Source organism: Streptomyces sp. NPDC104309, assembly GCF_055584025.1.
The window spans coordinates 208,773-266,166 of sequence record NZ_JBVJMV010000008.1; the positions used below are offsets into that span (position 1 = coordinate 208,773).

A 57,394-nucleotide genomic window follows, 5' to 3' on the forward strand; every position below is an offset into this window, starting at 1 on the left:
GGTACCGCTCAGTACATTCAGGTAAACCCTCGTTCACTCCTCATCCCAAGGGGCTGCCCCTCATGTCAGGAACGACCGGTACCACCTCAGTGATCGTCGCGGGCGCGCGTACGCCCATGGGCCGCCTCCTCGGCTCGCTGAAGAGCTTCTCCGGGGCCGACCTCGGCGGTGTCGCCATCAAGGCGGCGCTGGACCGGGCCGGCATCGGCGGCGACCAGGTCGAGTACGTGATCATGGGCCAGGTGCTGCAGGCCGGTGCGGGCCAGATCCCGGCGCGCCAGGCCGCGGTCAAGGCGGGCATCCCGATGAACGTCCCCGCGCTCACCGTCAACAAGGTGTGTCTGTCCGGGCTCGACGCGATCGCGCTCGCCGACCAGCTGATCCGTGCGGGTGAGTTCGACGTCGTCGTCGCCGGCGGCCAGGAGTCCATGACGAACGCCCCGCACCTGCTCCCGAAGTCCCGCGAGGGCTACAAGTACGGCGCGATCGAGATGCTCGACTCCATGGCGTACGACGGTCTGACCGACGCCTACGAGAACATCCCGATGGGTGAGTCCACCGAGAAGCACAACACCCGCCTGGGCCTGTCCCGCGCCGATCAGGACGAGATCGGCGCCCTCTCCCACCAGCGCGCCGCCGCCGCCCAGAAGAACGGGCTCTTCGAGGCCGAGATCACCCCGGTCGAGATCCCGCAGCGCAAGGGCGACCCGGTCCTCTTCTCCAAGGACGAGGGCATCCGCCCGGAGACGACCGCGGAGTCCCTCGGCAAGCTGCGCCCGGCCTTCACCAAGGACGGCACGATCACCGCGGGCACCTCCTCGCAGATCTCCGACGGAGCCGCCGCGGTCGTCGTCATGAGCAAGGCCAAGGCCGAGGAGCTGGGCCTGGACTGGATCGCCGAGATCGGCGCCCACGGCAATGTGGCGGGCCCGGACAACTCGCTCCAGTCGCAGCCGTCCAACGCCATCAGGCACGCCCTGAAGAAGGACGGCCTGGAGGTGGCGGACCTCGACCTCATCGAGATCAACGAGGCGTTCGCGGCGGTCGCCGTCCAGTCGATGAAGGACCTCGGCGTCACCCCGGACAAGGTGAACGTCAACGGTGGCGCCATCGCACTGGGTCACCCGATCGGCATGTCCGGCGCCCGGGTGGTGCTGCACCTGGCGCTGGAGCTGAAGCGGCGCGGCGGCGGCACCGGTGCGGCGGCGCTGTGCGGCGGCGGCGGGCAGGGCGACGCGCTGATCATCCGCGTCCCCAGGTAGGCAGGAACGGCCGCGGCAGGCCGTACGTAGTACGTAGTGCACGTGGAACACGCAGCGAGCGAACGGAGCGGTGATGGTGGACGTCCCCACCCTGGTCGAGCAGGCCCGTGCGGGCAGGCCGCGGGCCGTGGCCCGGCTCATCTCCCTGGTGGAGGGGGCGTCGCCGCAGCTGCGCGAGGTGATGGCGGCCCTGGCGCCGCTGACGGGCAACGCCTACGTCGTCGGCCTCACCGGCTCACCCGGTGTCGGCAAGTCGACATCGACGTCGGCTCTGGTCTCCGCCTACCGGAAGGCGGGCAAGCGGGTCGGCGTCCTGGCCGTCGACCCGTCCTCCCCGTTCTCCGGCGGAGCGCTCCTCGGCGACCGGGTCAGGATGTCGGAGCACGCCTCCGACCCCGGCGTCTACATCCGCTCGATGGCGACGCGCGGGCATCTGGGTGGCCTGGCCTGGTCGGCACCGCAGGCGATCCGGGTGCTGGACGCGGCGGGCTGCGAGGTCATCCTGGTGGAGACGGTCGGCGTCGGCCAGTCGGAGGTGGAGATCGCCTCGCAGGCCGACACCTCCGTCGTCCTGCTGGCGCCCGGCATGGGCGACGGCATCCAGGCGGCGAAGGCCGGAATCCTGGAGATCGGTGACGTGTACGTCGTCAACAAGGCGGACCGGGACGGCGCGGACGCCACCGCGCGCGAGCTCAACCACATGCTGGGCCTCGGCGAGTCCCGAGGGCCCGGCGACTGGCGGCCGCCGATCGTGAAGACGGTCGCCGCCCGGGGCGAGGGCATCGACGAGGTCGTCGAGGCGCTGGAGAAGCACCGGGCGTGGATGGAGGAGCACGGGGTGCTCGCCGACCGGCGCACGGCGCGTGCGGCCCGCGAGGTAGAGACGATCGCCGTCACGCGCCTGCGCGAGCGGATCGGTGATCTGCACGGCGACCGCCACATCGGCGCGCTCGCCGAACGCATCGTGGCGGGGAGCCTCGACCCGTACGCGGCGGCGGACGAACTGGTGGCGGGACTCACCGAGGCCTGATCCGACGGCCGGCTGGTCGTGGCCGGTGACGGCATCACCGTCCTGAAGGGAGCGGACGGCGCCCGGCTGGGGGCCGTCGCGGCAGGCGACGTGACCTGCCGCACGCCGGTTCTGAAGGGGGCCGAGCTGCTCTGCTCGGGCCCCGACTGACTGACGGTCGTCGAGGTGACGGCCCCGCACAACCGCCGGACGATCGCCGATGGTCTCGACATCGCCTACCGGCCCGCCGTCACCCGGGACGGCACGGTCGTGGTGAGCACCCGGCACCGGGTGTACGCGTTCGGGCTCGCCGACGGACGGCAGATCTGGGCGACGCTCGACACGGTCGACTACTCGGGCGCACCGGTCGTCGTCGGCGACCGCGCCTACCTCGTCACCCCCGACGGCTATCTGGAGTCCTTCGACTTCGTCCATGAGGGGCAGGGCGACCCGGTCAACCGCAAGCGATACGGCGGCTGGCCGGAATGGCCCGCCCCCGAGGCCGACCCCCGGGCCGTCTCCCTCCTGGTGAAGGGAGACGTGGTGTTCCTGGGCCTGGACGAGGGCACCGTGATCTCCGGGTACGCGCCCTGACGGTCCGCCGGGAAGGCGCCCCTCAGTCGTCGTCCCCGTGGTCCTCGTCCCGGTCGTGGTCGTCGTCCACCCGGTCCGCCGTCACCTTGCCCGTCTTCGCGTCGACGTTCAGCTCGTGCTGCTTGCCGTCCTTGCCCCGGACGTCGACCTCCCAGCGCAGCGCCCCGTCGCCGCGGCCGTCGTGGTCGTCCAGGTCGACCGATGTCACCGTCCCGGGCGTCGCCTTCAGCGCGGCGTCGACCGCCGTGTTCAGCGACACGGGGGCGGGCCGGGGCGCCTGCCGGTCGCGGTCGTCGTCATCGTCGGAGACGTGCTTGCCGAGCACCTTGCCGTTGCCCGCGTCCACCGTCACGTCGTGCCGGACCTTGTCGGAGCCGTACACGTCGAGCTCCCAGACGAGCCCGCCGTCCTCGTCGTCCAGCTCGGCCTCGGTGACCGTGCCCGGGACGGCCCCTACGGCGGCCGCGACCGCGTCCTCGACACCGACACGGGCGGTGCTGCCGCTCGCCGCGCTGCTCCTGGCCTCGCGGTCGTGGCCGCCGTCGTCCGCGAAGGCGACGGCCGTGGCGGCTGTGCCGCCGACGAGCACGGCCGCGGTGACGGCGGCGATGACGATCTTGCGCTTCATGAGGGTTCCTCCCCGAATCGGGCCGGTTACGACGTGGTCCACACTGCCGGGGTGATGCTGAACGCAGCCTGAAGCCGCCTGAAGCCGTCTTCAGGTTCGGTTTGCGACCCTGTGCGTATGCGCCTGTTGATCGTGGAGGACGAGAAGCGGCTGGCGATGTCCCTGGCCGGGGGGCTCACCGCCGAGGGCTTCGCCGTGGATGTCGTGCACGACGGTCTCGAAGGGCTGCACCGGGCCGCCGAAGGGGTGTACGACCTCGTCGTCCTCGACATCATGCTGCCCGGGATGAACGGCTACCGGGTCTGCGCCGCCCTGCGCGCCGCCGGCCACGAGATGCCGATCCTGATGCTGACGGCGAAGGACGGGGAGTACGACGAGGCGGAGGGCCTGGACACCGGGGCCGACGACTACCTGACCAAGCCCTTCTCCTACGTCGTCCTGGTGGCCAGGATCCGGGCGCTGCTGCGGCGCCGGGGCGGCGGTTCCGCCGCGCCGGTGGTCACCGTCGGCGCCCTGCGCATGGACACCGCCGCCCGCCGCGTGCACCTCGGCACGGCCGAGATCACCCTCACCACCAAGGAGTTCGCGGTGCTGGAGCAGCTGGCGCTGCGGTCCGGTCAGGTGGTGAGCAAGGCGGACATCCTGGAACACGTGTGGGACTTCGCCTACGACGGCGACCCGAACATCGTCGAGGTGTACGTCAGCGCGCTGCGGCGCAAGCTCGGCGCGGCAGCCATCCGCACGGTGCGGGGCGCCGGATACCGGCTGGAGGCGCTGTGAGGTCGGTACGGGCCAGGGCCGCGCTCGGTGCCACCGTGGTCGTCGCCCTGGCGCTGGCCGGCGCCGGGCTCGCCGTACTCCTCGTGCTGCGGGCCAACCTCACCGACCAGGCCGGTCTGCAGGCCGAGGTGGTGGCCCGCGAGGTGGCCGGGCAACTGGCCCTCGACGTGCCGTACGACCGGCTGGAGATGCGCGAGGAGGAGGACCATCCGGTCCAGGTGACCGACGAGGACGGGCGCGTGGTGGCCGTCTCCAAGGACCTGCAGGCGATCTCCGGCACCGGTACGGGGCAGGTCACCCCGGCCCCGTCGCCGGCCGCGGGGAGCCCCACCGGTTCCGACGACGATGACGAAAGCGATGACGACGGCGGGCAGCACGGTGCCCCCGGCCGGGGCGAAGTCGACTCCGGAAACCCGGACTTCGGCAACGGCACCGCGACCGTCGACGGAGAGACGGCGGACTACCGCTTCGCGACCGTCCGGGCGACCACCTCCGCCGGGGTGACCCTGACCGTCCACGCGGGCGCCCCGCTGGCCGCCGAGCAGGAGGCCGTGGGCAGCGTGCGCGGCGCGATGCTGATCGGGCTGCCGGTGCTGCTGCTCGTCGTCGCCGGGGTGACCTGGCTGGTGACCCGGCGGGCGCTGCGTCCGGTCGAGGGCATCCGGCGCGAGATGGCCGCGATCACGGCGTCCGAGGATCTGAGCCGGCGGGTGCCGGAGCCCGGTTCCGGTGACGAGATCGCCCGGCTGGCCCGTACCACCAACGAGACCCTGACGGCACTGGAGGCGTCGGTGGACCGGCAGCGGCGCTTCGTGGCCGACGCCTCGCACGAACTGCGCAGCCCGATCGCCTCGTTGCGCACCCAGTTGGAGGTGGGCGCCGCGCATCCGGAGCTGCTGGACGTACCGGGCGCGATCGCCGACACCGTGCGACTGCAGGCACTGGCGGCCGATCTGCTGCTGCTGGCCCGGCTGGACGCGGGGGAGCGGCCGGGGCGTACGACGCTGGACCTGGGCGCGCTCGTCCACGAGGAGGTCTCGCAGCGCACCGGCGACCGGATTCCGGTGGCGGTGTCGGTGCCGGAATCCGGTGTGTTCGAAGTAGCCGGATCCCGTGGGCAGTTGGCGCGGGTGATCGGCAATCTGCTGGACAACGCCGAGCGCCACGCGGAGCAGGCGGTGGCGATCTCGGTACGCGCGGAACGGGGTGGCGTCGTCGTCGCGGTCACCGACGACGGGGCGGGGGTGCCGCCGGACGAGCGCGAGCGGATCTTCGAGCGTTTCGTACGACTCGACGACGCCCGCACGCGGGACGAGGGCGGCGCCGGGCTGGGCCTCGCCATCGCCCGCGACGTCGCCTCCCGGCACGGAGGCCGGCTGACGGTGGAGGGCGCGCGGGAGGGCGGCGCACGGTTCGAGCTGTGGCTGCCGAGCGCCGGCTGAACGCCGTCCCGGCGTGGGTCGCGCCCCGGGCGACGCGCGGTCGCCGTCCCGGAGCTAGTCATGCCCCGGGCGACCCGCTGCCGCCGTCCTGTCGCCGGGTCACCTTGCGAGCAGCGTGGGGCCGCCTCGTCGCCGTCTCGTTCCGAGCCGTGCGAGACCGCCGTCCCGCCGTGGGTCACACCTTGCCGCGTCGCCCCCGCAGGTGATCGGCGACCGGGGCCAACGCCGCGTGCAGATTCGCCAGCGCCTCCGGCGTCAACAGGTCCATGAAGTGCTTGCGTACCGACGCCACATGGTGCGGAGCCACCTTCCGCATCGTCTCCGCGCCGTCCTCGGTGAGGACCGCGTACAGACCGCGCCGGTCGGACTCGCAGTTCTCCCTGCGGACCAGGCCCGCGCTCTCCATACGGGTGATCTGGTGCGAGAGCCTGCTCTTGGACTGCAGCGTCACGGCGGCGAGGTCGCTCATCCGCATGCGCTGGTCGTCCGACTCCGAGAGGTTGACCAGGATCTCGTAGTCGTTGTTGGTCAGGCCGAACGGCTGGAGATCCTTCTCCAGCTGGTGCATCAGCAGCCTGCTGACGTCCAGGTGGGTGCGCCAGGCGCACTGCTCCGCGTCGTTCAGCCAGCGGGTGGGCGTCTCGGTCTCCATATGTGGATTCTACCTAAGAAGTTGAAAGCCGGACGAAGTGGGAAGGTGTGACGCCCGGCACTCGCCCGGAGGCGGGCTCAGGTGCGGGGTGCAGACGTTCGACGTCACACTCCGCAGACTACCGTTCACCAACCGAAGCGACGCTGGAGGTCCCCGAGCTGACCGGACGGACGGGGTGAGGAGCCAGGTTGACCCGGACCGCCGGGCACCCCGGCCTGTGCCGGCGTCGCCCCCGTCGGCTGCTCGGGCATCAGCACCTCGGTCGACTGGAGCAGGACCGTCCCCGCCCCGACGAACTCGAACTGGTGCTCCTCGCCGGAGGTGCCGCCGAACCCCGTCAACGACCGCAGTCCGCCCAGCACGCCCGTCATGTAGCCGTGGTCGTAGTGGTGGCACGGCGAGGGGCAGTCCGCCCAGCCCACCAGGGCCTGCGGGTCGACCCGCAGCGGCGGTTCCATGAAGACCACCGGACCGTTGGAGGCGGCCACGAACCTGCCCGTGCCGATCAGCGTCAGAAAGCCCGGCACGATCGACTGCTTGAGAGCCAGCGTCGGCTGGTACGCCAGCAGGTTGCCGGACCGGATCGTCAGGTTCCCGTCGTCCAGGTCGTACGAGTTCACGTCGAAGGCGCGGTCCGCGAGCAGCATCTTGCCGCTGCCCTCGGCCACCACCCAGTCGCTCGCGTGCAGCGGCGAGTGGAAGCTCGTCCGGAGCAGCCGCTCGAAGCGGCCATGGCCGATGCCGTCGAACTCGATGTGCCCGTAGTAGGCGATCATCTTGCCCTTCTGCAGGAACCACTGGCTCCCCTTGAGCTCCACACAGAAGGTGTACGCGTTGACGTTGTCGTCCGACGGCAGCGTCATCGGGTCGAAGACCACGGGCGTGCTCACAGCTTCTCCTCCGAGGCCTGGACGTACACCGTGCCACTGCCGCTCAGCTCCAGCTGGAACGCCTCGCCGGAGCCGCGCCCCACCATGTCGCGCCAACCGAGCGCGGTGGAGAGCTTGTTGCGCACGTCGCCGTGGTGCGCGACATACGCCTGCGGGTCCACGTGCACCTCGCGGCCCGGGGTGATCGGCAGCTCGATCACTCCGCCGTGTGCCATCACGGCGACCGCGCCATGACCCTGGAGGGTGGTGGTGAACAGCCCCTGCCCGGTCACCTGACCGCGCACCATGCCCATCACCCCGCCCTGCGAACCCATGAACATCGTGCCTTGCCGGAGCGTCCCGTCGAAGGCGAGCAGCCGGTCGGCCTCCACGTACAGGGTGTCGCCGGACAGATTGATCACCTGGATGTGGTGGCCGCCGTGGCCGAACATCACCGTGCCGTTTCCCTCCACCGTCATCAGCGGGGTCGCCTCATTGGCCACCCGACGGCCGATCATCGACATCACGCCGCCCTGGCCGCCCTGGATGTTCGGCGTGAACGAGACCTCGCCGCGACAGGCCAGCATCGCTCCGCGCTGGCTGTACATCTTCTGGCCGGGAAGCACCGTCGCCTCGACCATCTTCGAGTTGATCTCACGGAACGGCATCAGACGTCGCCCCCGATGGTGTTCCGCTCGCTCGGCTGGACGTAGACGACTCCCTCGCCCTCGAACCTGATCTGGAAGGACTCGCCCGAACCCTCGCCCATCAGTGTCCGGAAGTTCACCCCGGACTGGAGGTGCTGCCGGAGACCGCCCTGATGGGCGATGTAGGCACCGGGGTCGACGAACAGCGGGTACTGGGCGGAGACCCGCAGCGCCACGGCCGAACCGTCCGACATGATCGCCGCCTGGCCGGTGCCCTCGACGGTCGTGGTGAACAGGCCGTTGCCCGTCGCTCCGCCGCGCAGGCCGGTGAAGGTGGTGCCGGTGCGCAGCCCGGCGTCGGTGCACAGCAGATTGCTCGCCTCGACGTAGAGCTTGTCGCCGCGCAGCGAGACGAGGCTGATCTCGCTCGCGCGGTCGGCGAAGTAGCAGGTGCCTTGCCCCTTCACCTCCATCACGGACATCTGTTCACCGGTCAGCCGACGGGTCACCATGCCGCGCAGGCCGTCGCCGCCACCGGTCATCTTCTTGAACGTCATCCGGCCGTCGTACGCGACCATCGAACCGTTCTTCGCCTTGACGGAGTCGCCGGTCAGGTCGACGGCGAGCGTTCTGCTGCCTTGGAGTCGGAACATTGCCACGGAGCCGACGGTAGCGGCCGGGCACCGCCCGGGACAGGGCCGCGGGGCGGAACCGGCACCCTGAACCGCCCCTGATACGCATCCGGTACGGGACCCGGACGCGATCGCGACGTATCCCGTACGGCGCGACGACGGGGCGGGGCGGGGCGCGGCCCGGCGACACGCGGCGGGGAGCGGCGTCGGCCCCTCCGGACACGACGGCGGCACGTGACCGGAGACATACGGCCCCCGAGGCCGAGCGCAGCCCGTGTCGATGCCACAATGGGGTGCGCTTGTGCCTCTATTCACAAGCTGTCACGACCCTCCCACCGAAGGTGCCCTCGTGGACATCAAGACCGCTACCGCCCTGCACCGGCTGCGCCTCATCTCTATCCCCGAGGCGCTCTCCTTCCCCGCGCTGATCATCTTTGGCTCGATCCTCAGCCGGGTCTCCGACATCGACTTCCTGATGATGCCGCTCGGCATCCTGCACGGCGTGCTCTTCGTGATCTACGCCGTCCTGCTCCTCGACGTCTGGTCCAAGACCAAGTGGCCGCTGAAGCGCGTCGCGTTCTTCTTCCTCCTCGCGCTGCTGCCGTTCGGCGGCCTGTACGGCGACAAGGTGCTCAAGCGCTACGAGGCCGACGGCGTCATCGCCGCCCGTGCCCGCCGGGAAGGCGTGGCCAGCGCATGATCGTCGCGTTCTCGGTCAGCCCGCTGGGCGTCGGTGAGGATGTCGGCGAGTACGTCGCCGACGCCGTCCGGGTCGTCCGCGAGTCCGGGCTGCCCAACCGGACGGACGCGATGTTCACCTCGATCGAGGGCGAGTGGGACGAGGTCATGGACGTCGTCAAGCGGGCCGTCGCCGCCGTCGAGGCCCGTGCCGGACGCGTCTCCCTCGTACTGAAGGCCGACATCCGCCCCGGTGTCACCGACGGTCTGACGTCCAAGGTCGAGACCGTCGAGCGGTACCTGGCGGACTGAGCCCCCCCGCCCGCCCGTTCCGCGACCCGACGAGCCCCCGGCCCCACCTGGCCGGGGGCTCGTCCCCTTCCCGCGCGGTGCTCCGCCGACGCATCGGCCACCCCGTCGTACCGCCCCCCAGAACTCATTCCCGCGCGCGTTGTTCCGCCGACGCCAGCGCGATCCCGAGCGGCGTCCGCTCGTACAGCACCTGATGTCCGTACCTGCGCGAAGTGAGCAGTCCCGCCGCACGCAGCACCGACAGATGCTCCGACACCGAGGAGGGTGCGAGGCCCAGTCGTCGCGCGAGCGCGCTCGTCCCGGCCGGTTCGTCGAGCGCGCACAGGACATCGGCCCGGCCCCGGCCGAGCAGCCGCGCGAGCACCTGCGGGGTGCGGTCGGCGGGCTCCGTCCACAGCCCGCCGATCCCGCGGGCCGGATAGACGATGGCCGGCTGCCACGGCGGCGCGAAGCCGCTGGCCGCGTCCGGCCAGCAGAAGACGCTGGGGATCAGGACGAGCCCCTGCCCGCCGAGCACCCGGGTGTGCCGGCCGTGCAGCCCGACGATGGTGACCGTCGACCCCGACCAGCTCAGCTGGGGGCTCAGCTCCTCCAGCAACCGCTCGAAGCCGACCGCGGCGAGCCGCCGCGAGTGGTACGCGATGTCCGCCTCCAGCAGGGCGCGCAGCCGCGGCCAGTGCGGCTCGATCAGCACCCGCCAGGCCTGCTCCAGCAGATCGGCCAGTTCCTGGACGGTCCGGGCGGGATCGGCGAGCATGGCCCGCCCGATGGGGGAGTGCAGCACCTCCGGCCGGTTCGCCAGCGCCGGCGTGAGGTCCTGGCGGGCGAGTTCGGGATCGACGGACCGCACGCTCGCGATCTCCTCCTCGAACGTGGTGACCGGCCCGGTCGGCGGAGGGCTGAGAAAGTCCGGGCTGTGCCCGTGCCGCGCCATGAGCAGCCACAGCGGCCGGAGATCGAGCCCGGAGGCCGCGTCCCGGATCAGCCGGAGCCACGGCAGGTGATACCCGTGCCGTTCGGGCTGGGCCAGCACCCGCACGGCGGCCTGGGTCTCCCAGAGGGGCGAGAGCGCGAACCGGCAGCGGAGCAGGTCGCTCTCGTCGAGGTGCAGATGGAACGACACGTACGGCCCCCGCTCGCGAAGTTTCGGCGTGGGCCGAAAGTCTAGGGAGAACCGCTGCGGCCCAGCAGGCTGCGCCCATGCCGTCAGACAGCGAAACCCCGGCGGAGCGCACGCGCGACGTGAAGGCCCCGCCCCCGCACCGATCCACTGCCCCGGCCGCTCCGGCCGCTCCGGCCGCCCCGGCCGCTCCGGCCCGCCCCGGCTACGGCGCCGTCTTCGCCGTGCGGGAGTTCCGGGCGGTCTTCGCCGCGCATCTGCTCTCCCTCCTCGGCGTCGTCGTCAGCGAACTCGCCCTCACCGTCCTCGTGTACGGGCTCACCGGCTCGCCCCTGCTCAGCGCGCTCACCTTCGCGCTGGGCTTCCTCCCGTACCTCGTCGGGGGCACGCTCTTCGCCGGGGTCGCCGACCGGTACCCGGCCCGCCGCGTCCTCGTCACCTGCGATCTGATCTGCGCGGGATGCGTCGCGGTGATGGTGCTGCCGGGCACCCCGGTCGGCGGACTGCTCGCGCTGCGGTGTCTGATCGCCGCGGTCTCGCCCGTCTTCACCGGGACGCGGATGGCCGCGCTCACCGAGATCCTGGGCGAGGGCGACCTCTACGTCCTCGGCCGCTCGCTGCTGCGGATCGTCTCGCAGAGCGCGATGCTCGCCGGTTTCGGCGTGGGCGGGGTGCTGCTCGCCGCACTGTCCCCGCGCGGTGCGATCACCGTCACCGCCGTGACGTTCCTCTGCTCGGCGGCCCTGCTCCGCTTCGGCACCCGGAACCGGCCCGCCAGGTCCGACGGGGACGGCGGCGGCGCCCTGCTCAAGGAGTCGCTCGCCGGAGCCCGCGGCCTCCTCGGCAACCGCAGGATCCGCGCGCTGATGCTGCTCTTCTGGGTGCCTCCGCTGTTCGTCGTCGCACCGGAGGCGCTCGCCGCCCCGTACGCGGACGAGATCGGGATCGGGCCGGCCGCGCTGGGGCTGCTGATGTGCGCGATGCCGGTCGGCCAGATCGCCGCCGAACTGTACGTGGGCAGCGCGCTGCCTCCCCGGCTGCGCTCCCTGATCGTGCTGCCGGCCGCCGCCGTGGGACTGCTGCCGTTGCTGGTGTACGGCTTCCGGCCCGGCCTGATCACGGCGGTCCCGGCGCTGGCGCTGGCCGGGGCGGGAGCGGCGTACGTCATCGGCCTCGACCAGTGGTTCGTCGAGGCCGTCCCGCAGGCGCTGCGCGGCCGGGCCATGACCCTGCTCACCGCCGGGCTGATGACGCTCCAGGGCGTCGGCATGGCCCTCGCCGGGCTCGCCGCCGAATTCCTCCCCGTCCATCAGGTGGTGGCCGGAGCCGGCGCGGTCGGGACCCTCTGCCTGCTGCCGCTCGTCCTGGAGGTCAGGAGGACCGCATCCGCCGACCGCATTCGGACCGAAGTTCGAGACGGGGCTGACCAGCATATGACCAGTGGGTAAGGTCGATGCCGTGCCGAAGCCGCTCAGTCTCCCCTTCGATCCCATCGCCCGCGCCGACGAACTCTGGCAGCAGCGCTGGGGCCCGGTGCCCTCGATGGGGGCGATCACCTCGATCATGCGCGCGCAGCAGATCCTGCTCGCCGAGGTCGACGCGGTCGTCAAGCCGTACGGACTGACCTTCGCGCGGTACGAGGCACTGGTGCTGCTCACCTTCTCCAAGGCGGGCGAGCTGCCGATGTCCAAGATCGGTCAGCGGCTCATGGTCCACCCGACCTCCGTCACCAACACCGTGGACCGGCTGGTGCGCTCCGGACTGGTCGCCAAGCGTCCCAACCCGAACGACGGCCGCGGAACCCTCGCCTCCATCACCGACAAGGGCCGTGAGGTCGTCGAGGCGGCGACCAAGGACCTGGTCGCCATGGAGTTCGGGCTCGGGGTGTACGACGCCGAGGAGTGCGCGGAGATCTTCGCCGTGCTGCGGCCGCTGCGGATCGCGGCCCAGGATTTCGAGGAGCCGTAGGACAACATTTCGAGGCCCGGCCCGCTGCAAGATCGCCCAGGGCGTCCGGTTACGCTCGATTCCATGAAACGCAGTGTGCTGACCCGGTACCGGGTGATGGCCTACGTCACCGCAGTCATGTTGCTGGTGCTCTGCACCTGCATGGTCTTCAAGTACGGCTTCGACATGGGCAAGGACCTGACGCTCGTCGTCTCCCAGATCCATGGCGTGCTCTACATCATCTACCTGATCTTCGCCTTCGACCTGGGCTCCAAGGCGAAGATGCCGATGGGCAAGCTGCTCTGGGTGCTGATCTCCGGCACCATCCCCACGGCCGCGTTCTTCGTCGAGCGCAAGGTCGTCCGCGAGGTCGAGCCGCTGGTCGCCGACGGTTCCCCCGTGACCGTCAAGGCCTGAACCGCCCGGACCGGAGCCCCGGCCCCGCACCACCCGAACCGCCCCGTGCGAAGCACCGGGCGGTTTGCCATCGACATTTACTAGGACGTCCTAGTAAATTCGATGGTATGGACGCTGACGCGATCGAGGAGGGCCGCCGCCGCTGGCAGGCCCGTTACGACAAGGCCCGCAAGCGTGACGCGGACTTCACCACACTCTCCGGAGACCCCGTGGAGCCCGCGTACGGCCCCCGCCCGGGGGACACGTACGAGGGATTCGAGCGGATCGGCTGGCCCGGTGAGTACCCCTTCACCAGGGGGCTCTACCCGACCGGCTACCGCGGCCGGACCTGGACCATCCGCCAGTTCGCCGGCTTCGGCAACGCCGAGCAGACCAACGAGCGCTACAAGATGATCCTCGCCGCGGGCGGCGGCGGGCTCAGCGTCGCCTTCGACATGCCGACCCTGATGGGCCGCGACTCCGACGACCCGCGTTCGCTCGGCGAGGTCGGGCACTGCGGCGTGGCCATCGACTCCGCCGCCGACATGGAGATCCTCTTCCAGGACATCCCGCTCGGCGACGTCACGACGTCCATGACGATCAGCGGACCCGCCGTCCCCGTCTTCTGCATGTATCTGGTCGCCGCCGAGCGCCAGGGCGTCGACCCGGGCGTTCTCAACGGCACGCTCCAGACGGACATCTTCAAGGAGTACATCGCGCAGAAGGAGTGGCTCTTCCAGCCCGAGCCCCATCTGCGCCTCATCGGCGACCTGATGGAGCACTGCGCCCGCGACATCCCCGCCTACAAGCCGCTCTCCGTCTCCGGTTACCACATCCGCGAGGCCGGGGCGACGGCCGCGCAAGAGCTCGCGTACACCCTCGCCGACGGCTTCGGTTACGTGGAGCTCGGCCTCTCCCGCGGGCTGGACGTCGACACCTTCGCGCCCGGTCTCTCCTTCTTCTTCGACGCGCACCTCGACTTCTTCGAGGAGATCGCCAAGTTCCGCGCGGCCCGCCGGATCTGGGCCCGCTGGATGAAGGAGACGTACGGCGCGAAGACCGACAAGGCGCAGTGGCTCCGCTTCCACACCCAGACCGCCGGTGTCTCGCTCACCGCCCAGCAGCCGTACAACAACGTCGTACGGACGGCGGTCGAGGCGCTCTCCGCGGTCCTGGGCGGCACCAACTCGCTGCACACCAACGCCCTCGACGAGACCCTGGCGCTCCCCTCCGAACAGGCCGCCGAGATCGCGCTGCGCACCCAGCAGGTGCTGATGGAGGAGACCGGCGTCGCCAACGTGGCCGACCCGCTGGGCGGTTCCTGGTACGTGGAGCAGCTCACCGACCGGATCGAGGCCGACGCCGAGAAGATCTTCGACCAGATCAAGGAGCGGGGCACCCGGGCCCACCCGGACGGGCAGCACCCCATCGGGCCCATCACCTCCGGCATCCTGCGCGGCATCGAGGACGGCTGGTTCACCGGCGAGATCGCCGAGTCCGCCTTCCGGTACCAGCAGTCGCTGGAGAAGGGCGACAAGCGCGTCGTCGGCGTCAACGTCCACCACGGCTCGGTCACCGGCGACCTGGAGATCCTGCGGGTCAGCCACGAGGTCGAGCGCGAGCAGGTCCGGGTGCTCGGCGGTCGCAAGGACGCCCGCGACGACGCCCGGGTCAAGTCGGCGCTGGACGCGATGCTGGCCGCCGCCCGCGACGGCTCCAACATGATCGCGCCGATGCTCGACGCGGTACGGGCCGAGGCGACGCTCGGTGAGATCTGCGGGGTCCTGCGCGAGGAGTGGGGCACCTACACGGAGCCACCCGGCTTCTGACGGGCCGGCGGCGGTCGCTGTCGCCTCCGGGGAGGGCGGGCGCGGCCGCGGTGCCCGTACCGCCTCCGGAGGCGGTACGGGGGCGTCACCGTGCCTGGCCGCCGCGGCCCGCTCCGGTTACGCGGAGGCCGCCGCGCCCAGCCCCGCGAGCAGCAGTACGGTGAAGCGCCGGGCCCAGTCCGCGTCGACGGGCTCGGCGCTCACCAGGGCCCGGTGCACGACCGCGCCGGCGATCACATCGAAGATCAGATCGGCGGTCGTCGCCGCCATGGCCTCATCCTGCTCGACGGGCAACTCGCCGCGTTCCTGGGCGCGTTGGCGCCCCTGGAGCACCAGCCGCTTCTGCCGGTCCACGATCGAGTCGCGGATCCGGGTCCGCAGTGCCTCGTCGCGGGTCGACTCCGCGACCACCGCCATCAGCGCCGTCCGGGTCTCCGGGCGCTCCAGCAGCGCGGCGAACTGCAGCACCACCGCCTGCACATCGGCCGACAGGCTGCCCAGATCGGGCAGTTCCAGCTCGTCGAAGAGGACCGCGACGGCGTCGACGACCAGCTCGTTCTTACCCGCCCACCGCCGGTACAGGGTCGTCTTGGCGACTCCGGCCCGCGTCGCCACGTCGCCCATCGTCAGCTTCGACCAGCCGAGGTCGACCAGGGAGGCTCTGGTCGCCTCCAGGATCGCTTCATCGGCCGCGGCGCTGCGCGGACGCCCCGTTCGAGCGGGTTCGGGATGGCCGTGGCTCAGCATGCCGCGACCATACCGGTCAGTAAGGAGAACCGACCGGCCCCGTTCGCCGTGAGACAGATCACCGAACGTACGTGTGCGCGAAGGGTGCCCGGCAGTTACGCTACGGCTCGTAGCGTAACGACGACGGTCGTGCCGTCGTGACGCCACGAGCGAACGACAGCCACAGGCACCGGGTGGGGACCCGGCGCCGGAACGGGTCTTTCAGGGGCCCTCGGACCGCGTCTGTCCTTGGCCCCCGCACGCCGGCGGGGACCGCGGACGGGTGCGGTTCCCGTATCGCTTTCCGTATCGGCGTGCCAAGGGGGGAGGATGTACGTATGCAGCCTAGGAACATGTCCATGAGCGGCGTCGTCGACCTCGCCGCGGTGAAGGCGGCCGGCGAGGCCAAGGTGAAGGCGGAGCAGGCCCGTGCCGAGGCCGCCCGGCAGGGCGGTGGCGGTGCCGTGTCGCCGTCCGCCCTGGTGATCGATGTCGATGAGGCGGGCTTCGAGAGCGATGTCCTGCAGCGCTCCGCCGAGGTCCCGGTCGTCATCGACTTCTGGGCCGAGTGGTGCGAGCCGTGCAAGCAGCTGGGCCCGCTCCTGGAGCGCCTGGCCCGTGAGTACAACGGCCGCTTCGTGCTGGCCAAGGTCGATGTCGACGCCAACCAGATGCTGATGCAGCAGTTCGGCATCCAGGGCATCCCGGCGGTCTTCGCCGTCGTCGCCGGGCAAGCCCTCCCGCTCTTCCAGGGCGCGGCCCCCGAGGCCCAGATCCGGCAGACGCTCGACCAGTTGATCCAGGTCGGCGAGGAGCGCTTCGGGCTCACCGGGATCGTGGTCGACCAGGACGCCGCCGCCGAGGAAGCCGACCAGGCTCCGGCCGAGGCGCCCGCGGGGCCGTACGACGCCCTGCTCGAATCGGCCGTACAGGCCCTGGACGCCAGTGACTTCGCCGGTGCCATCCAGGCGTACAAGGACGTCCTGTCCGACGACCCGGCCAACACGGAGGCCAAGCTCGGCCTCGCCCAGGCCGAACTGCTCGCCCGGGTCAAGGACATGGACCCGCAGCAGGTCCGCAAGGACGCCGCGGACAACCCTGCCGATGTCGCGGCACAGCTGGCGGCGGCCGACCTGGACCTCGTCGGCGGGCATGTCGAGGACGCCTTCGGCCGGCTCGTCGAGACGGTGCGCCGTCACTTCGGCGACGACCGGGACACGGCGCGGCTGCGGCTGCTGGAACTGTTCGAAGTGATCGGCCCCGATGACCCGCGGGTCGGCGCCGCGCGCACGGCGCTGGCACGGGTCTTGTTCTGATGTGACAACGCGGCCGTGGCACCCCCGGGGTGCCGCGGCCGTTTTCGCGAGCGGGCGATAAGAGACGCCTCTGCTTTACCAAATCTTGATAAAGGCGCGGCCTGTTACTCGCAGTAAATCACCCCTCGGGATCTGTCCGCATAAGGGCCCCGATTCTCCCTTTCGTCCTTTCGTTCGGCGCCACCCTGTGTGGCCGGGCGACGCCAGCCGGTCGCGCAGCGGTTATCGGGCCGTTACTAGCGAGTAACGAACCCCCTTGTGCCACGGGCGCGAATGCACCACGATCGGCCACGCTCGGTCCAATAACGCCAGCCCGGCTGCCAGTCGGCGCGGCGGCCCTGTTGGGTCCCCACCGAGTGGGTCGGCGGCAGTGGCGCCGACTCCGGACAGGGGGGTTCCTGCCGTCCGGCAGGGCCTGTCCGAACAGGTTGCGCGCACGCGCGGCCAGTGGTTGTCGCTCGGGGGTGATCGCCGGTGATTCGGACGCGGTTCCTGCCTCCGTGCGCGGCGCTCTCTTTCCGAGGACGTAGCACTTCTCCCATCCCAGGACGGGCCGAGGCCCGGACCGGAGATGTACGTCCGAGAAGGAGGAAAAAAATTATGAGTTCCCAGGTTCGTGGCGGCACCAGATGGAAGCGTTTCGCTCTGGTCATGGTGCCGAGCGTGGCGGCGACCGCAGCGGTGGGCGTCGGCCTGGCACAGGGTGCGCTCGCGGCTTCGTTCAGCGTGTCCGGTCAGAGCTTCAAGGTAAGTGCGGACAGTCTCGTCGGCCACAACTTCGTGCAGTACGGCAGTGTGGCCACCGGCACGGACCCCGAGGGCAAGAACGGGGCGCACGCCGTGGCCGTGTCCGGCTTCAGCGACGCCAAGATCACCAACATGTGCCAGTCGGTGGTCACTCCGAACCTTCCGTTCGGTCTCGGCACTGTCACGCTGGTGCTGAACGCGGGTACGGACCCGAACAAGCCGGTCAAGGCGACCAACCTGTACCTGGACGTCGCCGAGCTCGACGCGGACGCGACGTTCAAGAACATCGACATCGGTGTTGCCGCGGGTTCCCTCATCAAGGACCCGAACAACCCTAAGTCGATCGGCATCCAGCCTCACACTCAGGCGAACCCGAACGGTTTCGCGCAGCGCGCCGACGAGGCGAGGCTGACCGGCGTGAAGCAGACGGCGTGGGCGACCACCGCCGGCACCTTCAAGCTCAGCAACCTGAGCCTGCGGCTGAAGTCCGGCGACAAGCCTTGCTACTAGGGCAGTTGCCCAGGGTGGCCGGGGTGCCCGCCACGGACCTCCGGCCGCCCGCCCCTTCTCTTCTCACAGCAGTACCGGTTCCAGGGAGCTGTTTTCCATGAGCCCCGAGTCCACAGGGCAGAACGAGCACCACCTCCGCGTCTTCCGGCGGGGATTCCGCACCTGGCGGGGTAACCGGCCGTTCTGGGCGGGCCTGTTCACCATGGTGGGTGGTCTACCCATCGCGTACTTCCCGTACGCCAACATGCACCTCGGCAACATCACGCTGGCGATGTCCACGACCGCGGGTGCCGGATCGTTGATCATCGGGGTCCTGCTGATCACGCTGGGCCTCACGATGTGGTTCCACCACATCGTGAGAGTGTTCGCCGGAGTCGCCGCGATCCTCCTGGCGCTGATCTCCATACCGGTCGCCAACATCGGCGGCTTCCTGATCGGCTTCCTGTTCTCCCTGCTCGGTGGAGCGCTCTCCATCTCCTGGGCCCCGGGCGAACCGAAGCCCGACACCGTGGATGCCGGTGCCCAGGGGCCGACGTCCGAGGACGCCGGTGCCGGGACGCGGTCCGGACCCGAGTTCCACAGCACGGCGGCGGTGCCCCAGCAGCAGCCGGAGCAGTACGACACGACAGTTGAGGTCGACGGCGGGAGGCATCGTGCGGGGTGACGAGACGCAGCTGAACTCGACCGGGGAGAACCTCCGGACGAGAAGCGGGCCGCGCCACGCGGCCCCCCGGAAGTCGTTGCTGACGAAGCTGCACATACCCGCGGGCAAGGCCTTCGCGCTCGCCGCGATGCCGACGGCCGTCTTCGTGGGCATGGGGCTCACCCCCAAGCTCGCGCTGGCCGACGACACCATGGACATTCCCTTCGCGCCCGGCCCCTGCGTGACCCGCTCCGACGAGCCGAGCGAGTCCCCGTCCCCGTCCGCGTCGGAGACGAAGTCGCCGTCCCCGTCCCCGTCCGCCACCGATTCCGGTGGCAAGGGCGACACGGCGACGCCGAAGCCCACGGCGACCCCGTCGGCGAGCGACGCAGCGAAGCCGGAGGCGGAGGCGAAGGCCGCCGACGCGCCCGCCGCCGACGCGCCGAGCGCCTCGCCCACCCCCACGAAGTCGACGAACCCGCTCGACCCGCTGGGCGTCGGCGACGCGCTGAAGGACCTCTTCGACGGACCGGACAAGGCCACGGCGAGCCCGTCCCCGAGCACCGCGTCCCCGAAGCCGTCGCAGAGCGACACCGCCAAGCCGGCGGAGAAGGCCACGGAGAAGGCCACGGAGAAGGCCACGGAGAAGGCCACGGAGAAGGCCACGGAGAAGGCCACGGAGAAGGCCACGGAGAAGGCCGCGGGCGCCGCGAAGGAGACCGCCGACAAGACCGCCGCCGCCATCCGCGATGCCGCGGACAAGGCCGGCAAGCCGGTCAAGGAGCTCGACGACAGCGTCAAGGGACTCGGCGTCAAAAAGGACGCGGACATCCCGGACGGCGCCAAGGAGCGCTTCCCGTGTCCGACGGCCGACCCCGAGGCGCTGGCCGCGGCCGACCTGGAAACAGGTGTGCCGCTGCTCCCGACCGACCCGTGGATCCTGGACAGCTCGCTGCTCACCCTCAACGGGCTCGACTACAAGGGCATCGTCGAGGTGAAGACGCAGGACGGCACCATCAAGAAGGTGCTGAAGTTCACCGCGAGCTCCGTCGACATCAAGGACCTCCACCAGCTGACGGTCGGTCCGAACGGGACCACGGCCCACGTCCAGGCGCGCAAGGGCTCCACGTCCACCATCCGCGACGGGACGGTGACGATGTACACGGAGGAGCTGAAGGGGAACCTCTTCGGCCTCATCCCGGTGACGTTCAGCCCGCAGACCCCGCCGCCGCTCAACGTCCCCTTCGCCTTCTTCACCAAGGTCAAGGTGACCCAGGCGGGCCAGTTCGGCGGCACGCTCAAGGTCCCCGGGCTGCACAACTACTTCACCGGCGCCAACAGCTAGCGCTGGGGCCGGAAGGGTGCACCGGCTCGCGGCGTCCGGCACGGCACCTCGCCGCGTTGTCGCCTCGCCCGAGTGCGTCCGGCACGAGGGCCGTCCTGCGCCGTGCGACGCACCGCACCGGACGCCGCGAGCTTCCCGGCAATCCTTTCCGGCCACAGCACCAGGCGCCAACAGCTGGGCGCCATGGACCCGTTCGGGAGCCGCACAAAGGCCGGTGGGCCGCACTCCTTCCGGAGCGCGGCCCACCGGCCTTTCCGTACGGGTACGGGCCGCGTCAGTCGCGCGCCCCGCCGCCGACATGGTGCACTCGCACCATGTTCGTCGTGCCCGGGATGCCGGGGGGCGAGCCGGCCGTGATGACCATCGTGTCGCCCTCGTTGTAGCGGTCCAGCTTGAGGAGTTCCGCGTCGACCAGGTCGACCATCGCGTCCGTGTTGTCCACGTGCGGGACGACGTGGGCCTCGACGCCCCAGCTCAGGGCGAGCTGGTTGCGGGTGGACTCGTCCGTGGTGAAGGCCAGGATGGGCTGTGCGGCGCGGTAGCGGGAGAGCCGACGGGCCGTGTCGCCGGACTTGGTGAAGGCGACCAGTGCCTTGCCGTTCAGGAAGTCCGCGATCTCGCAGGCGGCACGGGCCACCGAACCGCCCTGGGTGCGGGGCTTCTTGCCCTGCACCAGCGGCTGGAGGCCCTTGGCGAGCAGCTCCTGCTCGGCGGCGACGACGATCTTCGACATCGTCTTGACCGTCTCGATCGGGTACGCGCCCACGCTGGACTCGGCCGACAGCATGACCGCGTCCGCGCCGTCCAGGATCGCGTTGGCGACGTCGGACGCCTCGGCGCGGGTCGGCCGCGAGTTGGTGATCATCGACTCCATCATCTGGGTCGCCACGATCACCGGCTTGGCGTTCCGCCGGCAGAGCTCCACCAGGCGCTTCTGCACCATCGGGACCTTCTCCAGCGGGTACTCGACGGCCAGGTCGCCACGGGCGACCATCACACCGTCGAACGCCATGACGACGCCCTCCATGTGCTCGACGGCCTGCGGCTTCTCGACCTTGGCGATGACGGGGACCCGGCGGCCTTCCTCGTCCATCACCTTGTGGACGTCCTTGACGTCATTGGCGTCCCGTACGAAGGAGAGCGCCACCAGGTCGCAGCCCATCCGCAGGGCGAACCGCAGGTCCTCGACGTCCTTCTCGGACAGGGCCGGGACGTTGACCGCCGCGCCGGGCAGGTTGATGCCCTTGTGGTCGGAGACGACACCGCCCTCGATGACGATGGTCCTGACCCGGGGCCCGTCGACCGCGACGACCTTCAGCTCGACGTTGCCGTCGTTGATCAGGATCGGGTCGCCCTTGGCGACGTCGCCGGGCAGACCCTTGTAGGTCGTGCCGCAGATCGACTTGTCGCCGGGGACGTCCTCCGAGGTGATGGTGAACTCGTCCCCGCGGACCAGCTCGACGGGGCCCTCGGCGAACTTCGCCAGGCGGATCTTCGGACCCTGGAGGTCGGCGAGGACACCGACCGCACGGCCGGTCTCGGCGGCGGCCTTGCGGACCCGGTCGTAACGACCCTGGTGCTCCTCGTGGCTGCCGTGACTGAAGTTGAAGCGGGCCACGCTCATGCCGGCCTCGATCAGAGCGACGAGCTGCTCGTGGGAGTCGACGGCGGGACCGAGTGTGCAGACGATTTTGGAACGGCGCATGAGGCGGATCCTATCGGTTTGTTTCGCTACGGAATATTCCGTCTGGTGGAAGGTACAAAGGGGCGCGGGGGTGCTCAGTTGTGGTCCTGTCCGACGAGCGCGAAGGTCTGGACGGCGATCTCCAGCTCCTCGTCCGTCGGTACCACGGCGACCGCGACCCGTGCGTAGTCCGGCGAGATCAGCCGCGATGCGCCGGACCGTGCGGCGTTCAGATCCGCGTCCACCGCCAGGCCGAGCTCCTCCAGCCCGGCGATCGCAGCCTCCCGTACCGGTGCCGAGTTCTCCCCGACCCCCGCCGTGAACACCACGGCATCCACCCGCCCGAGGACCGCCGAATAGGCGCCGATGTACTTCTTCAGCCGGTGCACGTAGATGTCGAACGCCAGCGCCGCGCGCTCGTCGCCCGCGTCGATCCGGCGCCGGATCTCCCGCATGTCGTTGTCGCCGCAGAGCCCGAGCAGGCCGCTCCTCTTGTTGAGCAGTTCGTCGATCTCGTCCGTCGACATCCCCGCCACCCGCCTGAGGTGGAAGGTGACGGCCGGATCGATGTCGCCGGAGCGCGTCCCCATCACCAGCCCCTCCAGCGGGGTCAGCCCCATCGAGGTGTCCACGCACCGGCCGCCCGCCACCGCCGAAGCCGAGGCGCCGTTGCCCAGGTGCAGCACGATGACATTGACCTCCTCGGGGGCACGTCCCAGCAGCTCGGCGGCCTTCCGGGAGACGTACGCGTGCGAGGTGCCGTGGAATCCGTAGCGCCGGATCCGGTGCGCGTCGGCGGTCTCGGTGTCGATCGCGTACCGCGCCGCGTACTCCGGCATCGTGGTGTGGAAGGCCGTGTCGAAGACCGCCACCTGCGGAAGGTCCGGGCGCAGGGCCCGCGCGGTACGGATACCGACGATGTTCGCCGGGTTGTGCAGCGGGGCCACCGGGACCAGGCGCTCGATCTCCTCCAGTACCTCGTCGTCGATGACCACCGGCTCGGTGAAGCGCAGCCCGCCGTGCACCACGCGGTGCCCGATCGCCGCCAGCGCGGGGGAGTCCAGGCCCAGCCCGTCGGCGGCCAGCTCCTCGGCCGCCGCCTTCAGCGCGGACTCGTGGTCGGCGATCGGGCCGACCCGCTCACGCGACTCGGCGCCCCCGCCGACCAGCGGGGTGTGCACCAGCCGGGAGGTCTCCTCGCCGATCCGTTCGACCAGTCCGGCCGCGAGCCGGGAGTGGTCGCTCATGTCCAGGAGCTGGTACTTCACCGACGACGAACCGGAGTTGAGAACGAGAACGCGATGCGCGGCCACGGCGGAAGGGCCTTCTGCGGTCGGGGTGGTCATGCGGTTCGCTCCTCGCTCTGGGCCTGGATCGCCGTGATGGCCACGGTGGTGACGATGTCCTGGACCAGCGCGCCCCGGGACAGGTCGTTGACCGGCTTCCGCAGGCCCTGGAGCACCGGACCGACGGCCACGGCGCCCGCCGAGCGCTGCACGGCCTTGTAGGTGTTGTTGCCGGTGTTCAGGTCCGGGAAGATCAGCACCGTCGCCTGCCCCGCCACCTCGGAGCCCGGCAGCTTCATCGCGGCCACGCTCGGCTCCACCGCGGCGTCGTACTGGATGGGGCCCTCGATCCTGAGGTCCGGCCGGCTCTCGCGGACCCGGTTCGTCGCCTCGCGCACCTTGTCGACGTCGGCGCCCGACCCCGAGGTGCCCGTCGAGTACGACAGCATCGCGATCCGCGGCTCCACGCCGAAGCGGGCGGCGGTGGCGGCCGACTGGATCGCGATGTCCGCGAGCTGTTCCGCGTCCGGGTCCGGGTTGACCGCGCAGTCGCCGTACACCAGGACCTTGTCGGCGAGGCACATGAAGAAGACGGAGGAGACGATCGAGGCGTCCGCCGGGGCCTTCCCGTCTTCCGCCGCCGTGCCGGACGTGCTCGGCGCGGCCCCCTTGGTCTTGATGATCTCGAAAGCGGGGCGGATCGTCGCCGCGGTGGAGTGCACGGCCCCGGAGACCATGCCGTCCGCGAGCCCCTCCTGGACCATCAGCGTGCCGAAGTAGTTGACGTCCGCGACGACGTCGTACGCCAGCTCCAGAGTGACCCCGCGATGCGCGCGCAGCTGCGCGTACCGCTCGGCGAAGGCCTGGCGCAGTTCGGAGGACTGCGGGTCGATGAGCTGGGTGGCGGCGAGATCGATGCCGAGGTCGGCGGCCTTCTTACGGATGACGTCGGGGTCACCGAGGAGCGTGAGGTCGCAGACGTCGCGGCGCATCAGTACGTCGGCGGCGCGCAGCACCCGTTCCTCGGTGCCTTCCGGCAGGACGACCCGGCGCCGGTCGGCGCGGGCCTGTTCCAGCAGTTCGTGCTCGAACATCATCGGGGTGACACGGCCGCTGCGGGCCACCGAGATCCGGTCCAGCAGGGCGCCGGTGTCCACATGGCGCTCGAAGAGGCCGAGCGCGGTCTCCGCCTTGCGGGGCGTCGCCGCGTTCAACTTGCCTTCCATCGCGAAGAGTTGTGCCGCCGTGGGGAAGGAGCCGCCGGCCACCGAGACGACCGGGGTGCCCGGTGCGAGTCGCGCGGCCAGCTTGAGTATCTCCTCGCCGGGACGTTCGTCCAGGGTCAGCAGCACACCCGCGATCGGCGGGGTCCCGGCGCTGTGCGCGGCCAGTGAGCCGATCACCAGGTCCGCCCGGTCCCCGGGCGTGACCACCAGACAGCCCGGCGTCAGCGCGTTCAGCATGTTCGGCAGCATCGCGCCGCCGAAGACGAAGTCCAGCGCGTCCCTGGCCAGCCCGGAGTCGTCGCCGAGCAGCACCGTGCCGCCGAGCGCCGCGGTGATCTGGGTGACGGTCGGCGCGGAGAGCGCGGCGTCGTCCGGCAGCACCGAGCAGAGGACGGGGAGCCGGTCCGCCAGCCGTTCGGCGATGGCGTCGCGGTCCTCGGCCGCCACCCGGTTCACGACCATGGCGAGGACGTCGCAGCCCAGACCGGTGTACGCGCGGTAGGCGTTGCGGGCCTCGGCCCGTACGGACTCCGCGGTCTGGCCCTTCCCGCCGACCACCGCGATCACGGAGGCGCCGAACTCATTGGCGAGACGGGCGTTGAGCGCCAGTTCGTCGGGCAGCTGGGTGGCCGCGAAGTCCGTACCGAGGACCAGCACCACCTCGTACTTCTGGGCCACCTGATGGAAGCGGTCGACGAGCTGGGAGACCAGCTCGTCCGTACCCTGTTCCGCCTGGAGCGCGGACGCCTCGTGATAGTCCAGGCCGTAGGCCGACGCGGGGTCCTGGGGGAGCCGGTAGCGGGCCCGCAGCAGTTCGAACAGCCGGTCGGGCCCGTCGTGGACGAGCGGCCGGAACACTCCGACCCGGTCCACCTGACGCGTCAGGAGCTCCATGACTCCCAGATCGACGACCTGGCGGCCGTCTCCCCGGTCGATACCGGTCACGTACACGCTGCGCGTCACGCGTGCTCTCCCGTCCATTTTTGCGGTTTGGGATGGTATTGCCATGTCGACGATACCTGTGGGGGCCGAGGCGCCGCCCGCCGGGCGAAAGGCCCTGTGCGCAGGGGGTGCAGGCCCCCGCCCGTCCGGTCGGACCGGCGTCGGATCCACTGCCGCGTCCGGCGGAGCGCCCGTGCGGGCACCCCGTGACGGTCGGGAGCGCGAGGTCCAGACCTGACGTGGGACAATCGTTGTGGCTCACGGTACGGGGGATTCTGTAGTCGCCCCCGAAATGCACGACACTAGCGAGCAGGAGATACAGCACGATGCGCATCGGAGTTCTCACCGCAGGCGGCGATTGCCCAGGCCTGAACGCAGTGATCCGGTCGGTCGTGCACCGAGCCGTGGTGGGTCACGGCGATGAAGTCATCGGTTTCGAGGACGGGTTCAAGGGGCTCCTCGACGGTCACTTCCGCCCCCTCGACCTCAATGCGGTCAGTGGCATCCTGGCCCGTGGCGGGACCATCCTCGGCTCGGCCCGGCTGGAGCGCGACCGGCTGCGCGAGGCCGCCGAGAACTGCGCCGAGCTGAGCCGTCGTTACGGCATGGACGCGCTGATCCCGATCGGCGGCGAAGGCACCCTCACCGCCGCGCGGATGCTGTCGGACGCCGGAATGCCCGTCGTCGGCGTTCCCAAGACCATCGACAACGACATCTCCGCCACCGACCGCACCTTCGGCTTCGACACGGCGGTGGGCGTAGCCACCGACGCCATAGACCGCCTCAAGACCACCGCCGAATCGCACCAGCGGGTCATGGTCGTCGAGGTGATGGGCCGCCACGCCGGCTGGATCGCGCTGGAGTCCGGAATGGCGGGCGGCGCGCACGGCATCTGCCTTCCCGAGCGCCGCTTCCAGGTCGAGGACCTGGTCAAGATGGTCGAGGAACGCTTCGCGCGCGGCAAGAAGTTCGCGGTCATCTGCGTCGCCGAGGGCGCGCACCCGGCCGAGGGCTCCATGCCGTACGCCAAGGGCGAGATCGACCAGTACGGTCACGAGCGCTTCCAGGGCATCGGCAACCGGCTGGCCATCGAGCTGGAGACCCGGCTCGGCAAGGAGGCCCGGCCGGTCATTCTCGGTCATGTGCAGCGCGGCGGCACGCCGACCGCGTACGACCGGGTGCTCGCCACCCGCTTCGGCTGGCACGCGGTGGAGGCCGCGCACCGGGGCGACTTCGGCCGGATGACGGCCCTGCGCGGCAATGACATCGAGATGGTTCCGCTCGCCGATGCCATCACCCGGCTCAAGACGGTGCCCGCGGACCGGATGGACGAGGCCGAATCGGTCTTCTGATCCCGGGCCACGCGGCTGCGGCGTGGTGCGCCGCGGCGCCGTAAGGAGTGGCCGACGGCCCCGGCTGTCCCTCGTGGACGGTCGGGGCCGTTTGTCGTTCCCGCTGGTGGCCAGGGGGCGATCTGCTCACCGGAGAGGACGTCGGTGCCGTCCACGCGGTCGTGGCGAAGACGGCGGTGGCGGCGAAGACGGCGAAGACGGCGGTGGCGGCGATGGTGGCGGCCCGGCCCGTGCTCCAAGTGCTCGGCGGATTGGTGGAGTTCGCGCTCGACTTCCGGGCGCCTTCCGGCCCGAGCGACGGCGGCGGGGCGGTCGCCGGGCGGTTGTCGAGCGGTCGCCGGGCCGCCGCCAGGCTGTTGTCGAGCGGTCGCGCCCGGTGCGGCGCGTCGCCGAGTAGGCGGGGTGAAAATGCCAAAGGCGTACCCGACGCACCCGGAATGGAGAATTCCGCCCCTGTGTGATCATCCCAAACCGCTGTCAAAAAGTTGATGATCTTCTGGTTGATATCCCGGAAATAAACTCGCGAGTAAAGTGCTACTTTTTCGTCGTGACAGTTCGCCAAGGCAACCGGATGGGGGAGCCTGTGTCGTCGATGAATGAGCGGGAAGAATTACTTTCCGACGTGCGCATATTTCTTCGGCAGGACTCCGTTCTGATCGAGGCCGAGGACGGGGTATTCCTGAGGGGCGGTCGGGGCGACCTCTTCATCAAGAGCCCGTCCGCGTATGCCTGGCTGAGCCGGCTCGCCCCGGTGCTTTCCGCCGGAACCACCCTGCGCGAACTGTGCGCCGGACTGGACGAGGCGCGCACCGGAACGCTCACCGGCCTGGTGCGCCACCTCGCCGACCACGGGTTCGTGCGGACACTCGCCACAGAGGGCGACGCTCTGCTCGACGCCGCCGAGCGGACCCGCTTCGCCCCGCAGCTCGCCTTCCTCTCCCATCACACCGACACGCCCCGTGCGGCGCTGCGCCGGGTGCGGGACGCGCGGGTCGTCATCGCCGGTGCGGGGGCCGGGGCGCTCACGGCGGCCCGCACCCTGCTGCGCAACGGCGTCACGCGGATCGCGCTGCTCGGCCCCTGTGCCACCGACCCGGACGGCACACGGGCCCTCGGGGAAGAGGTGCGCGCCCTGGCCGCAGCCGGGGTGTCCGCGCAGGTGGAAGGGCTGTCGCCGGACTGGGCCGGCGACTGGACGGACCAGGTGGCCGCCTGGCGGCCGACCGCCGTCCTGGCCACCGCGCACGGGGTGCCCGGGGCACTGACCGGTCCGCTGGCCGGTCTCGCCCGCGCCGCGGGCGCCGCCTTCCTCGCCGCCCGCGGCCATGGGCGGATCGTCGTCAAGGGGCCGCTGGCCGCGCCCGACGGCGGATCGGCCTGCTGGGACTGCCTGCGGCTGCAGCTCGCCGCGAACGCCTCGGACGAGCTGGTCGCCCGGATACTGCGGGACGAGTCGCCGACCGCCGTCCACCACCGGCTCTTCGCCGCACCGGCACCCCCGGCCGGGAATTCCGCGCTCACGGCGATCGTGGATTCCGCCATCGGCAGTGAATTGGCCACGGAACTCTTCAAATTCCTCTCGGGCGCATTGGACTCCGATCTCGTCGGTGCCGTGGTCGTCCAGGACTCGGAAAATCTCGAAACGTGGCGCGAGTTGATTCCGCTTCGCGCGGACTGCCCTTGCTGCGGGCCGCAGGAATACGAAGAATCAGTCGGACTCAAGGCATTTCATAATGGCGATGCCGACCTCGCCGAAAGCGCGGAGGAGCGGACGGCCCGCTACAGCGCGGTCCTCGCCCCGACCACCGGTCTGCTGCGCGCGTTCGACGACGACGATCTGCCTCAGGCGCCCCTGCGCGCGGCCCGGCTGCTCACCGCGGCGTCCGCCGCGACCGACGTGTACGGGTTCAGCGTCGGCACCTCCCTCGACGCCCGTGCCGACGCCGTCGAACGCGCCCTGCGCCATGCCGCCGCCCACGCCCCCTCTCCCGTGCCCGTGAGCCGCACCACGGCTGCCCTGCTGCGCTCCGAGGGCGCGGTGGTGGCGCGGACGGTGCCGCCGGGCCGTCCGGACGACGCCGCCCTCGCCGCCGCGACCGCCGACGACCCGCCGAGGCCCTGGACACCCGCGCTGCGCCTGCGCGACGACGCCACCGTATGGGTGCCGCTGGACCGGCCGGTCGCGGACGGCCCCACCGCGATCGCGGGATTCGGCGCCGGAGCGACCGCCCGGGAGGTCATCGGCGCCGCGCTGACCTCGATGCTCCTGGCCGAGCGGCTCGACGACTGGCTCGACGGGGCGGTCCTCGCCGAACCGGTCGACGCCGCCCGCGACATCGACGCCCTGCACGCACCGCTCGCGCTCGCCCTGGGGCGCACCGGTGTGCTGCGCGTCCAGTCCCTCAGGGACCCCGACGACGACGGAGACGTCACGGACGTGGTCGCCGCCCGCTACGAGACCGAGGGGCGCGTCCTCCAGGTCGCGGCGGCGGGCCCGACGCGCCGGGCGGCCGTCGGCGCGGCTCTGCTCGAACTGGCCGGCCGGGCCGAGCAGTCCGACCCGTACGCCCACCCGGACGGCCCCGGAACCGTCCTGTGCCCCGCGCACTGGCCCGCCGTGGACTGCGTACCGCTCGGAGCACCGGCGCAGCCCGCGGACCGGCCGGACGCGGAGCCGGGCGGCACGGACCCCGACCGGGTCGTCGCCCTGCTCGCGGCCCGCGGTCGTGACGTCCTGCTGCTCCCGCTGGCCCCGGCGGCCCTGCCTTCCGCCCCGGACGGCTCCGCCGTCGTCCTCGCCGGGCGCGTGTTCGTCACGCCACCGGTGCCTCGGCCGCAGGACTGAGCCGGCGCACCCCTCCCGACTTCCCCGTGCCGAGCACGGGGAGGGCTCGGGCACCCCGCCCGAGTCAGCACATCCAGCACATGCGGAACATCCCGTACGTCGACATGTCTACGTCGCACGTCTGTATATCCGCATATCCCTAAAAAGGAGAAACATCATGGGTACGAACAACGACTTCGCCGACCTGTCCGCCGAGACCTTCCAGGTCGAGGTCGTCGGCGCGGAGAACGACCCGACCCTGCTCGCCTGGTCCTGCACGGGCAGCACCAACAGCTGCTGCTCCACCTCGGGCACCCCGATCGGCGAAGGTGCCTGAGCGAGGACAGCAGGCTTCCGCCTGACGGCCGAAGCCCTCTGCTAGCAACGGTGTGAGCCGTGGCGGTCCGGGCCTCACGGGCCGGGCCGCCACGGCGCCCTCACGAAGAGACTGGTCGCCCGTGACACACAGCACGTCCCTCACGTCCCTCACGACCCTTCCCACCGGAACCGCGCTGGACCACCGTCTCGAAGAGTTCCGGCTCGCCCTGCACGCGCAACTGGCGCGGCTCGACGGCCTCCCGGGCCGATGCGATCCCCTGCGGGGGGCCGATGTGCCGGTCCGCGCGCTGGGCCTGACGGTGGACCGGCGCGATTCCGGCCGACCCGTTTCCGACCGGTCCGATTCAGGCCGGTCCGTCTCCGACCGGTCCGCCGGACCCGTATCGCACCCGGCCCCGCTCGTCCTGCCGGTCCACCTCTACGGCGACACCGTCCTGGTCGGTCCCGCCCACGACGCGAGCCGCGCGCCCCGCCCCTGCGCCGCCTGTCTGCGGCGCCGCTGGGCCACCGTACGGCCGGAGCGTGAGCGCGAGGCGCTGGAGCGGGGTGGCGCGTACGTGGTGGCCGGCCCCGGCAGCCCGGTGCCGGCCGAATGGGGCGTGCCGTCCGTGGTCGCCGCCCTCTCCGACCTCGCCGAGGCCTGGCACCGCCGTACCGCGACACCCGACACCGACACCGGCAGCGACACCGGCCGGAGTGCCGATGTACTGGAGATCGATCTCGGCTCCGGCGCGATCACCCGATTTCCGCTCCTCGCCCACCAGGGCTGTCCCGAGTGCGCCGAGGCACGCGTCGACGAGCCGCCCACCGCGCACGGCTTCCCGCGTTCCCGGCCCGTGCCGCACCCGGGCGCGACCCGGCTCGCCCACTGGAGCGCGTACCGGCTGCCGACCGACGCGCTGGCCAACCGTCTGTGCGGCGCGCTCGCCGCCGGGGCGGGCTTCAACCGCCTCTCCGTCGGCATCAACGCCCCGGTCAGCGGTCTTCTGCGGCTCGGCGGGCGGACGACGGAGCGGGCCACGCTGTACGAGATCACCTGGGGCGGGCACGCCGACACCTACCGGGAGAGTCTCGCGCTCGGCCTGCTCGAAGGGCTCGAACGGTACGCGGGACAGCGCCCCCTCAGCCGCGGCCCCGCCCTGCGCGCCGCGTTCGCCGACCTCGACGGGCCCGGTCGGTCCGACGACGAGGATCCCGCCCATGCCTCCGCCCCCGAGGGCGCCCGCCGTCCGGACGGGCAGGCCGGGGCCGCCGTCCGGGGACCCGCCCTCGACCCGCGCGACACCGTTCTGTACCCGCCCGACTTCTACACCCGGGACCACGGCAGGTCCCTCGCCCCCTTCCGGCCCGACCGCGAGATCGACTGGGTCTGGGGCCATTCCTTCGCCCGCGGCGGCCCCCTCCTGGTCCCCGCCCAGCTCGCCTACTACGGCCCGCAGCGCCTGGGGGAACAGTTCCTCGTCGGCTCCTCCAGCGGCTGCGCGACCGGCGGCTGCCTGGAGGAGGCGGCCCTGCACGGACTGCTCGAACTCGTCGAGCGGGACGCCTTCACCGTGGCCTGGTACTCGGCCGCCGCCCTGCCCGAGATCGACCCGGCGAGCTGCGCCGACCCCCGTACGGCCGCCGCGATCGACCGGATGCACGCGCTGGGCTACGACGTCCGCCTGTTCGATCTGCGGCTGGACCTGCCGATCCCGATCGTGCTGTGCGCGGCGGTCCGGCGCACCCCGGGGCCGGGCAACCTCTGTCTGTCGGCGGGCATCGACCACGACCCGCGCGGTGCCGCGCTGACCGCCGTCCGCGAGGTCGCCAGCTACCTGCCGGGCTTCGACGAACGGGTACGCGGCGTCGAGGACGAACTGCGTTCGCTGGCCGCGGACTACGGCACCCTGACCGACCTGCGACAGCACGGGATGCTGTACGGGCTGCCGGAGATGGCCGCGCACGTCCCCTTCCTGCACCGCCCGCGCACCGTGCTGCGCACCCTCGACGAGACGTTCGCCGACTGGCGACGGCCCCGGCACACCGACCTCGCCGACCAGTTGCGCCACTGCGTCGACCTGGTGCGCGAGGTCGCCGACGACGTGATCGTGGTCGAGCAGACCTGTCCCGAGCAGGAGGCCGCCGGGGTACGGACCGCCGCCGTCATCGCACCCGGGCTCGTCCCCATCGACTTCGGCTGGCACTACCAGCGCGTCCTGAACACCGACCGGCTGCGCACCGCGGCATGGCGCGCGGGCAAGCGCGCCGAACCGCTCGGCGAGCAGGACATCCATCGTCACCCGCACCCGTTCCTGTGACCGAGAGGACCACCGTGGCAACGGACACCGACACCGTGCTGGCCTATGTCGACGCGGTACGCGACCGGTCGCGCGGGGCGATGGACCCCGACGGCTTCGCCCCCGACTGGCACGACCGGCCGTCCCCGCACACCCGTCACCCGGGCGCCCCGCGCATCGCCCTGCCTCCCGCGAGCCTCGCCCGCCGCGAGCCGGCCGCCCTCGACGGCTTCACCCTCGACCTGCTCGCCGAGACCCTGCACCTGGCCGCGGGCCCGCTGTCCCGGCGCTGGCAGATCGACTGGAACCTCGACGGCCTCCAGCGCACCCGCCTGCGCACCGCCGCCTGGGGCCGCGGCACCCCGTCCGGCGGGGCCAACTACCCCTGGGAGCTGTACTGGCTGCCCGCGCCCGGTCTGCCCGTCGCGCCCGGCCTCCTGCACTATGACAGCGGCCATCACGCCCTGGCCCGGCTCGCCACGGGCGACCTGACGGCGGCGGTCCGCGCCGCGCTGCCGCCGGACCAGCACCCGGACACGGGCGCCGTCGACGACGCCTCGGGCGGCTACCTGGTGTGCACGGTCCGCCCCTGGAAGACGGCGTTCAAGTACGGCGGCTTCTCCTACCACGTCGCCACCCACGACATCGGTGTGCTCCTGGGCACCTGGACGGCTCTGTCCCGTGCCGTCGGCGTCGAGGCCGCCCCCCGCCTCTGGTTCGACGAGCACGCGCTGAACGCCGCGCTGGGCCTGGACCCGGCCGAGGAATCGGTGCACGCCGTGCTTCCCCTGGCCTGGCAGCGACCGCACCCCGCCACCGGGTCCGCCGCCCGCCGTGCCGCGCCCGTCGCCGCGACCGGCGCGGCCTCCTGGCGCGCACGGCCGGGCGAGACCTCGCGCCGTACCCGCGTCTTCCCGGCCGCCGAAGCGGTACGGCGGGCGACGGCGCGCACCGCCCCGGACCCGGCACCGCCGCCGGAACCCCCGGCCCCCGGGACGTCCGCCCCCGCCGTGCCGCTCCCCGCGCCCCGCCCGCCCGGCGCCGACCTGGGTAGCGTGCTGTCCGCCCGCAGGTCCGCCAACGGCCGTCTCGATCCCCGCGCCCCGCTGACCGCCGCCGAACTGGCCGACGTACTGCACGGCGCGGCCGGCGCCGCCCCCGGCGTTCCCGGCACCCCGCTCACCGAGATCCTCGTCGCCGTCCGGCGCGTCGAGGGCGTCCCGCCCGGCAACTACCGCTACGACCCCCACCGGCACGCCCTCGCCCCCACCGGTCCGCTCACCTCGACGGCGACGCCCACGCGGCCCGGACAAGGCGACTACGCGATGCGGAACTACGCCGTCACGCACGCCGCCGTGTTCCTGGCCCTCGCCTGGCGCCCGGCCCGTGCCCTTGCCGCGTTCGGGCCGCGCGCCTACCGGGCCGCGCACGCCGAGGCCGGGGCGAGCGCCCAGCTGCTCCACCTTGCCGCGCAGGCGGACGGACTCGGCTGCGGAATGGCCCTCGGAATGGACGCCCGCGCCGTCGACGAGGCCCTCACGGGCGAGGACCCCGGACTGCGCACCACCCTCTGCCTGTTCCTCGGGCACCTGCTGCCGGGGGAGGCCCGGCTCGACGACCGCCTCTGCTGATCCCGTATCCCTCGCACCATCCCCCCGCGACCGCCCGTTCCACGCCAGGAGCCCTGTGTCTTCCGACCGTTCCGACCGCCCCTACGCCGCCCACCCCCACCTCCACGGCGATCTGCTGGTCTTCACCGCCGACGGCGACGTGTGGGGTGTCCCGGTGACGGGCGGCCGGGCCCGGCGCCTGACCGCCGACCACACCCGCGTCGGCCACCCCCGCATTTCCCCCGACGGGACCCTGCTCGCCTGGACGTCGACCCGGGACGGCGCGGCGGAGGCGTACGCCGCCCCGCTCGACGGCGCCGGGTCCCCGCGCAGACTCACCCATTTCGGCCACGCCCGCACCCGGGTCGCGGGCTGGACCCCCGGCGGCGAGGTCCTCGTGCTGAGCGCCCAGCACACCCACTCGCCCCTGGCCACCTGGGCCTGGGCCGTGCCCCCGGACGGCGGCGCGCCCCGGCGGCTGCCGTACGGGCCGGTGGGCGACCTCGCGTACGGACCGCACGGCGAGGTGGTGCTGGGCAGCGCCAAGCTGCTGCCCGAGGCCGCCTACTGGAAGGGCTACCGGGGCGGCGCCGTGGGCCGGCTGTGGATCGGCGACGACACGGACGCCCGGTTCGAGCCCCTCGTACCGAAGGGGCACGGCGACCGTCAGGCCGAGCTGGAGTGCCCGCTCTGGCTCACCGGGTCCGGCGGGGCAGACGGTCCGGCCGCCCGTGTCGGCTTCCTGAGCGACGCGGACGGCCGGGCCCGCCTCTGGTCGAGCCTGCCCGACGGCCGCGACCCGCGCCCGCACACGCCCGATTCCGCCCACCGCGGGTTCGGCGCGCGCGACGCCGCCACCGACGGGAGCCGTGTGGTCTACCGGAGCGGCGGCGATCTGTGGCTGCTCGCGGACACCTCGCCCGGCACCGAGCCGGTGCGGGTGGACGTACGGCTGACCGGCGCGCGGACCGGGCGCGTGCCGTACAGCGTCAGCGCGGCCGACTGGGCCGGCGACTTCGCGGGCGGGCCGGCCGGAACAGCCGGTTTGCTGGAGGTACGGGGCACCGTGCATCTGCTGCCCGAAGCAGGGACCGCGACCGGCACGGTGTCCGTCGCACTGGCGCAGCGGCCGGGCGTACGGTGCCGGCTGCCGCAGCCGCTGGGGGCGGGCGGCGGCGTGGCCTGGGTGTCGGACGTCGAGGGCGCCGACGCGCTGGAGATCCTGTCCGCACCCCTACCGGCACCGGCGCCCGAACCCGCGCCCACACCCGCCCCCGCGCCCGAGCCCCGGGTGCTCGCGGCCGGTCGGCTGGGCCGGGTCCTGGAGTTGCGCGCCTCCCCGGACGGCCGCTCCCTGGCCGTCGCCGCGCACGACGGCCGGCTCCTCGTGGTCGACGTGGCCTCCGGCGAGGTCACCGAGCTGGACCGCAGCGCGCACGAGGAGGTCACCGGGCCGACGTTCTCTCCCGACTCGGCGTGGCTGGCCTGGTCGCACCCGGGGCCCGGGGGCCTGCGTCAGATCCGGCTCGCCAGGGTCGCGGGCGACGGTGGCCCGGTCGTCGAGGCGACCGGACACCGGTTCCGCGACGAGGCACCCGCCTTCACCTCCGACGGTGCGCACCTGGCCTTCCTGTCCGACCGGGTGTTCGACCCCGAGTACGAGACGCACGTGCTCGACCTCGGATTCATCGCCGCGAAGCGCCCCTACCTGCTGACCCTGACCGCCGACGCCCCGTCTCCTCTGCTCGACCCGCCCACCGCCGGACTCCCGGCATCCGTCACCACGGCCGCCACGGCGGTCGACGCCGAGGGCCTGGCCGACCGGGTCGTCGCCTTCCCTGTGCGGGCCGCCGACTACAGGGCGCTGACGGCCGTCGACGGGGCGCTGCTGTGGATCCGTACTCCCGCCGTGGGCACCCTCGGCGACTGCTGGGCGGGCGTCGACACCCCGCCGCCGCGCGCCCGACTCGAACGATGGGACCTGCGCACCCGTACGCTCGCCACCGTGCGCGAGGGCGTCGACGCGTACGAGCCGGCCGGTGACGGCGGCCACCTGCTGGTCCACGACGGCCAGGACCTGCTCGTTCGTCCATCCGGCACCGACCGGCCGGACCGGCCCGTCGACCTGTCCCTGGTCCGTACCACCGTGGACCCGGCGGCCGAGTGGGCCCAGGCCTTCGCCGAGGACGAGCGGCTGATGCGGGACAACGTGTGGCGCCCCGACCTCCCCGAGCTCGACAGCGGCGAGGGCGGCCCCTGGGCCCGGCGTCGGCCGCTGCTCGAACGGATCGGCACCGCCGACGAGTTCACCGACCTGCTCTGGGACACGCACGGCGACCTGCGCTGCTCGCACGCCTACGTCTGGCCCCGGGCCGCCACCGGCCCGGTCACCGAGCGGCCGGGCCTGCTCGGCGCCGACCTGGCACGGGACGCGGACGGAACCTGGCGCATCGCGCGGATCGTGCCGGGGGAGAGCTCGGCGCCGGGCGCCCGGTCGCCGCTGGCCGTCCCCGGCACGGGGCTGCGCGCGAGGGACGCGCTCCTGGCCGTGGACGGTCACCCGGTGGACTCCGCGGCCGGGCCCGCGCCGCTGCTGCGGGGCGCGGCGGAGCGGCCGGTCGTACTGACGGTGCGTCCGGCGGCGGGCGGCCCGGTCCGGCGGGTGACGGTCGTGCCGCTGGCCTCCGAGGCGGCCCTGCGCTACCACGACCTGGTCCGCGGCCGGCGTGCCCGGGTGCGTGAGCGGAGCGGCGGACGCCTCGGCTACCTCCACGTACCGGACATGGTGGCGAACGGCTGGGCGCAGCTCCACCGGGACCTGCGCGCCGAGGCGGGCGCCGACGGTCTCCTGGTCGACTTCCGGGAGAACAGCGGCGGCCACCTCTCGTCCCTGGTCCTCGAACGCCTCGCCCGCCGTCCCGTGGGCTGGCAGCTGCGCCGCGGCAGCCGGCCGCAGTCCTGTCCCGAGCCGGCGGCGCGCGGTCCGCTGGTCTTCCTCGCCGACGAGCTGTCCGGCTCGGACGGCGACAACGTCGTGGCCGCGGTGCGCGCGACGGGCCTGGGCCCGGTGGTGGGCGTACGGACCTGGGGCGGGGTACGGGGGATGGAGGTCCGCCACCGGCTGGTCGACGGCACCCGCCTCGTCCACCCGCGCGGCACCTTCTGGTTCCAGCACGGCGGATGGGGGCTGGAGAACCACGGCGTCGAACCGGACGTGGAGGTGCGGGTCGCCCCCCACGACCGGGCGGCGGGCCGGGATCCCCAGCTGGAGCGGGCCGTCGAGATCGCCCTGCGCTCCCTGGCCACCACCCCCGCCCTCCGGGCTCCGGCGCTGCCCGCGCAGCCCGGCTGACGGTGCCTGCCGCACCCCGGCCGCGGCTCGGCGGGCGTTCCGGGCCCTCGGGCCGACCCGCCGAGGGCTGCCGGAACCGCCGCGCTCACACCCACCCGGGCGGACCGGGGGTGTCGGTTCTCCTTCCCCCCGGCGGCCCCGGACACGCGGACACGGCCGGCCGCCGACGAGCGGCGCGGCCACCGGACGCGGGACGGCTCACCCGGCCGTTCCCTGCGCCCCCGCCGTCTGCCAGAACCGTTCCACGATCCTCACCAGGAATGCCCGTCCGGCGTCGCCCGTCGCCCCGGCGCTTTCCGTGCCCGTGCTGCTCCAGCTGAGCGTGGACACCATGAGCGCCTGGTAGTCGGTGTGCAGCTGTTCCAGTACGTCCTGCAGGAACCCGCGCTCCAGCGGCACCAGCTTCGCCACCGGCCGGACATGGGCCTGCCAGCGTGTCGTCACCGCGCCGCGCAACAGCTCCGCCAGCTCCTCCTCCCGGCCGGACACCGCCACGAACCCGGCGGCCGTCAGCCCCAGCACCTCGCTGAGAGCCGCGGACTGGCGTTCATTGCCGCGCCAGCGCCCCGACTCCTCCATCCGCAGATACGCGGAGGCGGTCAGCCCCAGCAGACGCGCCAGCTCCTCCACGGCCAGCTCCCGGGCCACCCGGTGCTCCCGCAGGGTGCGCGCGGCCGTCAGCAGCTCGCCCGGCGAGCACCACAACACTCCGGCCAGCGCCGTGAGTTCGTACTCGCTCGGAACGGCGAGCCCACGCTCCCAGGCGATCACCGTCTCGGTGCTGACGCGGAGTCCGTACTGGGCTCCGAGACCGTACGCGACATGGCCGGGAAGCATCCCCAGGGCCTCGCGGAGTCGGCGCGCGGCGGGGGCGTTGAAGGGCGGGGAGGGGTGCACGGCCCCACCGTAGGAGTCGACACGCCCTCTGACTACGGTGTGTTCCACCGATATCACGGCTCGTATGAACGTCCTAGTACTGCAACCGCATGCTGCCCATCGTCGACCGGGGCTGGATCGAGGTGTGCCCTGTCATTTCCTGGGCCGCTCCCGACGGGAGGCGCGGCTTCCGGTACGGCACACCCCTTGCAGGGGAGGAACTGCCGGTGCTCCTGGCCGACGCCGACAACTGGGAGTATCCCGACAGCGGCGAGTGGATCGGCTGTCTGATGCTCGCTCTCACCGAGAAGGGACGTCGGATCCCCTGGTGAGCCGCGGACGGTCACTGCTCCCGCATGCCCCACGGAGAGCCATACGCGCTGAGCAGGTCCAGGAAGGGGCGGGCGGGGAAGGCCTCCGGGCCGAGGACTCCCGCGCCGGTCCACGCGCCCGTGGCCAGGAGTTCGAGGGCGACGACCGGGTTGACGGCCGTCTGCCACACCACGGCCTGGGAGCCGTACTCGGCCATCGACCACTGGTTGTCGACCACGTGGTAGAGGTAGACCTCGCGTGGTGCGCCGTCCTTGGTGCCGCGCACCCAGGTGCCCGCGCAGGTCTTGCCGTGCATGCGCTCGCCCAGCGTCGCCGGGTCCGGCAGGCAGGCGGCCACGACGTCGCGGGGCGACACGCCCACCGGACCCGCAGCGCTCGGCACGGTCACCAGGTCGGTGCGGTCCAGGCCCAGGAGGTGCAGCGTCCTGAGGGTCTGGATGAACTCCTCGCCCAGGCCGTACTTGAAGGTCACGCGGCGTGCGTCGATCCAGCGGGGAACGAGCAGCACCTCCTCGTGCTCCACGTTCACGCACTCGACCGGGCCGATGCCCTCGGGGAAGTCGAACACCTCCGGCTCGCTGAAGGGTTCGGTGGTGAACCAGCCGCGGTCCGCCTCGTAGACGACCGGCGGATTGAGGCACTCCTCGATGGTGGTCCAGATGCTGAAGGAGGGGGCGAACTCGTAGCCGTCGACGGTGAGGTTCGCGCCGTCGCGGATGCCGATCTCCTCTATCTCGTCGAAGAGTTCGTCGGCCGCGTACCGCGCGAAGACATCGGACAGCCCCGGCTCCACACCCATGCCGACGAGGGCCAGCGCGCCCGCCTTCTCCCAGTCGGCGGCCTGCGCGAACTGCGTGTCGCCGAGCATGACCCCGCACTCCTCGTACGGCCGCTCCGGGTGCGGGCGCGACAGAGACATCGCCATGTCGAGGTAGGTTGCTCCGGTCGCGAGCGCTGCCTGGAAGAGGGGCACCACGAACCGCGGGTCGGTGGCATTGAGCAGGACGTCGCACCCGTGCCGCGTCAGCAGCGCCGTCACCGCCGCCTGATCGGACGCGTCGACGTGCTCGGCGCGGAAGCGGCCCGCGGCGCCCGCGAGGGCGGCGACCGCCGCCTCGGCCCGGCTCAGGTCGTAATCGGCCACGACCATCTCGTCGAAGAACGAGCGCCTGGCCGCGATCCGGGTGATCGCAGTGCCCACACCGCCGGCTCCCACAAGCAGAACACGCATGACACGGACTTCCTCGCTCTGGAGACGGGGCGTGCCCGCGCGGACCAAAGGTGCGGGCGCCCCTGCCGGGAGATCCAACGCCGCGTGCCCGGATAAGGTCAATGGTGTTGGCATAAGGTCCCGGGGTGAGGAGGCGGCGGTGGCGAAAGCTGTGGTGCCCGAGGAGAAACGGCGCCGCCGCCGTCCCACCAGGAGCGGCACCGTGCTGTCCGAGCAACTGATCGTCGAGACCGCCCTGCGGATGCTGCGTGAGCACGGCAGCGCGGGACTCACCGCCCGCCGTCTCGGCCTGGCCCTGGACGCCGACCCCAGCACCCTCTACCGGTACTTCCGCGGTACGGACGATCTGACCCTCGCCATCGGCGACGCCCTCATCGGGCAGGCCCTGCAGGGCTGGCGACCCACGGGGGAGTGGCGGTCGGACCTGCGCGGCCTCGGGCTGCGCATCCACGCCGTGTACCTCGGGCATCCGCATGCGGCACTGCTGACCGCCAACCGGGTCACCGGCCGGGCCCACGAGCTGGCGGCCGACGAGGCCATCCTTGACGTACTTCGCACGGCGGGGTTCCCGCTGCCGGACACGGTACGGATCTACCAAGCCTTCATCGACCAGACCCTGGCCTTCGCCGCGCTCGACGCCGCCTCGCTGACCCTGCCACGGGAAAGCCTCAGTGCCGACGAGAACATGTGGCGCTCGACGTACGCCCGCCTGCCGCGCACCACACACCCCCGGATTGCCGAGGCGGCGCCTCTCCTGGCGACCCGCATGGTCGACAGCGCCTATCCCACGGCCCTGGAGATGCTGCTGGACGGCGCCGCAGTGCAGTGGGAGACACTGCGCGCCCGGCGATAGAGGATCGTCCGGGGGCGTCGCGGGGCGGACCCGTCCGTGGAGGCCGATCCCAACGTGGCCGCCCTGCGCGCAGCACGCCCCGTCAAGCGCTGCGGGCACACCCCTCCCACCCAAGTGTGTCAATCTCTTGACACACTTCACTTCAACAGCGATTGTGTCAGGCAGCTAATACACCTTACGGGAGGGAAGGGATCGGCATGCCTGCTGCCGCACCAACAGAAGGCGCATGGAGAGCGCGGCTCGATACTCCCGTCCGATGGGCCGGTGCGGCCACCGGCCTGGTTGTCAACGCGCTGGTCTCCTTCAGTCCCGAGTCTGACGTGGATCTGCTATACGCATTTCCCGTATTCGGGCTGTGTGTCATGGCTGGCGTCTTCGCGGCAGACGTGATTGCGCGCCCGAACCCCGGCCGGCTGCGCGTAGCCCAAGTGACACCGCGCCGGATCCGGGACTATCTGCCTCGCTCCCTGACTACTGCATTGGCCGCGCAGGCTGTCGTTTTACTCATCCTCCTGATCGTCGCCGTCTCGACAGCCTCGACGGACGCTGAGGGACGTTCAGGCCGTGCACTGTCCGTCAGGTGCCCGGCAGGAGTTCAACTGCTCTCGCCCTGGCCCGGTCCCTACTACGCCTGGCCGACCCTCGGTGGCCTCGCCCTCGGTACCGTTGCCTGTGCACTGCTCCTGCGCCGCGTCACCGTGCGGTCCGGGAATGACGAGCAACGCCGCGTGAGAATCCGGGCGGCGATCGGCGCATGGGGAGTGCTGGTGACAGCCCCTCTTTTCGCTGTCGCCCTGACGATGGGCGTCGTGGTGCTGAGCTTGTCCTGCGCGGGCTGGATGAAGGACGTGGCGTTGTGGGGGCTGGTCGTAACGGTTCTCACTTCTGCAGTGACCGCGTGTCACTGTCTGAGTGTCCTGTTGCTTCCGCAGGTCTACGTCACGGCGCGGCCATGACAGCCCACCGCGTCAGCATCAACCACGCTTCCCCTGTTCCACCTTACGAACAACTTCGCGAACAACTAGCCGATTTGATCTTCGTCGGCCAATTGCGTCAGGGGGACAGGCTGCCGTCGGTGCGCCAGCTTGCCTCCGACCTCGGACTCGCCAACAACACCGTGGTGCGGGCATACCGCGAACTGGAGACCGCAGGCCTCGTCAAGAGCCGCCGAGGCTCTGGTACCCAAGTTGTCGCCCCGTCGGCCACTACCGATGCCAAGGCGAAGCTCGCGGAACACGCAAGCACCTACACCGCTGCCGCCAGGCAGCTCAACGTCACAGACGAGGAAGCCCTCGCGGCAATCCGCCACGCTCTCGCAAGTCTCGATACGCCGTGACGCCAGAGAGATCCACCAACCCGCGCCTCAGGCTGAGAAGCCGACACTGACTCCGATTCCGTCCGGGAGCGTCTGCTGCGTCCGGGTCCGCACGAGCCGGTCGATGTCGCGGACGCTGATCTGAGAAGTGAGCAGCCGTACTCCGCCGCCGCCGGAGTTGCGGACTACGAAGCGCCAGTGCTGCACGGGGTCAGCGCCCCTGGGACACCCACCGGTAGTGCAGCTCCGGGCGCCCGATCTGGCCGTACTGCGGACTGCGCACCGCGCGCCCCACCGTCACCAGATGCTCCAGATAACGACGCGCGGTGATCCGCGAGATACCCAGCTCCGCCCCGGTCGCACCCGAGGTCACGCCGTCCGGCGCGGCCCGCAGGACACGGGTGACGGCCTCCAGCGTCGGGCCGCTCAGCCCCTTCGGCAGCCGGGACGGCTGCGGAGCGCGCAGTGCGCCGAGCGCCCGGTCCACCTCGTCCTGGCCGCTCGCCTCACCGGCCGCCGCGCGGAACTCGGCGTAGCGGACGAGCCGGTCGCGCAGGGTCGCGAAGGTGAAGGGCTTCAGTACGTACTGGACGACCCCGAGCGACACCCCTTCCCGGACCACCGCGAGATCGCGCGCCGACGTCACCGCGATGACATCCGCCGAGTGCCCGGCCGCACGCAGCGAGCGCAGCAGCTGCAGACCGTGCCCGTCGGGCAGATACAGATCCAGCAGCAGCAGATCGACCGGCGTGCGGTCCAGCGCCCGCACCGCCTCGGCGCGCGAGTGCGCGACCGCGGCCACCGTGAATCCGGGGACCCGGCCCACGTACAGCCGATGGGCGTCCGCCGCGACGGGATCGTCCTCGACGACCAGCACCTGGATCATGCGGTGGCCTCCTTCGTGGTGTGCGTCGTGCGGTCGCCGACAGCCAGCGGCAATCGCACCGTGAACTCCGCACCGCCGTCCGGGCCGCGGTCCAGCGCCACCGTCCCGCCGTTGCGGTGCACCGCCTGCTGGACCAGGGCCAGGCCGATGCCCCGGCCCGCGCCGCGCGTCGACCAGCCCCGGTCGAACACCTCGGCGGCGTCGTCGGGATCGATCCCGGCCCCGGTGTCGGCGACCCGCAGCAGCAGCTCGCCCTCGTCGGCGAGCGCGGTGACGGTGACCCGCGCACGGGCGCTCCGGCCCGGCCCGGCCGCTCGCGGGGCGGGCACGGATTCCGGACCGGGCGCACCGGTCACCGCCTCCGACGCCGCGTCCACCGCGTTGTCGATCAGATTGCCGAGGACCGTCACCAGATCCCGGTGCGGCAGCGTCGCGGGCAGGGCGCCGTCGTCGATCAGACTGTCGTCCGCCAGCACCAGCTCCACCCCCCGCTCGTTCGCCTGCGCCGCCTTGCCGAGCAGCAGCGCCGCCAGCACCGGCTCGGCGACCGCGTCCACCACCCGGTCGGTGAGGGCCTGGGCCAGCTCCAGTTCCGCGGTGGCGAACCCCACCGCCTCCTCGGCCCGGCCCAGTTCGATCAGCGAGACGACGGTGTGCAGCCGGTTCGCCGCCTCGTGCGCCTGCGAGCGCAGCGCCTGGGTGAACCCCCGCTCGGAGTCCAACTCGCCCGACAGTGCCTGGAGTTCCGTGTGATCGCGCAGCGTCACCACCGTGCCGCGCTGCTCCCCGCCCACCACCGGGCGGGTGTTGACCACGATCACCCGGTCCGCCGTCAGATGCAGCTCGTCGACCCGCTCCTCGGAGGCGAGCAGCGCACCGGTGAGCCGGGCCGGCAGATCCAGCTCGGTGATCGTGCGCCCGACCGCCCCCGGCTCAAGCCCGAGCAGCTCCCGGCCCGCGTCGTTGATCAACGCGATCCGGCGCCGCCCGTCGAGCATCAGCAGCCCCTCGCGCACCGCGTGCAGCGTGGCCTGGTGGTAGTCGTGCATCCGGCTCAGCTCGGCCGCGTTCATGCCGTGCGTGTGCCGCCGGAGCCGGGCGTTGATCACATACGTCCCGAGGCCGCCGAGCGCCAGCGCCCCGCCCGCCGCCGTCCCCAGCGCCCCGAGCTGCGCCCGCACCTGCGAGGAGACCCGTTCGACCGTGATGCCCGCGCTGACCAGACCGGTGATCCGGCCGCCGTCCCGGATCGGGGTGACGACCCGGATCGAGGGGCCGAGTGTGCCGGTGTACGTCTCCGAGAACGTCTCGCCGCGCAGTGCCCGCGCGGTGTGCCCGAGGAACTTCTCCCCGATCCGGTCGGCATCCGGATGCGTCCAGCGGACCCGGTCCGGGGACATGATCGTGACGAAGGCGATCCCGGTGTCCGCGCGCACCTTCTCCGCGTACGGCTGCAGCACGGCGGACGGGTCCGGGGTGCGGATGGCCTCCCGTACGGACGGCGAGTCGGCGATCGCCAGCGCGGCGGCCCTGACCTGCCGGGTCGCGGTCTGCTTCGCCTGCTCACGGCCGGAGACGTAGGCGAAGAACGCGCACCCGACCACCACGGCCGTGAGCAGCACCACCTGCATGGCGAAGAGCTGGCCGGCCAGGCTGCGCGGGCGGGTACGGGGGCGGGGGAAGCGCATGGCCACAGTGTGCCTGGCCGAAAACATATGAACGAAATGTACGTAACAGTGACCGGCGTCACAGCGAAGCGGGATAGTCGCCAAGCCCCCCAGGGACGGGGGAGCGACCCTGACGAGCCGAGGAGAACCCCGTGGGAGTGGCAGCCGCCAAGCGGGACCGTACGCATTATCTGTATCTCGCCGTGATCGCGGCTGTGGGCCTCGGCATCCTCGTGGGCTTCGCGGCCCCGGACGTCGCCGTCGAACTCAAGCCGATCGGCACCGGCTTCGTGAACCTGATCAAGATGATGATCTCGCCCATCATCTTCTGCACGATCGTGCTGGGCGTCGGATCGGTGCGCAAGGCCGCCAAGGTCGGCGCGGTCGGCGGCCTCGCCCTCGGCTACTTCCTGGTGATGTCGACCGTCGCACTCGCCATCGGGCTGCTCGTCGGCAACCTCCTGGAGCCCGGCCAGGGCCTCCACCTCACCGAAGCGGTGCGCGCCGCCGGTGAGAAGCAGGCGGCGGGCGCGAGCGAGTCCACCGTCGACTTCCTGCTCGGCATCATCCCGACGACGATGGTCTCCGCCTTCACCGGGGGCGAGGTGCTGCAGACCCTGCTCATCGCCCTCCTCGCGGGCTTCGCGCTCCAGGCCATGGGGTCGGCGGGCGAACCGGTCCTGCGCGGCATCGGCCACATCCAGCGCCTGGTGTTCCGCATTCTCGCCATGATCATGTGGGCGGCCCCGGTCGGCGCGTTCGGCGCGATGGCGGCGGTGGTCGGCGAGACCGGGGTCGACGCGCTGAAGTCGCTCGCGATCATCATGGTCGGCTTCTACGTCACCTGCGCGATCTTCGTCTTCGTGGTGCTCGGCACGATTCTGCGGCTGGTCGCCGGGGTCAACCTGCTGTCCCTGCTGAAGTATCTGGGCCGCGAATTCCTGCTGATCCTCTCCACCTCGTCGTCGGAGTCCGCCCTGCCGCGGCTCATCGCGAAGATGGAGCACCTGGGTGTCAGCCGGCCCGTCGTCGGCATCACCGTGCCGACCGGCTACTCCTTCAACCTCGACGGCACCGCGATCTACCTGACGATGTCCTCGCTCTTCATCGCCAACGCGATGGGCGACCCGCTGAGCGCCAGTGAGCAGATCTCGCTCCTCCTCTTCATGATCGTCGCTTCGAAGGGCGCGGCCGGAGTCACCGGCGCGGGCCTCGCCACCCTCGCGGGCGGCCTGCAGTCGCACCGCCCCGGACTGGTCGACGGCGTCGGGCTGATCGTCGGCATCGACCGCTTCATGAGCGAGGCCCGCGCCATGACGAACTTCGCGGGCAACGCGGTGGCCACCGTCCTGGTCGGCACCTGGACCAAGGAGATCGACAAGGAGCGGGTGGACCAGGTCCTCTCCGGCGCGCTCCCGTGGAACGACGAGATGCTCAACCAGGACGCCGGGCACGGCGACGGCACGGACAGCGTTCCGCAGCCGCGCGACGGCGACCGGGAGGCGGCCGCGGCGAAGGCCTAGGCACCGGACCCCCGGCCACATAACACGGGCGAAGGGCCGTCGCGGAAGCTTCCGCGACGGCCCTTCGCCCGTGCTCGGCTCCGCTTCCTCCTTGCCTTGACGTCCGCGTCAAGGTCTACGGTCGAGGACATGCGAATCGGGGAGCTGGCCGAACGGGCCGGGACGACCACGCGGACTCTGCGGTACTACGAATCACGCGGACTGCTGCCCGCGCGGCGCGCCGGCAACGGGTACCGCGCGTACGACGAGGACGATCTGCGCCTCGTCCAGCAGATCCGCACCCTGCAGGACTTCGGGTTCGAACTGGAGGAGACCCGGCCGTTCGTCGAGTGCCTGCGCGCCGGCCACCCGGCCGGTGACGCCTGCCCCGCCTCGCTCGCCGTCTACCGGCGCAAGCTCGGCGAGCTCGACTCGCTCATCGAGCAGCTCCGGGCAGTACGCGTCCAGGTGGGCGCACAGCTCGCGAAAGCCGAGCTGGAGGCCGCGGCAGAACTTCCGGGCGGCCCGGAACCGCGTTGTGAACTGGGAGGATGACAGATGATTCATGCTGCAGAGGGTGTGGCCGAGGTCACCGACGCCACCTTCGACGGGGAGGTGCTCGGGGCAGACCTCCCCGTACTGGTCGAGTTCACCGCCGACTGGTGCGGCCCGTGCCGCCAGCTCGCCCCCGTGCTCAGCGCCGTCGCCGCCGAGGAGGCCGAGCGCATCAAGATCGTCCAGCTCGACGTCGACACCAGCCCCGGGATCGCGAGCCGGTACGCGGTGCTGGCGACACCGACCCTGATGGTGTTCCGCTCCGGGGAACCCGTGAAGTCGATGGTGGGCGCCCGGCCCAAGCGCAAGCTGCTCCAGGAACTGGAGGACGTGTACGCGACGGTGTGAGCTCCGCCTGCTCGGCCCCGGACTGTCCGACCCCGGCCGTGCGTGCGGTTCGGCGCCGAGAGCCGCGTCGGAAGTCGACATCGAACGGTCCGGCCAGCCCGAACAGGGAGCGGCGTCCGGAGAGCCGAAGGGGACCGGAGAGCGTGCGGTGGCATTGCTCATGAACAGTGCGTGTCCCCGGTCGGCGCGGCTCGTCGGTGGCCGGGGCGCCGCTTCTCCGGCCGTTGAGTACCGCGGCGACCGAAGGCGGCCAAGCCGGACGGCTACGGCCTTTTCGACAAGAAGACCCGTCCGTACGGCGACGTTCCGGGGAGGCGATCTCGACGCCCGGCGGCGCCTCGACGGCGGATTCCGGGTCCGTGCCCGCATTCTCCTGGACACGCCATGACCGATGGACACGCCATGACCGACATCGAGCCGGCATGGCGTGTTCTCATCGCGGACGACCAGGCACTGACCCGCACTGGCTTCCGCGTGATCCTCGGTGCGCGGGGCATCGACGTGGTGGGCGAGGCGGCCGACGGAGTCGAGGCGGGGGCGGCGGCCCGCAGGCCGGTCCCCGGGCGGGTTCAGGAGACCTTCAGCGCTCCCGTGTCGTGGGCGACCCGTCCGCCGACCACGGTCGCCCCCACGGTCAGCTCCCCGATGCGCTCGGGGGCCACACCCAGCAGGTCGTTGCTGAGGACCACGAAGTCGGCGAGCATGCCCCGGGCGAGGGTTCCCTTGATGTGCTCCTCATGGACGGCGTGGGCCGAGCCGACCGTGTACGCGCGCAGTGCCTCCTGCGCCGTCACCGCCTCGCGCGGGCCGATCGGCGTGCCCGAGGCGGTACGCCGGTTCACCATGTCGTGGATGCTCAGCAGCGGGTCGGGGGCGACCACGGGGGCGTCCGAGGAACCGGGAAGTACCACGCCCGCGTCCAGGAACGACCGCATCCGGTAGGCCAGTCGGCCCCGTACGGGGCCGAGCGCCGCCAGCAGGCCGTCACCGATCTCCGAGAGGAACCGGCCCTGCGGTACCGGGATCAGGCCCAGCGCCGCGATCCGGGCGACCTGCGCGTCGCTCGTCACCGCCGCGTGCTCGACCCGGTGGCGCACATCGTCGCGCGGGTACAGCCGCCCCGCCTCCTCGTACGCGTCCAGGACGACGTCCAGGGCGGCGTCCCCGATGGCATGCGTGGCGACCTGCCAGCCGCAGCGGTGCGCCTCGACGATGTACCGGCGGATCTGCTCGCTCTCGTACTGGAGCAACCCGCTGTTGCCGGGGGAGTCGTGGTAGTCGCAGCACATCGCGGCCGAACGGCCGATCAACGAACCGTCCGAGAGGATTTTCGTCGGTCCGATGCGCAGCCACTCGTCGCCGAAGCCGGTGCGCAGACCGAGGTCGAGGCCGTACCAGGTGGCGCCCGGTTCGAAGACGCCGCAGTCGCGCAACGCGGTGATGTACGGCATGACCGTCATCCGGACGCCGAGCAGGCCCCGCTCCCGTGCCCGCATGAAGGCGTCCAGGTCGGCGGGGCCGTTGCCGATGCCGTCGACGACGCCGATGCCCGGCTCGGTCGCGCTGGTCAGGCCGACCGCGAGGGCAGCCTGTGACCCGGCGGCGATGTTGGCCGTCCACTCCTCGGCCGGCGCCGGCCGGAGCACCTTCTCGACCAGCTGCATCGCGGTTTCCTGGAGCAGTCCCTCCGCTCGCCCGTCCACATCGCGCACGACGATGCCGCCGGGCACCTCGGGTACGGCCGCGAGATCGGTGAACCCGGCCCGCGTGAACGCCTGCGTACTGGCCACGCCCATGTGGTGCGAGGTGTGCGCCAGCCAGACCGGGCGGCCCTGGGAGGCCCGGTCGAGCGCCTCGGCCGTCGGATGGGCGCCGATCTTGTTCTGGTCGTAGCCCGCGCCGACCACCCAGGCGTCGGCCGGCAGTGTCGCGGCCCGCTCGGCCACGGCCCGGTACAGTGCGTCGAGGCTGGGCGCGGCGGCGTACGAGACGTCCAGCTCGCGCAGCCCCTTGCCGACCATGCTGAGGTGGTGGTGCGCGTCGTTGAAGCCGGGCACGGCGTGCGCGCCGCCGAGGTCGATGTCCGTTTCGGCGGTGCAGCCCTGCAACTCCTCGTCGAGGGCGACGATCCGGCCGCCCAGGACGCCCACGGCACGAGCCGTGGGGCGGTCCGGGTCGAGGGTGGTGAATCGTCCGTTGTGGAACACGGCGTCGAGGCGCACGGTGGTCAACTCCTTGATGGGGATGGGATCCGGCGGCCGCCGCGGCCCTTGAGGTCCGCGTGGCGACGCCGGGGGCTGGTGCGGCGGGCGTCAGACGGCGGCCGGAACGGGCTGCGCCTGGGGTGCGTGCCGTTCGGAGAGCCGGCCGAGAGCGGCGACGCACGCCGTGGTGATCAGCAGCAGGGTCGCGTAGAACCCGGCCACGGGCCAGATGGAGCCGCCGCCGGACGTCAGCAGGGCCTGGGCCACCAGAGGGGTCGTACCGCCGATGAGGGTCGAGCACAGCTGGTACGACAGCGAGATGCCGGTGTAGCGGATCCGGGAGGGGAAGGCGCGGGCGAGGAATCCGGCCAGGACGGCGTAGTAACCGGAGCCGCTGATCGTGGCGAGCGCGATGCCGCAGAACACGAGGACCGGCCGCGCGGTGTTGATCAGCAGGAACATCGGGACGGCGACGACGACGTTGGCGAGCAGCGAGCACACCATGAACCGGGCCTCGCCGACCCGCTCGGAGATCAGCGCGGCGATCGGCTGCCACAGGAACTGCACCAGGGAGAGCGCGAGCAGGACGTACAGCATCGTCTGTCGGTCCATGCGCAGCTCGTTGGTGGTCCAGGAGAGCACGAACGTATTGGTGAAGTACGCGGCGGAGATGCCCATGATCGAGGCGCCGATGCCGAGCAGCACGGTCCGCCAGGCGGTGCGCAGCACCTCGGCGACCGGCAGCTTCACCACGTCGCCGCTCTCCCTGACCTGCTCGAAGTCGTCCGACTCCTCGACCTTCAGGCGGATCACGAGGCCGACCACGACGAGCAGCCCCGACAGCAGGAACGGAACGCGCCAGCCCCACGACATGAAGGCCGCGTCGTCCAGGGTGCCCGCGGCGAGGAAGACCAGCGTGGACAGGATCGCCCCCGCCGGGGAGCCCTGCTGCACCAGCATCGCGAAAAGGGAGCCCCGGCCCTTCGGTGCGTTCTCGGATGCCATCAGGACCGCGCCGCCCCATTCGCCGCCCACAGCGATGCCCTGGACGGCGCGCAGCAGCGCCAGCAGGAACGGCGCGGCGACCCCGATCTGCGCGTGGGTGGGCAGGACTCCGACGAGGAAGGTGGCGGCGCCCATCATCACCAGCGTGGTGATCAGGGTGCCCTTGCGGCCCATGCGGTCGCCGAAGTGGCCGAAGATGATCCCGCCGAGCGGCCGGGCGAGGAAGCCGACCCAGAACGTCGCGAAGGAGGCGAGCACACCCGCGGCGGGCGACACGTCGGGGAAGAACAGCTTCCCGAAGACCAGCGCGGACGCCGTTCCGTAGATGTAGAAGTCGTACCACTCGATGGTGGTGCCGACGAACGAGGCGAGACCGGCGCGGCGGGCCTGGCGCGAAGCCCGGGTTCTCCCGGCGGCAGCGGCGGGGCGTGGGACGTTCATGGAACCTCCGGCGGACGTGCAGCCTTCGGTGAAGGGACCGCCGGACGGTGCGAGAGGACCGGGCGGGGAGGCCTTCGGTGAAGGTGTCAGGACGGTGAACGGGACAGCCATAGTTTGAATTCGGCCACCCATGCCGTCTAATACTTGATTGCTCATATCCCCATGCCTTTGAGGCATGGCATCGTTCGAGGCGCCCCGGGAGGTCGTCATGGAACTGCGGGTGCTGCGCTATTTCCTCGCCGTCGCCGAGGCCGAGTCGGTCACCGCCGCGGCGCGGCAGGTGCATATCGCCCAGCCCTCCCTCTCGCGGCAGCTCAGCGCTTTGGAAAGGGACTTGGGCGTCTCTCTGTTCACGCGCCGCCCCGGTTCGCTGACCCTGAACGCCGCCGGCCGCCGCTTCCGCCCTATCGCCCAGGACCTGGTGCGCCGCGCTGAACAGGCCGCCGAGACGATGGCCGCCGCGGGCCAGGGGGAGGGGGCGGCGCTCACCGTGGTCGCCGCTCCCTCCACGGTCGCTTACCTCCTGGCCCCGTTCATGGCGGGCGGCGACAGCGCAGGGCCCGCCCTTCGCGACGCCATTCAGGAGGAACCGAGCAAGGTCTTCGACACGCTGATGCGCAGCGACGCCGACCTCGGCATCTCCACCACCCCGGCACCGGCCCCGTTGGAGTCGGCGTTTCTGGGCCGCACTCCGGTCATTGCCCAGGTTCCCGCCGATCACCCCTGGAGCGGACGCACCGCGATCGCCCTTGCCGAGCTGGTCACCGAGCCACTGATCCTCATGACCCGTTCCAACGTGGCCCGGCTGGTCGTCGACGAGGCGGTCACCCGGGCGGGCCTCGCCCCCGCGGGTGTCACCGAGACCGGCTCTTCAGCCTTCGCCCAGGCACTCGCCGCGGCGGGCCGGGGGATCTGCCTGGTCACCGACAGCTCTCGTTTCGGCCTCGCAGAACTGATCGTTCACACGCCCGACGGCCTGCTGACCGTCCCCCTGTACGCGGGGTGGGACGCGGCCCACTACGCCCGCTCCTCCATCCACGCCCTGGTCGACGGCCTGCGCACTTACTGCGACCGCCACATGCGGCGGTTCCCAGGGCTGGACTCCCCGCTGTGACCTGGGGGCGGCCAGGGGAGGGGCGGGCGCCCGCGGCGCTGCTGCTGCGTGCACATCGATGACGTCAATACTTACCTCCCGGTGGGTATCTGACCCAGAAGTCGGTTCTTGTCGGCCGGTGTCACGACGGTGAGCATGGTCCGCATGACCGCCACGAACACCTCGTCCACACCCGTCACCGCCACCGTCATCGGCCTCGGCGCCATGGGCCGGGCACTCGCCGGCGCCCTCCTGGACGCCGGCCATCGCACCACCATCTGGAACCGCTCCCCGGGCAAGGGCGAAGAGCTCGTCGCCCGGGGTGCGGTCCGGGCCGCGTCGGCCGAAGAGGCCGTACGGGCAAGTGAGCTGGTGGTCGTCTGCGTCGTCGACCACGAGGCCTCGCGACAGATACTCGGCCCGCTGACGGACGCTCTCGCCGAGCGCGTCCTGGTCGACCTCACCTCCGACACCCCGGACGGGGTCCGCGCCTCCGCGGCCTGGGCGCAGGCTCATTCGCTCGACTACCTGACGGGCGCGATCATGGTGCCGATCGAGGTGGTCGGCGGGCCGGAGGCGCTGATCTTCTACTCGGGTTCGCGGTCCGCGTACGACAGGCACGAGGCCGTGCTCAAGGCGCTCGGCGCCAACGCCCCGTTCCTGGGGCCCGAGCACGCACTCGCCGCGGCCTACGACATGGCGATGCTGGACTTCTTCTACGGGAGCATGGCGGGGCTGGTCCACGCCTTCGCCCTGGCCGGGGCGGAGAACATCCCGGCCGCAGCCGTCGCGCCCTATCTGCGGACCATCGTGGACATCCTGCCGCCCATCGTGGCCGGGACGGCGGCCGACATCGACGCGAAGCAGTACGACGGGGCCGGAGCCAACCTCGCGATGATGGCCGCCGGTGTCGATCACGTGCTGCACGCGGCTGCCGGAAAGGGCTTGGACACGTCCCAGCTGGAGGCGATCAAGGCCATCTCCGACCGTGCCATCGGCAAGGGGCACGGCGCCGATTCCTGGGCGAGCACGGTCGAGGCGCTCCGGGCCTGAACGGGCCGGCCCGGCGGGGCCCGCGACCGGAAGGCGGTCGCGGGTCCCGCCGTTCGGTTCACACTGGCTTGAACCAGACCGTCGCCAGCGGTGGCAGCGTCGGCAGGATGCTGCCGGGGCGACCGTGCCAGGTGACCGGTTCGGGCTTCAGCGGTCCGGGATGGCGCACGTCGCTTCCGCCGTACCGCGCGGCGTCCGTATTGAGGACCTCCGCCCACGCGACCTGGTCACCGAGGAGGTCCGGGACGCCGATGCGGTAGTCGTGCCGCACCACGGGGGAGAAATTGCTGACGGCGAGCAGCGGCGAACCGTGCTTGTCGTAGCGCAGGAAGACGAAGGCGTTGTCCTCGGCCGCACCGCCGTCCACCCAGTCGAAGCCCCCCGGGTCGGTGTCGCGCTGCCAGAGCGCCGGGGTCGCCCCGTACACCGCGTTCAGGTCGCGGACCAGCGTGCGTACGCCCCGGTGGTCGCCCTCCGCCTCGTACGAGGGGTCGAGCAGCCACCAGTCCGGACCGTGCCCCTCCGACCACTCCGCACCCTGAGCGAACTCCTGCCCCATGAAGAGGAGTTGCTTGCCGGGGTGGGCCCACATGAAGCCGAGGTACGCCCGGTGGTTGGCGCGCCGCTGCCACCAGTCGCCCGGCATCTTGCTGACCAGAGCCTGCTTCCCGTGCACCACCTCGTCGTGCGAGATCGGCAGGACGTAGTTCTCGCTGTACGCGTACACCATCGAGAAGGTCATCTCGTCGTGGTGGTACTTGCGGTGCACCGGCTCCTTCGACACGTACTGCAGGGAGTCGTGCATCCAGCCCATGTTCCACTTCAGCCCGAAGCCGAGCCCGCCGAATCCGTCGGGGCCGACCTGATGGGTGGCGCGGGTGACGCCGTTCCAGGCGGTGGACTCCTCGGCGATGGTGACGACACCCGGATTGCGCCGGTAGACGGTGGCGTTCATCTCCTGGAGGAACGCGACGGCGTCCAGATTCTCCCGGCCGCCGCGCTCGTTCGGCGACCACTGCCCGCTCTCGCGCGAGTAGTCGAGATAGAGCATCGAGGCGACGGCGTCGACCCGCAGGCCGTCGACGTGGAACTCCTCGCACCAGTAAGTGGCGTTGGCCACCAGGAAGTTGCGTACTTCCGTGCGTCCGTAGTCGAACTCCAGCGTGCCCCAGTCCGGGTGGGCCGCCCGCGACGGGTCGGAGTGCTCGTACAGCGGGCGGCCGTCGAACTCCGCGAGCGCCCAGTCGTCGCGCGGGAAGTGCGCGGGCACCCAGTCGACGAGGACGCCGATTCCGGCCCGGTGCAGCGCGTCGACGAGGAAACGGAAGTCGTCGGGTGTGCCCATGCGCGAGGTCGGTGCGTAGAAACCGGTGACCTGATAGCCCCAGGAGCCGCCGAAGGGATGCTCGGAGACCGGCATCAGCTCCACATGTGTGAACCCCAGGTCCTTTACATACGAGGGGAGTTGACCGGCCAGCTGGCGATAGGTCAGGCCCGGTCGCCAGGAGGGCAGATGCACCTCGTACACGGAGAACGGCGCCTCGTGCACCGGTACCTCCCCGCGGTGCGCCATCCACTCCTGGTCCCGCCACTCGTGGTGCGAGGCCGTCACGACCGAGGCGGTGGCGGGCGGCACCTCGGTGCGGCGGGCCATCGGGTCGGCGCGCTTGGTGTGCGAACCGTCCGGGCGGCAGATGTCGAACTTGTAGAGCGTGCCCTCCCCGATCGCGGGCAGGAACAGCTCCCACACCCCACAGGAGCCGAGCGAACGCATCGGGAAGCCGGTGCCGTCCCAGTAGTTGAAGTCCCCGATGACCCGCACACCGCGGGCGTTGGGGGCCCAGACGGTGAACCGGGTGCCGACGACGCCCTGATGCTCCATGGGCTGCGCGCCGAGGGCCGTCCACAGCTCCTCGTGCCGCCCCTCGCCGATCAGATGCAGATCGAGGTCGCCGAGGGCGGGCAGGAAGCGGTACGGGTCCTGCATCTCGGTCTCGTCGTCCTCGTAGGCGACCAGGAGCCGGTACTCGGGAATGGAGGTCATCGGCAGCAGGCCCGAGAAGAGGCCGTCGCCGTCATCGTGCAGCCGCGCCCGCAGCCCCTTGGCGAGGACGGTCACGGATCGCGCGCACGGGCGCAGCACCCGGAAGGTCACACCGCCACGGACCGGATGGGCGCCGAGCAGGTCGTGCGGGGCGTGGTGCTCGCCGGAGAGCAGCCTGGCCCGGTCGCCGGCGTCGAGCGGGCTTGCCTGGCGCACTCCCTGGCTGCCGGCGGCTCCCTGGGGACCCGACGGCGCGGCCCCGGTGGCTCGCCCGGCCGCCGGCTTCTTCCGGCCGGCCGGGGTGGCGGAGGCGGCCGGGGTGGCGGGGACGTCGGGGTCGGCCGGGGATGCCGTCTTCGCCGGTGCCGGCGGCCGGACTTCGGGGACCTCGGGCTCGGTGGGGGCGGGCGTCTTGCGGGACGGCTTGCGGGCGGTCACACAGCCTCCTAGGAGGTGTTGTCGGGGCGGAACGGGGCGGCGTGGGGGCGGGGCCGGGCGGTGGGACGGGTGCGGCGACGGCGGGACCGCGAACGGCGGGCGGCACCCGGGCCGTCAGTCGGCGACGGTGGCCAGGCGGTGGATCGCCGCCATCGGGACCGGCAGCCAGTCGGGCCGGTGCCGTGCCTCGTACAGCACCTCGTAGACCGCCTTGTCGGTCTCGTGGGCGCGCAACAGCTCCGGTTCGCTGCGCGGGTCGACCCCCGCGGCCCCGGCGTATCCCTCGCAGTAGGCGGTCCGGCAGCGCGCCGCCCACTCGGCGTTCCACGGGCGGTGCGAGCGGGCCGCGTAGTCGAAGGAGCGGAGCATGCCGGCGATGTCGCGCACCGGAGGCTGCGGCCGACGGCGCTCGGGCAGCGGTCGAGCCGGCTCGCCCTCGAAGTCGATCAGCGACCAGAAGCCGTCGGCCGCGCGCAGGGTCTGGCCGAGGTGGAGATCGCCGTGGACCCGCTGCGCCGCCCAGCCGTGGCCCCGGTGTCCCAGCGCGGCCACCGCGTCGAAGGCGGTGCGCAGCCCGGGGACGTACGGCACGAGTGCCGGTACCGCCTGCGCGGCGGCCTCCAGCCTGCGCACCATCGCGGCGGCGAGATGCTCGGTCTGGGCGCGGCGCAGGGCGGGCGTCGGCAGGGCGGCGGCGAGCGCGGTGTGCACCTCGGCGGTGGCCCGGCCCAGCGCGTGGGCCTCGCCGGTGAAGTCGCGGCCCGCGGCGAGCGCGCGCAGGGCGAGTTGCCAGCCGTCCTCCGCCCCGCGCAGGAACGGCTGCAGGACACCGAGGGTGAGCGGCTCCGGGGCGGTGGCCTCGAACCAGGCGACGGGGGCGGGCACCCGTCCGCAGCCCTCGCGGGCGAGCGCGAGCGGCAGTTCCAGATCGGGGTTGGTGCCCGGGAAGATCCGGCGGAAGATCTTGAGGATGTAGGCGTCGCCGTAGACGAGCGAGGTGTTGGACTGCTCGGTGTCGAGCAGTCGCGGTGCGAGCTCCGCGGCGATGGGGGCGCCGCCCCGGTCGAAGCGCAGGACGCCGAGGGTGCCCGGGGTGCGGAACCGCTCCAGCAGGGGTGTGGCGAGACGCGGATCGTGCAGGCCCTCGTAGACGGTGCGGCCCGCGAGCGGCCCGTCCGTCACATGGCCGATGAGCGCGGGCGCCAGCCGTGGCGGCAGCGCGGCCCTTACGCCGAGCAGCAGTTGGTAGCAGTCGTCCGGCGACTGGGCGGGCATGGACGGCTGGTGGGCCCGGACCAGCAGATGCAGCAGCCCGGCCCCGGTTCGGGCGCCGGTGGAATCGGTGTCCACCGGCAGTATTTCGGTCGCCGACACCAGTGAGAACGCGGTGATCGGCTGCCCCTTGCCCGCGAACCACCGCTGCCTGGGCAGCCATTCGTGCAGCAGGGGAGCGAGAGACGGGAGCAGGGCTGTGCTGGCGGCAGCCAGGGCGACCCGAGTGGAGGCAGCCTCCGACATGGCATCGCGTCCTTTCCCCGGGCACACCACAGGATGCGAAGAGTGTCCCGGATTGCGGCAATAGCTGTCCGGCTGTGCGGGACGTGTCGGGTCAGGATGGTCCGTACGGACTCGACTCGAAGGGACCGAAACGCCAGAGGGGACCCGGAAGGGACCGGAAGCGCTCGATACGGGGGAGAGGGTGCCCCGTGCGGGGCGGCGGAAGCCGTCCCGCACGGGTGGTGCGCGGTGGCACCGGGTCAGCTCGGCGGCGCGTCCTTGCGCAGTCGGAACCAGTAGAAACCGTATCCCGCGAGTGTCAGCAGGTAGGGCCACTGACCGATGGCCGGGAACCGCACCCCGCCGATCAGCTCCACCGGATGACGCCCGTCGAACGACCGCAGATCGAGCTCCGTCGGCTGCGCGAACCGCGAGAAGTTGTGCACGCACAGCACGAGATCGTCCCCGTGCTCCCGGGTGAAGGCGAGCACCGCCGGGTTCGACGAGGGCAGTTCGTTGAACGAGCCGAGTCCGAAGGCGGGGTTCTGCTTGCGGATCTCGATCATCCGCCGCGTCCAGTGCAGCAGCGACGACGGCGAGGCCATCGACGCCTCGACATTGGCGACTTGGTAGCCGTAGACCGGATCCATGATCGTGGGCAGGTAGAGCCGCCCGGGATCACTGGAGGAGAATCCGGCGTTCCGGTCGGGCGTCCACTGCATCGGCGTGCGCACGGCGTCCCGGTCGCCCAGCCAGATGTTGTCGCCCATCCCGATCTCGTCCCCGTAGTAGAGGATCGGGGAACCGGGCAGGGACAGCAGCAGCGCCGTGAACAGCTCGATCTGGTTGCGGTCGTTGTCGAGCAGGGGTGCCAGCCGCCGGCGGATGCCGATGTTGGCCCGCATCCGCGGATCCTTGGCGTACTCCGCGTACATGTAGTCGCGTTCTTCGTCCGTGACCATTTCGAGGGTGAGCTCGTCGTGGTTGCGCAGGAAGATGCCCCATTGGCAGTTCTTCGGGATCGCCGGGGTCTTCGCCAGGATTTCGGAGACCGGGTAGCGGCTCTCGCGCCTGA

Annotated in this window: 50 protein-coding genes (1 of these 50 running past the window's edge); 30 read left to right on the plus strand and 20 right to left on the minus strand. The window is 71.7% G+C overall.

Features of this window, described 5'->3' with window-relative positions; translation table 11 throughout:
- Positions 1-62: 62 nt before the first annotated feature.
- From ACZ68L_RS14810 to ACZ68L_RS14820, 3 genes are all read left to right on the plus strand, one after another.
- Positions 63-1,262, plus strand: a complete 1,200-nt coding sequence (locus tag ACZ68L_RS14810; protein WP_469577148.1) for an acetyl-CoA C-acetyltransferase — start codon at positions 63-65, stop codon at positions 1,260-1,262.
- Between the two features lie 73 nt (positions 1,263-1,335).
- Positions 1,336-2,292 carry a methylmalonyl Co-A mutase-associated GTPase MeaB gene (gene meaB / locus ACZ68L_RS14815; RefSeq protein ID WP_469577150.1) on the plus strand — a complete coding sequence of 319 codons (957 nt, stop codon included), beginning with the start codon at positions 1,336-1,338 and terminating at the stop codon, positions 2,290-2,292.
- Between the two features lie 165 nt (positions 2,293-2,457).
- On the plus strand, positions 2,458-2,865 hold the full coding sequence (locus tag ACZ68L_RS14820) for an outer membrane protein assembly factor BamB family protein (RefSeq protein WP_469577152.1): 408 nt from the start codon (positions 2,458-2,460) through the stop codon (positions 2,863-2,865).
- Between the two features lie 22 nt (positions 2,866-2,887).
- Here the strand turns inward: ACZ68L_RS14820 and ACZ68L_RS14825 are convergent, their stop codons facing one another.
- The gene (locus ACZ68L_RS14825; RefSeq protein WP_469577154.1) at positions 2,888-3,493 is read right to left on the minus strand and encodes a PepSY domain-containing protein; all 606 of its coding nucleotides are present in this window, start codon (positions 3,491-3,493) and stop codon (positions 2,888-2,890) included.
- A 117-nt stretch (positions 3,494-3,610) separates the two neighbouring features.
- On the opposite strand from ACZ68L_RS14825, the gene ACZ68L_RS14830 reads away from it, so the two are divergent.
- Positions 3,611-4,273, plus strand: coding sequence for a response regulator transcription factor (locus tag ACZ68L_RS14830; RefSeq protein WP_469577156.1), 663 nt, complete (start codon positions 3,611-3,613; stop codon positions 4,271-4,273).
- Complete coding sequence (locus ACZ68L_RS14835) at positions 4,270-5,715, plus strand: sensor histidine kinase (RefSeq protein WP_469577158.1); 1,446 nt, start codon at positions 4,270-4,272, stop codon at positions 5,713-5,715. Before ACZ68L_RS14830 ends, ACZ68L_RS14835 begins: the two co-directional genes overlap by 4 nt.
- 175 nt (positions 5,716-5,890) lie before the next feature.
- Here the strand turns inward: ACZ68L_RS14835 and ACZ68L_RS14840 are convergent, their stop codons facing one another.
- From ACZ68L_RS14840 to ACZ68L_RS14855, 4 genes are all read right to left on the minus strand, one after another.
- Positions 5,891-6,367 (minus strand): MarR family winged helix-turn-helix transcriptional regulator, encoded by a 477-nt coding sequence (locus tag ACZ68L_RS14840; RefSeq protein WP_469577161.1) that lies wholly within the window; start codon positions 6,365-6,367, stop codon positions 5,891-5,893.
- A 125-nt stretch (positions 6,368-6,492) separates the two neighbouring features.
- Complete coding sequence (locus ACZ68L_RS14845; protein ID WP_469577162.1) at positions 6,493-7,257, minus strand: AIM24 family protein; 765 nt, start codon at positions 7,255-7,257, stop codon at positions 6,493-6,495.
- Positions 7,254-7,904 (minus strand): AIM24 family protein, encoded by a 651-nt coding sequence (locus ACZ68L_RS14850; RefSeq protein WP_469577164.1) that lies wholly within the window; start codon positions 7,902-7,904, stop codon positions 7,254-7,256. Before ACZ68L_RS14850 ends, ACZ68L_RS14845 begins: the two co-directional genes overlap by 4 nt.
- On the minus strand, positions 7,904-8,536 hold the full coding sequence (locus tag ACZ68L_RS14855; RefSeq protein WP_469577259.1) for an AIM24 family protein: 633 nt from the start codon (positions 8,534-8,536) through the stop codon (positions 7,904-7,906). Before ACZ68L_RS14855 ends, ACZ68L_RS14850 begins: the two co-directional genes overlap by 1 nt.
- A 328-nt stretch (positions 8,537-8,864) precedes the next feature.
- Here ACZ68L_RS14855 and ACZ68L_RS14860 point away from each other — a divergent pair, with 328 nt between their 5' ends.
- Positions 8,865-9,215 (plus strand): DUF3817 domain-containing protein, encoded by a 351-nt coding sequence (locus ACZ68L_RS14860; RefSeq protein WP_469577166.1) that lies wholly within the window; start codon positions 8,865-8,867, stop codon positions 9,213-9,215.
- Positions 9,212-9,505: an MTH1187 family thiamine-binding protein gene (locus ACZ68L_RS14865; protein ID WP_030971479.1), complete on the plus strand. Its 294-nt coding sequence runs from the start codon at positions 9,212-9,214 to the stop codon at positions 9,503-9,505. The genes ACZ68L_RS14860 and ACZ68L_RS14865 overlap by 4 nt, the downstream gene beginning before the upstream one ends.
- A gap of 124 nt (positions 9,506-9,629) precedes the next feature.
- On the opposite strand, the gene ACZ68L_RS14870 is transcribed toward ACZ68L_RS14865, so the two are convergent.
- A complete protein-coding gene (locus ACZ68L_RS14870; protein WP_469577168.1) occupies positions 9,630-10,628 on the minus strand; it encodes an ArsR/SmtB family transcription factor in 999 nt (332 codons plus the stop codon).
- 77 nt (positions 10,629-10,705) lie between these two features.
- Here ACZ68L_RS14870 and ACZ68L_RS14875 point away from each other — a divergent pair, with 77 nt between their 5' ends.
- The 4 genes from ACZ68L_RS14875 to ACZ68L_RS14890 all read left to right on the plus strand — a co-directional run bounded on the left by ACZ68L_RS14875 (position 10,706) and on the right by ACZ68L_RS14890 (position 14,797).
- Positions 10,706-12,073 carry an MFS transporter gene (locus ACZ68L_RS14875; RefSeq protein WP_469577169.1) on the plus strand — a complete coding sequence of 456 codons (1,368 nt, stop codon included), beginning with the start codon at positions 10,706-10,708 and terminating at the stop codon, positions 12,071-12,073.
- A 10-nt stretch (positions 12,074-12,083) separates the two neighbouring features.
- A complete protein-coding gene (locus ACZ68L_RS14880; RefSeq protein WP_469577171.1) occupies positions 12,084-12,593 on the plus strand; it encodes a MarR family winged helix-turn-helix transcriptional regulator in 510 nt (169 codons plus the stop codon).
- Between the two features lie 63 nt (positions 12,594-12,656).
- Entirely contained in the window at positions 12,657-12,989 is a 333-nt protein-coding gene (locus tag ACZ68L_RS14885) for a DUF3817 domain-containing protein (RefSeq protein WP_469577173.1), read from the plus strand.
- Positions 12,990-13,096: 107 nt separating this feature from the next.
- Complete coding sequence (locus tag ACZ68L_RS14890) at positions 13,097-14,797, plus strand: acyl-CoA mutase large subunit family protein (RefSeq protein WP_469577175.1); 1,701 nt, start codon at positions 13,097-13,099, stop codon at positions 14,795-14,797.
- A 117-nt stretch (positions 14,798-14,914) separates the two neighbouring features.
- Here the strand turns inward: ACZ68L_RS14890 and ACZ68L_RS14895 are convergent, their stop codons facing one another.
- On the minus strand, positions 14,915-15,544 hold the full coding sequence (locus ACZ68L_RS14895) for a TetR/AcrR family transcriptional regulator (protein ID WP_469577177.1): 630 nt from the start codon (positions 15,542-15,544) through the stop codon (positions 14,915-14,917).
- A gap of 317 nt (positions 15,545-15,861) precedes the next feature.
- Between ACZ68L_RS14895 and ACZ68L_RS14900 the strand changes: the two genes are divergently transcribed.
- The 4 genes from ACZ68L_RS14900 (at position 15,862) to ACZ68L_RS14915 (ending at position 20,084) form a co-directional block, all read left to right on the plus strand.
- Entirely contained in the window at positions 15,862-16,839 is a 978-nt protein-coding gene (locus ACZ68L_RS14900; RefSeq protein ID WP_469577179.1) for a tetratricopeptide repeat protein, read from the plus strand.
- A 600-nt stretch (positions 16,840-17,439) separates the two neighbouring features.
- Positions 17,440-18,096 carry a DUF6230 family protein gene (locus ACZ68L_RS14905; RefSeq protein ID WP_469577181.1) on the plus strand — a complete coding sequence of 219 codons (657 nt, stop codon included), beginning with the start codon at positions 17,440-17,442 and terminating at the stop codon, positions 18,094-18,096.
- Positions 18,097-18,193: 97 nt separating this feature from the next.
- A complete protein-coding gene (locus tag ACZ68L_RS14910) occupies positions 18,194-18,760 on the plus strand; it encodes a DUF6114 domain-containing protein (RefSeq protein ID WP_469577185.1) in 567 nt (188 codons plus the stop codon).
- Complete coding sequence (locus ACZ68L_RS14915; protein ID WP_469577187.1) at positions 18,750-20,084, plus strand: hypothetical protein; 1,335 nt, start codon at positions 18,750-18,752, stop codon at positions 20,082-20,084. Before ACZ68L_RS14910 ends, ACZ68L_RS14915 begins: the two co-directional genes overlap by 11 nt.
- Positions 20,085-20,358: 274 nt before the next feature.
- On the opposite strand, the gene pyk is transcribed toward ACZ68L_RS14915, so the two are convergent.
- From pyk to pta, 3 genes are all read right to left on the minus strand, one after another.
- Positions 20,359-21,789, minus strand: coding sequence for a pyruvate kinase (gene pyk, locus ACZ68L_RS14920; RefSeq protein ID WP_469577189.1), 1,431 nt, complete (start codon positions 21,787-21,789; stop codon positions 20,359-20,361).
- 74 nt (positions 21,790-21,863) lie between these two features.
- Entirely contained in the window at positions 21,864-23,114 is a 1,251-nt protein-coding gene (locus tag ACZ68L_RS14925; RefSeq protein ID WP_469577191.1) for an acetate kinase, read from the minus strand.
- Positions 23,111-25,243, minus strand: a complete 2,133-nt coding sequence (gene pta, locus ACZ68L_RS14930; protein WP_469577193.1) for a phosphate acetyltransferase — start codon at positions 25,241-25,243, stop codon at positions 23,111-23,113. Before pta ends, ACZ68L_RS14925 begins: the two co-directional genes overlap by 4 nt.
- 305 nt (positions 25,244-25,548) lie before the next feature.
- Here pta and ACZ68L_RS14935 point away from each other — a divergent pair, with 305 nt between their 5' ends.
- The 6 genes from ACZ68L_RS14935 (at position 25,549) to ACZ68L_RS14960 (ending at position 36,978) form a co-directional block, all read left to right on the plus strand.
- Positions 25,549-26,574 carry an ATP-dependent 6-phosphofructokinase gene (locus ACZ68L_RS14935; RefSeq protein ID WP_351074711.1) on the plus strand — a complete coding sequence of 342 codons (1,026 nt, stop codon included), beginning with the start codon at positions 25,549-25,551 and terminating at the stop codon, positions 26,572-26,574.
- Positions 26,575-27,196: 622 nt separating this feature from the next.
- The gene (locus ACZ68L_RS14940; protein ID WP_469577196.1) at positions 27,197-29,419 is read left to right on the plus strand and encodes a TOMM precursor leader peptide-binding protein; all 2,223 of its coding nucleotides are present in this window, start codon (positions 27,197-27,199) and stop codon (positions 29,417-29,419) included.
- Between the two features lie 157 nt (positions 29,420-29,576).
- Positions 29,577-29,735: a hypothetical protein gene (locus ACZ68L_RS14945; RefSeq protein ID WP_469577198.1), complete on the plus strand. Its 159-nt coding sequence runs from the start codon at positions 29,577-29,579 to the stop codon at positions 29,733-29,735.
- 121 nt (positions 29,736-29,856) lie between these two features.
- Positions 29,857-32,037 carry a TOMM precursor leader peptide-binding protein gene (locus ACZ68L_RS14950; RefSeq protein WP_469577199.1) on the plus strand — a complete coding sequence of 727 codons (2,181 nt, stop codon included), beginning with the start codon at positions 29,857-29,859 and terminating at the stop codon, positions 32,035-32,037.
- A 14-nt stretch (positions 32,038-32,051) separates the two neighbouring features.
- Positions 32,052-33,647 (plus strand): nitroreductase family protein, encoded by a 1,596-nt coding sequence (locus ACZ68L_RS14955; protein WP_469577200.1) that lies wholly within the window; start codon positions 32,052-32,054, stop codon positions 33,645-33,647.
- 55 nt (positions 33,648-33,702) lie between these two features.
- Positions 33,703-36,978 (plus strand): S41 family peptidase, encoded by a 3,276-nt coding sequence (locus ACZ68L_RS14960; protein WP_469577201.1) that lies wholly within the window; start codon positions 33,703-33,705, stop codon positions 36,976-36,978.
- 198 nt (positions 36,979-37,176) lie between these two features.
- On the opposite strand, the gene ACZ68L_RS14965 is transcribed toward ACZ68L_RS14960, so the two are convergent.
- Positions 37,177-37,815: an XRE family transcriptional regulator gene (locus ACZ68L_RS14965; protein WP_469577260.1), complete on the minus strand. Its 639-nt coding sequence runs from the start codon at positions 37,813-37,815 to the stop codon at positions 37,177-37,179.
- A gap of 149 nt (positions 37,816-37,964) precedes the next feature.
- Between ACZ68L_RS14965 and ACZ68L_RS14970 the strand changes: the two genes are divergently transcribed.
- Entirely contained in the window at positions 37,965-38,186 is a 222-nt protein-coding gene (locus ACZ68L_RS14970) for a hypothetical protein (RefSeq protein WP_469577202.1), read from the plus strand.
- An 11-nt stretch (positions 38,187-38,197) separates the two neighbouring features.
- Here the strand turns inward: ACZ68L_RS14970 and ACZ68L_RS14975 are convergent, their stop codons facing one another.
- Positions 38,198-39,418 (minus strand): saccharopine dehydrogenase family protein, encoded by a 1,221-nt coding sequence (locus ACZ68L_RS14975; protein WP_469577203.1) that lies wholly within the window; start codon positions 39,416-39,418, stop codon positions 38,198-38,200.
- 139 nt (positions 39,419-39,557) lie between these two features.
- Between ACZ68L_RS14975 and ACZ68L_RS14980 the strand changes: the two genes are divergently transcribed.
- The 3 genes from ACZ68L_RS14980 (at position 39,558) to ACZ68L_RS14990 (ending at position 41,607) form a co-directional block, all read left to right on the plus strand.
- A complete protein-coding gene (locus ACZ68L_RS14980; protein ID WP_469577204.1) occupies positions 39,558-40,271 on the plus strand; it encodes a TetR/AcrR family transcriptional regulator in 714 nt (237 codons plus the stop codon).
- 197 nt (positions 40,272-40,468) lie between these two features.
- Entirely contained in the window at positions 40,469-41,227 is a 759-nt protein-coding gene (locus tag ACZ68L_RS14985) for a hypothetical protein (RefSeq protein ID WP_469577205.1), read from the plus strand.
- Positions 41,224-41,607, plus strand: a complete 384-nt coding sequence (locus tag ACZ68L_RS14990) for a GntR family transcriptional regulator (RefSeq protein WP_469577206.1) — start codon at positions 41,224-41,226, stop codon at positions 41,605-41,607. Before ACZ68L_RS14985 ends, ACZ68L_RS14990 begins: the two co-directional genes overlap by 4 nt.
- 27 nt (positions 41,608-41,634) lie before the next feature.
- On the opposite strand, the gene ACZ68L_RS14995 is transcribed toward ACZ68L_RS14990, so the two are convergent.
- Genes ACZ68L_RS14995 through ACZ68L_RS15005 form a run of 3 tightly spaced genes read right to left on the minus strand, consistent with a single transcriptional unit; the run spans position 41,635 to position 44,160 of the window.
- Positions 41,635-41,793 carry a hypothetical protein gene (locus tag ACZ68L_RS14995; RefSeq protein WP_469577207.1) on the minus strand — a complete coding sequence of 53 codons (159 nt, stop codon included), beginning with the start codon at positions 41,791-41,793 and terminating at the stop codon, positions 41,635-41,637.
- A 4-nt stretch (positions 41,794-41,797) separates the two neighbouring features.
- Positions 41,798-42,472, minus strand: a complete 675-nt coding sequence (locus ACZ68L_RS15000; protein ID WP_469577208.1) for a response regulator — start codon at positions 42,470-42,472, stop codon at positions 41,798-41,800.
- Positions 42,469-44,160: a sensor histidine kinase gene (locus ACZ68L_RS15005; protein ID WP_469577209.1), complete on the minus strand. Its 1,692-nt coding sequence runs from the start codon at positions 44,158-44,160 to the stop codon at positions 42,469-42,471. Before ACZ68L_RS15005 ends, ACZ68L_RS15000 begins: the two co-directional genes overlap by 4 nt.
- 131 nt (positions 44,161-44,291) lie before the next feature.
- Here ACZ68L_RS15005 and ACZ68L_RS15010 point away from each other — a divergent pair, with 131 nt between their 5' ends.
- The 3 genes from ACZ68L_RS15010 to trxA all read left to right on the plus strand — a co-directional run bounded on the left by ACZ68L_RS15010 (position 44,292) and on the right by trxA (position 46,544).
- Entirely contained in the window at positions 44,292-45,662 is a 1,371-nt protein-coding gene (locus tag ACZ68L_RS15010) for a cation:dicarboxylate symporter family transporter (protein WP_469577210.1), read from the plus strand.
- 129 nt (positions 45,663-45,791) lie between these two features.
- Positions 45,792-46,196 carry a MerR family transcriptional regulator gene (locus ACZ68L_RS15015; RefSeq protein WP_469577212.1) on the plus strand — a complete coding sequence of 135 codons (405 nt, stop codon included), beginning with the start codon at positions 45,792-45,794 and terminating at the stop codon, positions 46,194-46,196.
- Positions 46,197-46,199: 3 nt separating this feature from the next.
- A complete protein-coding gene (gene trxA, locus ACZ68L_RS15020) occupies positions 46,200-46,544 on the plus strand; it encodes a thioredoxin (RefSeq protein WP_469577213.1) in 345 nt (114 codons plus the stop codon).
- 569 nt (positions 46,545-47,113) lie between these two features.
- Here the strand turns inward: trxA and ACZ68L_RS15025 are convergent.
- Both ACZ68L_RS15025 and ACZ68L_RS15030 read right to left on the minus strand, forming a co-directional pair.
- Positions 47,114-48,766, minus strand: coding sequence for an amidohydrolase (locus tag ACZ68L_RS15025; RefSeq protein WP_469577261.1), 1,653 nt, complete (start codon positions 48,764-48,766; stop codon positions 47,114-47,116).
- 90 nt (positions 48,767-48,856) lie between these two features.
- Entirely contained in the window at positions 48,857-50,194 is a 1,338-nt protein-coding gene (locus ACZ68L_RS15030) for an MFS transporter (protein WP_469577214.1), read from the minus strand.
- Positions 50,195-50,369: 175 nt separating this feature from the next.
- On the opposite strand from ACZ68L_RS15030, the gene ACZ68L_RS15035 reads away from it, so the two are divergent.
- Positions 50,370-51,308, plus strand: a complete 939-nt coding sequence (locus ACZ68L_RS15035; RefSeq protein ID WP_469577215.1) for a LysR family transcriptional regulator — start codon at positions 50,370-50,372, stop codon at positions 51,306-51,308.
- A gap of 144 nt (positions 51,309-51,452) precedes the next feature.
- Positions 51,453-52,340, plus strand: coding sequence for an NAD(P)-dependent oxidoreductase (locus ACZ68L_RS15040; RefSeq protein WP_469577217.1), 888 nt, complete (start codon positions 51,453-51,455; stop codon positions 52,338-52,340).
- Between the two features lie 58 nt (positions 52,341-52,398).
- Here the strand turns inward: ACZ68L_RS15040 and glgB are convergent, their stop codons facing one another.
- From glgB to treS, 3 genes are all read right to left on the minus strand, one after another.
- On the minus strand, positions 52,399-54,822 hold the full coding sequence (gene glgB, locus ACZ68L_RS15045; RefSeq protein WP_469577218.1) for a 1,4-alpha-glucan branching enzyme: 2,424 nt from the start codon (positions 54,820-54,822) through the stop codon (positions 52,399-52,401).
- A gap of 114 nt (positions 54,823-54,936) precedes the next feature.
- Positions 54,937-56,340 carry a maltokinase N-terminal cap-like domain-containing protein gene (locus ACZ68L_RS15050; protein ID WP_469577219.1) on the minus strand — a complete coding sequence of 468 codons (1,404 nt, stop codon included), beginning with the start codon at positions 56,338-56,340 and terminating at the stop codon, positions 54,937-54,939.
- Between the two features lie 239 nt (positions 56,341-56,579).
- Positions 56,580-57,394, minus strand: partial view of a maltose alpha-D-glucosyltransferase gene (treS, locus tag ACZ68L_RS15055; RefSeq protein WP_469577221.1) — the 3' portion only. It continues 892 nt past the right edge of the window; 815 of the gene's 1,707 nt are visible here — the last part of the coding sequence; its start codon lies beyond the right edge, outside the window; it ends in the stop codon at positions 56,580-56,582.

Bases quoted from the DNA above. Each gene is read 5' to 3' on its own strand.
- ACZ68L_RS15040 (WP_469577217.1), top strand. From the start codon at position 51,453: ATGACCGCCACGAACACCTCGTCCACACCCGTCACCGCCACCGTCATC.
- ACZ68L_RS15015 (WP_469577212.1), top strand. From the start codon at position 45,792: ATGCGAATCGGGGAGCTGGCCGAACGGGCCGGGACGACCACGCGGACT.
- ACZ68L_RS15035 (WP_469577215.1), top strand. From the start codon at position 50,370: ATGGCATCGTTCGAGGCGCCCCGGGAGGTCGTCATGGAACTGCGGGTG.
- ACZ68L_RS14990 (WP_469577206.1), top strand. From the start codon at position 41,224: ATGACAGCCCACCGCGTCAGCATCAACCACGCTTCCCCTGTTCCACCT.
- ACZ68L_RS14830 (WP_469577156.1), top strand. From the start codon at position 3,611: ATGCGCCTGTTGATCGTGGAGGACGAGAAGCGGCTGGCGATGTCCCTG.
- ACZ68L_RS14885 (WP_469577173.1), top strand. From the start codon at position 12,657: ATGAAACGCAGTGTGCTGACCCGGTACCGGGTGATGGCCTACGTCACC.
- ACZ68L_RS14825 (WP_469577154.1), bottom strand. From the start codon at position 3,493: ATGAAGCGCAAGATCGTCATCGCCGCCGTCACCGCGGCCGTGCTCGTC.
- ACZ68L_RS15030 (WP_469577214.1), bottom strand. From the start codon at position 50,194: ATGAACGTCCCACGCCCCGCCGCTGCCGCCGGGAGAACCCGGGCTTCG.
- ACZ68L_RS14895 (WP_469577177.1), bottom strand. From the start codon at position 15,544: ATGCTGAGCCACGGCCATCCCGAACCCGCTCGAACGGGGCGTCCGCGC.
- ACZ68L_RS14810 (WP_469577148.1), top strand. From the start codon at position 63: ATGTCAGGAACGACCGGTACCACCTCAGTGATCGTCGCGGGCGCGCGT.
- ACZ68L_RS14900 (WP_469577179.1), top strand. From the start codon at position 15,862: ATGCAGCCTAGGAACATGTCCATGAGCGGCGTCGTCGACCTCGCCGCG.
- ACZ68L_RS14970 (WP_469577202.1), top strand. From the start codon at position 37,965: ATGCTGCCCATCGTCGACCGGGGCTGGATCGAGGTGTGCCCTGTCATT.
- ACZ68L_RS14945 (WP_469577198.1), top strand. From the start codon at position 29,577: ATGGGTACGAACAACGACTTCGCCGACCTGTCCGCCGAGACCTTCCAG.
- meaB (WP_469577150.1), top strand. From the start codon at position 1,336: ATGGTGGACGTCCCCACCCTGGTCGAGCAGGCCCGTGCGGGCAGGCCG.
- ACZ68L_RS14905 (WP_469577181.1), top strand. From the start codon at position 17,440: ATGAGTTCCCAGGTTCGTGGCGGCACCAGATGGAAGCGTTTCGCTCTG.
- ACZ68L_RS14855 (WP_469577259.1), bottom strand. From the start codon at position 8,536: ATGTTCCGACTCCAAGGCAGCAGAACGCTCGCCGTCGACCTGACCGGC.
- ACZ68L_RS15005 (WP_469577209.1), bottom strand. From the start codon at position 44,160: ATGCGCTTCCCCCGCCCCCGTACCCGCCCGCGCAGCCTGGCCGGCCAG.
- ACZ68L_RS14875 (WP_469577169.1), top strand. From the start codon at position 10,706: ATGCCGTCAGACAGCGAAACCCCGGCGGAGCGCACGCGCGACGTGAAG.
- ACZ68L_RS14865 (WP_030971479.1), top strand. From the start codon at position 9,212: ATGATCGTCGCGTTCTCGGTCAGCCCGCTGGGCGTCGGTGAGGATGTC.
- ACZ68L_RS15050 (WP_469577219.1), bottom strand. From the start codon at position 56,340: ATGTCGGAGGCTGCCTCCACTCGGGTCGCCCTGGCTGCCGCCAGCACA.
- ACZ68L_RS14850 (WP_469577164.1), bottom strand. From the start codon at position 7,904: ATGCCGTTCCGTGAGATCAACTCGAAGATGGTCGAGGCGACGGTGCTT.
- ACZ68L_RS14925 (WP_469577191.1), bottom strand. From the start codon at position 23,114: ATGACCACCCCGACCGCAGAAGGCCCTTCCGCCGTGGCCGCGCATCGC.
- ACZ68L_RS14840 (WP_469577161.1), bottom strand. From the start codon at position 6,367: ATGGAGACCGAGACGCCCACCCGCTGGCTGAACGACGCGGAGCAGTGC.
- ACZ68L_RS14935 (WP_351074711.1), top strand. From the start codon at position 25,549: ATGCGCATCGGAGTTCTCACCGCAGGCGGCGATTGCCCAGGCCTGAAC.
- ACZ68L_RS14965 (WP_469577260.1), bottom strand. From the start codon at position 37,815: ATGCTTCCCGGCCATGTCGCGTACGGTCTCGGAGCCCAGTACGGACTC.
- ACZ68L_RS14910 (WP_469577185.1), top strand. From the start codon at position 18,194: ATGAGCCCCGAGTCCACAGGGCAGAACGAGCACCACCTCCGCGTCTTC.
- ACZ68L_RS15000 (WP_469577208.1), bottom strand. From the start codon at position 42,472: ATGATCCAGGTGCTGGTCGTCGAGGACGATCCCGTCGCGGCGGACGCC.
- trxA (WP_469577213.1), top strand. From the start codon at position 46,200: ATGATTCATGCTGCAGAGGGTGTGGCCGAGGTCACCGACGCCACCTTC.
- ACZ68L_RS14975 (WP_469577203.1), bottom strand. From the start codon at position 39,418: ATGCGTGTTCTGCTTGTGGGAGCCGGCGGTGTGGGCACTGCGATCACC.
- ACZ68L_RS14890 (WP_469577175.1), top strand. From the start codon at position 13,097: ATGGACGCTGACGCGATCGAGGAGGGCCGCCGCCGCTGGCAGGCCCGT.
- pyk (WP_469577189.1), bottom strand. From the start codon at position 21,789: ATGCGCCGTTCCAAAATCGTCTGCACACTCGGTCCCGCCGTCGACTCC.
- ACZ68L_RS14985 (WP_469577205.1), top strand. From the start codon at position 40,469: ATGCCTGCTGCCGCACCAACAGAAGGCGCATGGAGAGCGCGGCTCGAT.